Below are 57671 nucleotides of genomic sequence, written 5' to 3' on the forward strand. Positions count from 1 at the left end.
CGGCTCCCACCACCCTCGCCGTCACTATCTGTGGCGCTGACGATGTTCATTTGCAGGCCCGGTGCCGCCAGAGCGCCCAAGACCCCCTTGCCATCGAGCGCTATGCGTACCGAGAACTCCTGGCCCACCAGATCCTTGATCGGCAGGTTGGCCGTGACCGTTTCGGTAAGTGCCGGGCTGTCCGGAGTCTGCAGCTCGACCGTGTAGCAAAACAGCTGTCCCAGAGATTCGTGGCCTTGCAGGGATTTGAATTCCAATGCAGGAAGGCCCAAAAGGCTGGGCATGGCCGGAGAATCTACTTGTATGGTGCGACTCATGCGGGGATCTGTCCTTGAAAGGAGTTGAACCTGGTTACAGGCATGCGCTTACGAACATACATATCAATCGAGCGAATTAACCCTTTTTGCTTTGTTAAATTCCTCCGGGCTTGTATTGAGAAAAAACCAGCCTGGGTGGCTGGTCGTCAAATGGTTTTGCGTATGGTCAGGACTCCAGCCGTATTCCCGCCTCGCGGATGATGCGCTCGTTGGTTGCGGCTTCCTTTTTGAGGAGTTCTTCGAACTGTGCGGGCGACATGGGGGCGATGACGTTGTCCCGGCTGGTGAGCTGCTCCTGCACGTTTTTGAGGGCCAGGATGCGGTTGATCTCGGTATTCAGGCGCTGGACCAGTTCGGGTGGTGTATTGGCCGGCGCATACATGCCGAAGCGCGAAGTCATATTCGCCTGGGGCAGGTTCAGCTCGGCCAGCGTTGGAGTCTGGGGCAGGCTGGGCAGGCGCGCCGGCCCGGTCACGGCGAGGATGCGTAGCTTTCCCTGGGTGATGAGACCGTTGAGGTTGGGGCTGGGGTTGATGGTCAGTAGATCGAAATGCGCACCCACGGCATCGGCGATCAGCTGGCTGTCGCCTTTGTAGGGCACGTGCAGCAGGTCAACCTTGGCATTGCGCTTGATCTGCTCGACCATGAGGCTGCCCAGCGTGCCCAGCCCTGGCGTGCCTATGGAGAGCTTGCCGGGTCGTGCGCGCGCCTGGGTGAGCACGTCTTCAAAGGTTTTGCCCGTGAAAGCCGTGGTGGCCAATATGTAGACCGGTGTGTACATGACCGATCCCAGTGGTGCGAAATCCTTCTGGGCGTTATAGGGGGCGCTGCTCAGGTAGGGCAGCAGTGTCAGCGGACTGATGGGCGCAAAGCAGATGGTGTGGCCGTCATTGGCCTTGGCCAGCACGTCCATGCCTGTGACGCCGCCTGCGCCGGGGCGGTTTTCCACGACCAGGGGCTGACCCAGTGTGGGCCCCATGTGCTCGGCGATCAGGCGCGCTGCGGCATCGGTGGTGCCGCCCGGCGGAAAGGGAACGATGAGGCGCACGGGCTTGGTTGGCCAAGCCGAGGTCGATGCCCAGGCATGGCCGTGTGCGCCCGCCGCTGCGGCCAGGCCGGCGAGCAGCAACTGGCGGCGCTGCATGGAAGTGGACGAGAGAGCGGTGGCGATGTGTTTTTTCATGGTGCGTGCTCAACAGGTGGTGGGGATTCGAAAGAGAGCGTGAATGGCGGTGGCAGGAGGCCAGGTGAATAGCGCATAAAACCGACGCGGGCCAAGGCGAGGGGCAGCGAGCAAGGGCAGCTTTGTGTCCCAGGTCGGCGAGGCTGTCGTCCCCCTTGGGGGATGGCGCCGAAGGCGACTCAGGGGGTATCCCATTGCTTACACCAGCGCCTGACCAGCCGGTCCCAGAAGGTGGCTCCCAGGCCCAGGACGTCGTCGTTGAAGTCGTAGTCGCTGCTGTGCAGGTTCACGCCCGGGCCATTCTTTGGGCCATTGCCTATGAAGCCGTAGCAACCTGGCATGGCTTCGAGCATGAAGCCAAAGTCCTCGCCCGTCATGGCAGGCAGCACATCGCCATGGGCCATGTTGGCGCCTGCGACCTCGCGCATGACCTCGGCCATGAACAAGGCTTCCATCTCGTGGTTGACCGTGCTTGGGTAGCCGGGCTTCATGTTCACCGTGGCCCTGGCCTGGTGAGCCTGGGCCACATGGTTGGCGATGCGCTCAATGCCTTCGTGCATGAGCTTGCGTGTCTGCGGCTTGAGGGTACGGCAGGTGCCGCGTATCACGGCCTCCGAGGGGATGATGTTTTCCATGCTGCCGGCCTCGACCTGGCCCACGGTGATCACGGCGCTGTCCAGCGGGTCCAGGTTGCGCGAGACTAGCAGTTGCAGCTGACTCACGATGGCGCAGGCCACGGGCACGGGGTCTATGGTGGTGTGAGGCTGGGCGCCATGGCCGCCCACGCCTTGGACGCGGATCTCGAAGCGGTTGGCCGAGGCCATGATGGGGCCTGCACGCACCCCCATCTGGCCCGCAGGCAGGGCCGGCCAGTTGTGCAGCGCGAACACTGCGCGCATCGGAAAGCGCGTGAACAGGCCGTCCTCCATCATGGCCTTGGCGCCTGCACCACCTTCTTCGGCAGGCTGGAAGATGAAGTGCACCGTGCCGTCGAAGTCGGGCTGCTGGGTCAGCAAGGTGGCCGCGCCCAGCAGCATGGCCGTGTGGCCGTCATGGCCGCAGCCATGCATGCGGCCCGCATGCTGGCTTGCATGGGCGAAGCGGTTGTGCTCCTGCATGGGCAGGGCATCGATGTCGGCGCGCAGACCGATGCTGCGCTCGGGTGCGTCGGCATTCGGGCCGCGTCCGCGCAGGGTGGCAACAATGCCGGTCTTGCCCAGGCCGCGCACCATGGGCAGTCCCAGAGCCTGCAGGTAGGCGGCGATCTGGTCCGCCGTGCGGTGCTCTTCATAGCAAAGCTCGGGGTTGGCATGCATGTCGCGGCGAAACGCGATCAGCCGGCCCAGATAGGGACTGATGTCGGGAAAGGATGGATTCTTGGTCAACAGAGGTCTCCAGGATGAGGCAGCCGGGTACGGCTCTGCCGCTGCCTGCAGCATGACGCAGACAGACAGGGCAAGCCGGGCTTGGTAGGCAGGCAGTCAGCGCCAGGGCTGGATGCCGGACGCAGGCCTACCGGATCGTGGAGTTCCCATGGGCCAGACGGCCAGTCATGGAGGGGGTGCGGGGCAAAGGGTTGAAGTGGCTCATCTTGTCTCCTGGAATTGTTTTATCTGTCTCTGATGGCATTGCAGTCCAAGCACTGCTCAAGTGCAATTCAATTGCTATTCAAGCCCCGGCCAGGGCCGGGGCTTGTGGGTCAGACCATGAGCTCGATCAGGAACGGTCCGGTTTTGTCAAAGCTGGTGCGCATGAGCTCGGCGCATTGCTCCATGCTCGTGGCGCGCGCAGCCTCCACGCCCATGCCCTCGGCCAGCCGCACCCAGCTGATGCCGGGGTTGCCCAGATCCAGCATGCTCATGGCCGTGTCGCCGGGTACGGCTCCCACGTTCTTGTATTCGCCGATGAGGATGTTGTATTTGCTGTTGTTGAGAATGATGGTGGTCACGGGCAATTGCTCGCGCGCCTGGGTCCACAGCGATTGCAGCGAGTACATGGCCGAGCCGTCGGCCTGCAGGTTGATTACGCGGCGCTGGCCGCCTGCGCCCAGCGCCGCGCCCGTGGCAATCGGCATGCCGTCGCCAATGGCGCCGCCCGACAGGTGCAGCCAGTCATGGGCGGGCGCTGCATGGGTGAACTTGTAAAAGCCCCGGCCGTAGGAAATGCTTTCGTCGGAGACGATGGCGTTCTCGGGCATGAGCGCGGCCACGGTCTGGGCCAGGCCTTCGGGCGTGGGCGCGCCGCTGGCGGCTTCGGGGCGTGGGCCCGGATCGGGGATGGCGACTTCAGGCGCATTCAGGGCCGAGACCAGCTCGCTCAAGGCCTGGACGGGGTCCTGGTCGGGGCGTGACAGTACATGGATTTGCGCATCGGCTGCGTGCTGGATGGAGGGCGTATCCGGGTAGCCGAAAAAGCCCACGGGCGGCTTGGCGCCCACAAGGATGATGTGCTTGAACTGGGCCAGGGACTTGATGGCGGCCTGCATGTCGTACGGCACGCGATCCAGCTGCAAGCGTCCGCGCCCACGCGCCACATGGGCATTCACATAATCGGCCATGAGCCTGGCGCCGGTGGCACTGGCTGCGCGCCAGGCCAGGGCCTGGCCCTGGGGCAGAACCGCGTGGCCGGCCAGCAGCATCAGGACCTGGCCGCCATGGTCACGCAGCGTGCGCGCCGCATTCTCCACGGCGTGGCGGTCCACGGCAGGGGGTGCTATCGCCGGCAAGGGGGAGCCGGGCTCGCCGCCTTCCTGCCAGGAAACGTCGGCGGGCAGCACCAGGGTGGCAATCTGTCCCGGAAAGCGATTTGCCGCGCGCACGGCCTCGGCCGCATCACGACCCAGAGACGGGGTGTCGGTGCTGGTGTGCACCCACTGGGACAGGGTTTGCGCCATGGCCGTGGTATCGGCGGTGAGCGGCGCATCGAAGGGACGGTGGTAGACCGCCTGGTCGCCCACGATGTTGACGATGCCGCTGCGCGCACGGCGTGCGTTATGCAGATTGCCCATGCCGTTGGCCAGGCCCGGGCCGCAGTGCAGCAAGGTGCATGCGGGCTTGCGCGCAATGCGGAAATAGCCATCGGCCATGCCGGTGACGATGTTCTCCTGCAGGCCCAGCACGCACTTCATGCCGGGCACCTGGTCGAGCGCGGCCACGAAGTGCATCTCGCTGGTGCCGGGGTTGGCAAAGCAAACATCTATGCCCGAGGCCAGCAGGGTCTTGACCAAACTCTTTGCACCGTTCACTTGTCTATCTCCATGTTCTGTTGAGGTGGTATTGATTTCAGGCCTGGGCTGCTTGCCAGGCTTGGGCAAGGCGGTCCACGCCTTCGCGTATCTGGACAACCGAGGGCGCTGCAAACGACAGGCGCAGCGTTGTGACATCGGGGCTGTCCACATGAAAGCCCGTGCCCGGCACGAACATGACCTTGCGCTCCAGCGCATGCTTGAGCAGCTCGGCGGCGGCAAGACCGTGGCTCAGTCTGGCCCAGACAAACATGCCGCCCTGGGGCTGCTCAAAGTGCAGCGCATGACCCAGGCGTTCGCTCAGTGCCTGGCACAGCGCCGCGCATTTTTGGCGGTAGCCGTCACGGATTCTGTCGAGGTGCGAGTGCAGTGCATCGCTGGCCAGGTACTCGGCGGCAATGCTCTGGGTCCAGGGCGAGCTGCCGACATCGGCGCTTTGCTTGGCCACATAGCAACGGTGGGCGATGGCGGCTGGCGCCACGCTCCAGGCCACGCGCAACCCCGGCGCCACGATCTTGGACAGGCTGGCCATGTGCACGACCCAGTCGTTGGCTCCGGGCACCTGGGGCGCAAGGGCGGCCAGCGAAGGCAGGCTTTCTCCCGAGAAACGCAGGTCGCCATAGGGATCATCCTCCACCAGCACAAAGCCGTGGGCTGCGGCCAGCTCCAGCAGGCGCAGGCGTCGCGCAAGGCTCATGCAGCTGCCGCTGGGATTGCCGAAGGTGGGCACGGTGTAGAGCAGCTTGGGCCTGGCGCCGCTGTTGAGCAACTGCTCCAGCGCAATCACGTCCAGGCCCTGAGCATCGCAAGGCAGGGCCATGAGCCTGGCGCCGTGCACGCGCAATGCCTGGATGTTGGTGGGATAGGTCGGGTTCTCCACCAGCGCCAGGTCGCCCTCGTCGATGAGCACGCGCAGCAGCAGATCGAAAGCCTGCTGCGAGCCCGTGGTGACCACGATATTCTCGGCCTGGGTGACAACGCTGCGCTTTTGCATGAGGCGCATGATCTCGGTCTTGATCTGGGGCGTGCCGTCGGTATTGCCGTATTGCAGGCAGGACAGGCTGTTCGCATAGGCGCGGGTCGAGGCCTTTTCCAGACCCGTGACATCGAACAGCGCCGGGTCCGGGTAGCCGCCTGCGAACGAGATCATCTCGGGATCGCTGAGGTATTTGAAGAGATCGCGAATCGGCGAGCTGGCCGGATTCACAAAGGCTTTGGCGAATGAGTACATGGCTTCCCTTGGACAGGCATCCCCATGAACAGGAGCGAGCGAGAGCAGCGCTTTCCGATCATGAGGTCAAGACTTTTTGTGCATTCTTTTCTTGGCCACCCCTTGGGTAAAGCGATTTAAATTTGCCACATGATGAGTTTTGCGCAGTATTTGTAAGAGTTTGCGGGCAAACCCTTGGGCTTTGCATGAAAAAAGCCCGCAAAACGCCTGCGGGCGAGAGTGACGCTCGGGAAAACCTGGGTCAACCCGTTGCGGGGTCAGCCGTGAGCCAGGGGTTCGGCATCGAGCCTGAAGGCCTGGGCCTGTTCCAGCAGCCACTGCCTGAAATGTTCGAAGGGGTGGTTGTGGCGCATGGAGTCCGGGTAGACCAGGTAATAGCAGTCCTTGATCCTCAGGCTCAGTCCATGGGCGCGTATCAGCCCTGCGGCCCAGGCACTGTCGGGCACGAAGAACTCGGGCACGAGTGCAATGCCCAGGCCGGACTCGGCTGCGCGCACGGCCATGGAGTGCAGCTCAAAGCCTGCACTGCGTGCCGGCGGCGCGGCGCTGGCAAGGCCTGCGGCCTCGAACCAGTGACGCCAGGAATCGGGGCGCGTGGTCGAGTACAGCAGCGGAAATCTGAGCACATCCGCAGGTTCGCGCAGACGCTCGCCAATGAGGTCGCGGTGGGCCACGAGAACCATGGTCTCGCCGAAAAGCAGCTCCGACGTGGCCTGGGGCCAGATGGGCTGGCCATGGTGTATCGCGGCCTCGAAATGCTCTTCCTCGAACGAGAAGGGATTGCTTCTCACGCCCATGTTGATGCGCACCTCGGGGTGACGGGCATAAAAGCCGGGCAGGCGCGGGATCAGCCACTCCTGGGCGAACGTGGGCAGCACGGCCAGCTCCAGGCTGTTGTTGCCGCTGCCATGGGCGGCCAGGGCCAGGGTATCGCGCTTGAGGGCCTGCAGCGAAGCCCGCACCTGCTCGCTGTACAGGCGTCCTGCGCGCGTCAGCAGTACGCGCTGCTTGACGCGCACGAACAGCGACACGCCCAGGTTCTCCTCCAGCAGATTGATCTGCCTGGAGATGGCGCTTTCGGTGAGCGCCAGCTCGCGCGCCGCAAGCGAAAAGCTCTCATGCCTTGAGGCCGCTTCAAATGCGCTCAGCGCGGCCATGCTGGGGGTTCGGATAAGACGCATGTGAGGTCGTGGTGCAGCGGCTTTCAGCGGTAAAGGTCGCGGCGAGCTTATTCCATTTCCCCGCAAGACGGAGAGTGAAGGTCGGACACCCGCCGCAAATGACTTGAAAGCACTGCAATGCTGACAAAGGGCTGATGGCCGGCGTTTTCAAGCTGTCGTCTGACTTACAGGTGGTCACATTAACTTCATACTCGCTTGCTTTTTTCTCCCGGCCAGAGCAGCCAACGAGCAGGCGCTGGTACGGGCAAGCAGCTATCAAACAGAGAGAGTGCCTATGCCAGAGACCGCATCCCAGACCACGCCAAGCGCCGAGATCCCGGCTGCAGGGCCGCCACCGGAGCCCATGGCGCGCATGACGTTCTCGGCGCCAGTGGTGATCCCGGCCCTGCTGGTGCTGGGCCTGCTGCTGGTGTATTGCGCCGTCTCGCCCAGGGATGCGGATCGGTTCTTCTCCGGCGCCCAGGCCTGGGTCGTCGGTCATTTCGACTGGTTCTATGCGGTGTCCGTGACGCTGTTCCTGGTGTTCCTGGTGCTGATTGCATCCAGCCGCTTTGGCGACATACGCCTGGGTCCCGACGATGCCGAGCCCGAGTTCAGCTTTATCTCGTGGACAGCCATGCTGTTTGCCGCAGGCATGGGCATAGGCCTCATGTACTTTGGTGTGGGCGAGCCCATGCAGCACTATCTGCGGCCTCCGACCGAGCTCGTAGGCACGCCCGGGGCAGCGCGCGAGGCGCTGCAGGCCACGTTCTTTCACTGGGGCTTTCACGCCTGGGCCGTCTACGGGGTGATGGGCCTGGTGCTGGCCTATTTCGGCTTTCGCTACAACCTGCCGCTGACCATGCGCTCGGGGCTCTACCCGCTGCTCAAGCAGCGCATCAACGGGCCCATAGGCCATGGCGTGGATGCGTTTGCACTTGTGGGCACGATTGCTGGCATTGCGACCACGCTGGGCTATGGCGCGCTGCAGCTGGCTGCGGGCCTGCACACGCTCACGGGCTGGGACACCTCGACGGCGGTGTTCCGCATCTGGGTCGTGGTCGTGGTTGTCGGATTGGCCGGGCTGTCGGCGGTCTCGGGCTTGGACAAGGGCGTGAGGCGGCTGAGCGAGTTCAACCTGGTGCTGGCCTTTGTGCTGCTGGGCTTTGTGATCATTGCCGGACCGACGGTGTTTCTGTTCCAGGCGCTGAGCGAAAACATAGGCAGCTACCTGTCCAGCCTGGTGCAGATGTCCTTTCGCACCTTTGCCTACGAACCCGCGAACGAGACCGGCTGGTTTGGCGGCTGGACCATTCTGTACTGGGCCTGGTGGATATCCTGGTCGCCCTTCGTGGGCATGTTCATCGCCCGCATCTCGCGCGGACGCACGATTCGCGAATTCGTGATCGGCGTGCTGCTCATTCCCACGGCCTTCAACCTGCTGTGGATGACCGTCTTTGGCAATAGCGCGATCTGGATAGACACCCATGTGGCCTATGGCGCGCTGGGCCAGGCGGCGAGCAATGTGGATGCACTGCTGTTTCGCTTCTTCGAATACCTGCCCTGGTTCAAGGCAGTTTCCTGGCTGGCCATCTTGCTGATCGCCGTGTTCTTCGTGACCTCGGCAGACTCGGGTGCCTATGTGGTGGACAGCATCGCCTCGCGCGGCCACCCACGCTCGCCGGTCTGGCAGCGCCTGTTTTGGGCTGCGGTGCTGGGCATCACGGCCGTGGTGTTGCTGCTGGCCGGCGGCCTCAAGGCCTTGCAGGCCATGACCCTGGTCGCAGCGCTGCCCGTGGCCGTGATCATGCTCTCGCTTTGCTATGGACTGTTCCGAGGCCTGCAGGCCGACCGCGCCCACTTCGAGCAGGACCTGGCGCCGGCCTCGAATTTCTGGAGCGGCCAGCACTGGCGCAAGCGCCTGGAGCAGATCGTGCACCAGCCCTCGCGCAGCGATGTGCGCAAATTCCTTGCCGGCGTCGTGCTGTCGGCCATGCGCGAGGTCGCGGCCGAGATGCAAAAGCGCGGCGTGAACGCCCAGGTCAGCGAGGACGTGGAGGGCGGCGAGCTGCGCCTGACCGTGCCTGCGGGCGCGCTGCGCGACTTCGTCTATGGCGTGCGCAGCATGCGCCGCACCGTGCCGACCTTCATGGTGCGCGATGCCGCCAGCGAGCAGGCGCGGCGCCATGTCTACGAGCCCATGACCTTCTTCGAGGACGGACGCCTGGGCTACGACATCCAGTACCTGCGCCCCGAGGAAATCATTGCCGACATACTGCGCCAGTACGAGCGCTATCTGTCACTGAGCGCCGACCAGCGCACCCAGTTGCTCAACCGCGCACCAGGCCACAGCTGAGCAGGCATGCACCGGCTGGCCGGGTAAACACCTGCATGCCAGCCGGCTGCGTCTTGCGGATACTGGGCAGCTGCCATGCTGCTCGAATATTCAACCCAGACCCAGGAGGCGCGCCACCGCTTCGACTACTGGCATGAGGTGGTGTGCCGCCACTGCATTCCTGCCGACAGCCGCCGCACCGACGGCAAAGAAGCCGCGGGCGACGGCTTTGAGGCCCGGCTGACGCTGCGCACCCTGGGGCCGCTGGAGCTCAGCACCATGTCCGCGCCCAGCCACAGCTGGGTGCGCAATGCCAGCCATCTGCGCACCCATGCGCGCGATGATCTGTGGCTCGGCTATCTGCTGCACGGCCGGGCCGAGGTACGCCAGTGCGGGCGCCAGGCAAGGCTCAAGACCGGCGATCTGGTGCTCTACGATGCCGCAAGGCCTTTCGAGTTCGAGGTCACTCCCCGCGACATTTTGCTGATGCGCATTCCGCGTGCCGAGCTGGTCCAGCGCTTTGCCCAGGCACCGGCGCACGCGGGCCTGGCCCTGGGCGGCCAGGGCCCGGGCGTGGAGCCACTGCGGGCCATGCTGGGCGAGGCCATGGCCTTGCCCGAATCGGCTCAGAGCGAGCCCTTGGCTCGGCGCTTCGGCATGCTTTTGCTCGATGTGCTGGCCCTGGCGCTGGAGATGCAGGTGCCCGCGCACCAGCCGCGTGCCAGGCGCGATCTGCATGGCCGCATCCAGGCCTACATCCTCAACCACCTGGGCTCCACCGAGCTGTCGCTGCAGACGCTGGCGCAGCAACACCATGTCTCGCCGCGCACCGTGACGCGGGCCTTTGCCAGACACGGCCAGAGTCCCATGGGCCTGGTCTGGCAACTGCGGCTGGAGGCCAGCCGCCAGGCCTTGCTCGATGGGCGCTGCACCAGTGTCACCGAGGCCGCGTTTGTGCATGGATTTTCCGATGCCGCGCACTTCAGTCGCGCCTTTCGCAAGGCCTTTGGCTGCACACCGCGCAGCCTGTTGGCCGCCTGAGCAAGCTCTCTGTCCCGCACAGGCAAGCCGGCTTGCCCCGGGCTGTCTAGCATGAGGCTGCCGCAGGGCCTGAGCGGCCTGCCGGCAGTATCTGTAGATGACAAAGGACGCCAGCGCCTGGCGCCAGGAGACATGCCATGAATGACAACGAACTGCACTATCTCGATCTGCTGGAGGTGGGGCGCGAGATCCAGTCGCGCCGCATTTCCTCGCAGGAAGTCACGCGCCACATGCTGGCGCGCATAGAGGCCGTGGATGCGCGGCTGCACAGCTATGTGACGGTAATGGGGCCACAGGCCCTGGAGGACGCCCGGCGTGCCGACCAGGAGATTGCCCAGGGCCGGCATCGCGGCGCCCTGCATGGCGTGCCGCTGGCGCTCAAGGATCTTCTGTGGACCCAGGGCGTGCCCACCACGCACGGCATGCCGCTGAACCGTGACTACCGCCCTGCCGAGGACGCGAGCGTGGTGCGCCGGCTGCGCGAGGCCGGGGCCGTGATTCTGGGCAAGCTGCAGCAGACCGAGGGCGCGTTTGCCGACCACCATCCCGACGTCGTGCCTCCGCTCAACCCCTGGGGGGAGCAGTTGTGGCCCGGTGCCTCCTCCAGCGGCTCGGGCGTAGCCACGGCGGCCGGGCTGTGCTTTGGCGCGCTGGGAACGGACACCGGGGGCTCGATACGCTTTCCTTCGGCGGCCAATGGCGTTACGGGGATCAAGCCCACCTGGGGGCGCGTGAGCCGCCACGGCTCCTTCGAGCTGGCCGCATCGCTGGACCACATAGGCCCGATGGCACGCAGCGCTGCCGATGCAGGCGCCATGCTGGCGGCCATTGCGGGCGCCGACCCGCAGGACCCTACGGCCAGCCAGCAGGCTGTGCCCGACTACCTGGCCACGATGACGCGCGGCTTCACCGGGCTGCGCCTGGGGCTGGATCGCCAATGGGCGCTGGACGGCGTGGACGAGGCCAGCCGCCAGGCCGTGGAGCAGGCGCTGGCCGTGGCCCAGAGCCTGGGGGCAAGCCTGCACGAGATCCGCTTTCCCGATGCGACGCAGGCCGTGCTCGACTGGCCGCCGCTGTGCGCGGTCGAGACGGCCGTGGCCCATGCCCAGACCTTTCCCGCGCGGCGCGAAGCCTATGGCCCGGGCCTGGCCGGGCTGATCGACCTGGGCCTGGGGCTGTCGGCAACCGACTACCAGCGGCTGCTGCTGCGCCGTGCGGACTTCACGGGCCGCGTGCGCGCGCTCTTTGCCGAGGTGGATCTGCTGCTGGTCCCGGCCACGGCCTTTGCGGGGCCCACGCTGGAGCGCATGGCCGAGTTCGGCTCCGATGCCGAGCTGTTCTCGGGCATGTTGCGCTACACCTGCCCTTTCGACCTCACGGGCAGCCCCACGATCACCCTGCCTGCAGGGCTCACGTCCCAGGGCGCGCCCGTGGCCTTCCAGTTCGTGGCCCCGGATTTCCGCGAGGACCTGCTGGTGCGCGCGGGCTGGGCCTTCCAGCAGGCCACGTCCTGGCACAGGCAGCACCCGCGCGACTGAGCGGTGGCGGCCGGGCGCCGGGCTTGATCCAGGTCAGGGCCGGCGCCGCCGCAGGCGGCTTGGGGATTTTGGCCTACAGACAGTGGGCGGGCTCTGCTCCAAGGTGGCAGGCATTCTTGCGAAGGAGTGCCCATGCGTCCCAATCCCCTGTCCACGATTCTTCACCGCACCTGGTGGGTGTTGCTGCTGCGCGGCCTGGTGGCCATGGCCTTTGGCGTGCTCACCTTTGCCCAGCCGGCGGTCTCGCTGATGGCGCTGATGTTCACCTTTGGCGCCTTCATCTTTGTGGACGGCGTGCTGGGCGTTTATTCGGCGATTCGCGGCCGGGGGCTGAGCCGCCACTGGTGGGTGCTGCTGCTGTGGGGTCTGGCGGGCGTGATCGTGGGCGTGCTGACCGTGGTGGCCCCGGGCGTGACGGCCCTGGTGATGACGCTCTACATCGCGGTCTGGTCCCTGATCACCGGTGTGCTGCAAATCATTGCCGCACTGCGCCTGCGCCAGGAGATCGAGGGCGAGTGGCTGCTGGTGCTGGGCGGCGTGCTGTCCGTGCTGTTCGGCGGCTTCGTGCTCGCCAACCCCGGCGCCGGCATGATGGCCATGCTGTGGGTGCTGGCGCTGTATGCGGTGCTGCTGGGTCTGCTCATGGTCTTGCTGGCCTTCAAGATCAAGAAAGGCGTGCGTGTTCTCGACGCCTGAGTCCGGGCTTGGGACAATACCGGCCTCATGACCGATTCGTCCCCTGCTTTTTCCTCTCTGCCGCGCCTTGTCGCGGCAGTGCTTTTTCTGGCTGCTGCGGGTGCGGCCCAGGCCTTGCCCGGCTATGACGAGGTGCGCCGCGAGCACAAGTCTTCGGAGACCGAGCTGCTGTCGCGCGAAGGCGAGCTGCTGCAGCGCCAGCGCACCGATGCCAGCGTGCGTCGTGGCCAGTGGATTGCGCTGGCCGACATCTCGCCGGCCTTGCGCACGGCCCTGCTTCTGAGCGAGGACAAGCGCTTTTACGAGCACAGCGGCGTGGACTGGAGCGCGGTCTCGGCTGCGGCCTGGGGCAACCTCTGGAATCAGCGCACGCGCGGAGCAAGCACCATCACCATGCAGCTCGCCGGCCTGCTGGATGGCGACTGGCGCCAGGGGCCGGGCGGCAGGACCGTGGTGCAAAAGCTAGGCCAGACCGTGGCCGCCCAGGTGCTGGACCGGCGCTGGCGCAAGGACCAGATTCTGGAGGCCTATCTGAACCTCGTGCCGTTTCGCAGCGAGATCGTGGGCATCGATGCCTTGTCGCGAACCCTGTTCGGCAAGGCGGCCCATGGCCTGGATGCGCGCGAGGCGGCGATTGCGGCGGCCCTGGTGCGCGCGCCGAATGCGGCGCCCGAGCGCGTGGCCAGCCGCGCCTGCGGCGTCATGCAGTCGCTGGCGCCCGAGGATGCGGCCGCGCGCGACTGCTCGGCCATGGCCTTGTATACGGCCAGCATCCTGCAGCGCCGCCAGTGGCCGGCCAGCGAAGGCGTGGCCCCGCACATGGCGCGGCGCCTGCTGTCCCAGCCCGATGCCAAGGGCCGGGCCCAGGTGCGCTCGACCCTGAGCGCACCGCTGCAGCGCTTTGCCGTGAACAGCCTGCAGCAGCATCTGCGCGAGCTGCAGGGGCGCAATGTGGAGGATGGTGCCATCATCGTGTTGGACAACGCCAGCGGCGAGGTACTGGCCTGGGTGGGCTCCTCGGGAGCGCTGAGCCAGGCCGCCGAAGTCGACGGCGTCACGGCCATGCGCCAGCCGGGCTCTACGCTCAAGCCCTTTCTCTATGGTCAGGCGATTGCCGAAAAGCGCCTCACCGCAGCCTCTCTGATCGAGGACTCCTCGGCCCACATCCCCACGCAGAACGGGCTCTACATTCCGCAGAACTACGACCGGCGCTTCAAGGGCTGGGTCTCGGTGCGCACGGCCCTGGCGTCCTCGCTCAACGTGCCGGCCGTGCGCACCCTGGTCATGGTCACGCCCGATGCGTTCTTTGCCCAGCTCCAGCGCCTGGGCCTGCCGCTGCGCGAGAGCGGCGGCTACTACGGCTTCAGCCTGGCCCTGGGCAGCGCCGAGGTGCCGCTGCTGCATCTGACGAATGCCTTTCGCGCACTGGCCAATGGCGGGCGCTACACGCCTGCGAGCTGGATACCGGGCGCCCCGCCCGTGGCTGCGGTGCAGGCCCTGGACGAGCGCGCAGCCTTCATCGTGGGCGACATGCTGTCCGACAACATCGCGCGTGCGCCGACCTTCGGCACGGACAGCGTGCTGGCCACGCGTTTCTGGACGGCGGTCAAGACCGGCACCAGCAAGGACATGCGCGACAACTGGGCCCTGGGCTGGTCCCAGCGCTACACGGTGGGCGTCTGGGTGGGCAATGCGCGCGGCGATGCCATGCACTCGGTCAGCGGCACCAGCGGCGCAGCGCCCATCTGGGCCTCCATCATGGGTTTTCTGCACAGCCACCAGACCAGCCGCGCACCCAAGGCCCCGGCCGGCGTGGTGCAGCAGGCCGTGCGCTTCGGCCCCGATGCGGCCAGCGGCCTGCCGCTGGAGAGCGCGCGCAGCGAATGGTTCATGGCAGGTACGCAGCAAGCGCTTTTCGCTATGAATAACATAGCTGCTAGCGCTCGACTTCAGGACAATTCAGCATTGAAACGATCTGAAATCGTTAACAGACGCGTGCAAGCAGCTTCAAAAGATGAAGCGGATCACGCCGCGCCCGTTGCCTTGCGCATTGCGCGCCCGGCCGATGGAACGATTCTCGCGCTGGATCCCGACATCCCGCCCGAGCGCCAGCGCGTGCAGCTCGTGGCGCGCCAGGCGGGCACGGCCTCGGCGCCGGACTGGCAGGACGCGAGCCTGCGCTGGCGCATGGTCACGCCCGTGCCTGCAGCCGCCGCTGCGCCCGGGCGCGGCGCGCCGCGCGAAGCCCGCCGCGAGATCGGGCGCGGCAGCACCGCGGCCTGGCTGCCCTGGCCCGGGCGCCATCGCATCGAGCTGCTGGATGCGCGCGGCCAGGTGCTGGACAGCATCCACCTGGAGGTGCGCGGCGCCGGCGTCCTGGCTTCGCAGGCCGGCCGTTGAGATGCCTGCATGTAGAAAATTTCAAGGCCTGTGCAAATCCCTTCACGCATCCACAGTGCCTGCGCAGGCCGGCTCGCACTACCATCTGCGCCATTGCTGTAGAACAAGACCGGAGGTGAAGCCATGGGCATTGATCTTTCCAAAATGACCTGCATAGAAGACCTGCGCCAGGTGGCCGAGCGCCGCGTGCCGCGCATGTTCTATGACTATGCGGACTCGGGCTCCTACACCCAGGGGACGTATCGCGCCAACGAGGCGCAGTTCCAGAGGATCCAGCTGCGCCAGCGCGTGGCCGTGAACATGCAGGGGCGCAGCACGCGCAGCACCATGGTCGGCGAGGACGTGGCCATGCCGGTGGCGATTGCGCCCACGGGGCTTACGGGCATGCAGCATGCGGATGGCGAGATCCTCGCGGCCCAGGCGGCCAAGGAGTTCGGCATACCGTTCACGCTCTCGACCATGAGCATCTGCTCGCTGGAGGACATTGCCGAGCACACGGGCCGTCATCCGTTCTGGTTTCAGCTGTACATGATGCGCGACCGCGACTTCATGGAGCGGCTGATCGAGCGCGCCAAGGCCGCCAACTGCTCGGCACTGCAGCTCACGCTGGATCTGCAGATCCTGGGCCAGCGCCACAAGGACATCAAGAACGGCCTGTCCACGCCGCCCAGGCCGACGCTTGCCAACCTCATCAACCTGGCCACCAAGCCGCGCTGGTGCCTGGGCATGCTCGCTACCCGCCGCCGCAGCTTCGGCAACATCGTGGGCCATGTCACGGGCGTGGCGGACATGAGCTCGCTGTCCTCGTGGACCGCAGACCAGTTCGATCCCACGCTGAACTGGGCGGATGTGGAGTGGGTCAAGAAGCGCTGGGGCGGCAAGCTGATCCTCAAGGGCATCATGGACGCCGAGGACGCAAGGCTTGCGGCCGACAGCGGGGCCGACGCCCTGGTCGTGAGCAACCACGGCGGGCGCCAGCTCGATGGCGCACCGGCCTCCATCGATGCCTTGCCGGCTATCGCCCAGGCCGTGGACAGGCGCATTGAAGTCTGGATGGACGGCGGCATACGCAGCGGCCAGGACGTGCTCAAGGCCCGCGCCCTGGGTGCACGCGGCACCTTGATAGGGCGCAGCTTTCTCTATGGCCTGGGGGCCTTCGGCAGGCCCGGCGTGGCGCGTGCGCTGCAGATCATCCACAAGGAGCTCGATGTGACCATGGCCTTTTGCGGCCACACCGACATCGAGAACGTGGGGCCGGAGATTCTGCTGCCCGGCACCTACCCCCAGCCTGCGGGGCAGTGAGCGTGGCCGGTCTCAGATCGCGCGCCGACGTGCGAAATACTGCGCGGGCGAGTCGCCCAGCGCCTTGCGGAACATGGCGATGAAGTTGCTGGGCGAGGCATAGCCCAGCGCATCCGAGACCCGGGCCACGGGCAGGCCCTGGGCCAGCAGATCCAGCCCGTGGGCGATCTGGGCCTGCTGGCGCCACTGTGCAAAGCCCATGCCGGTCTCGGCCCGCATCAGCCGGCGCAGCGTGCGCGGCGACAACGCGCCGTAGGCGGCCCAGTCCTCCAGCGTGCGCACATTGCCCGGGTCCTGCAGCAGCGCATGCGCAATGCGCAGCAGTCGGGCATCGCGCGGCATGGGCAGGTGCAAGTCCTCGTGCGGGGCGCGCCGTATCTCGTCATGAATGACGGCCGCCATGCGCAGCTGTTCGGGCGCAAGAGCCGCCTGCTTGTCCCACTCCACCGCGCGCAGCGCCAGGGCATGCAGCACGGCGCTGGTGCCGATCACGCAAGGCTGGGGCGGCAGGCCCGCGCAGTAGCCGGGCGTGACCAGCAGCATCCAGCCGCCGAGCTGGCCGCTGATCCGGATCTTGTGGGGCATGCCGGGCGGCATCCAGCCCGCGCGCTGCGGCGGCAGCAGCCAGGCGCCATGGGGCGTGTCCACATGGATCAGACCCTGCTCCACGCAGAACACCTGGCCGCGCGCATGACTGTGCCAGCCGTATTCGCGCAGGCCCATGAGGCTGTCGCCCTCCAGGGCCTCGCTGCCGCGCACGGCAATGAGGGCTGGGCCGTCCAGCGATTCGCTGTAGTCGCGTGCGTACAAGTCCACCATGGTCTTATTTTGGCCGAATTTCTGTATTTTCTGGCCTGATGCCGTTATCTTGATTTCAGGGTTTTGTGAAGAATGGGAATCATTCCCGTTGAGCGTTTGGCTCTGCAGAGATTTTCAGCACTGGTTTCAGAACCGATACGCAGCCCCGGGCCGACCAGGGCTGCAAGGAGTATTTGATGAGCATCCATTCAGACACCGGCTTTGCATTGCACGATGTGAGCGCGTTTCCCCTGGTCCACACCACGGGGCTGGAGCGCGCACCCGGCAGCGGCATCCCCTGGCAGCAGGAGATGCAGGCCTTGCTGGCGCGCGGCGAGCGCTTCGTGATTCTCTATCCCTCGTTCCACGAGGGTGAACCGCCGGCGCCGGACGCCGGCACCCAGGCCCAGTTGCAGCAGGACCGCAAGGCGCGCGTGCTGTGGCTCAAACAGTACCGAAGCCAGCTGGCCGAGTTCTGCAAGGGCCTGATCACCATCGAGCCCGACGACCAGCGGCGCGCCGAAGAGGCCGCACGCTATCCCGCCATGGAAAAGGCCTTTGGTGTGCCGCTGCGCGTGGCGGCATCGCGCAGCGATGCCGAGGCCATGGGGCGCTTGCTGCTGGCCTGACCCCTGGGCCACGCTTAGAGCGTGAACACGTTCTAAGGCGAAGGGCTGGGCGGCTGGTCAGACCATGCTTTGTTGCAGCCGGTTGGCGGCCTGCAGCACGGCTTGTATCGAGGCCGTGACGATGTTGGCATCGCGCCCCGCACCAAAGCGCGTGCCGGCCACGCCGGGTAGGGCGGCCTCCACGATGGCCAGGGCCTGGGCATGGGCGCCCGTGCCCAGGCTGCGCTCTTCATAGTGGTCTATGCGCAGTACTGCTGGCAGAACCTGGTTGAGCGCGTCCACGGCGGCCTCCACGGGGCCATGGCCCTGGCCCTGGAGTTCGCGCGCCGTGCCGTCCGGTGCCGCAAGCCGCAGTGCAATGCCCTGGCCGCGCGCGCTGGCCTGCAGCTCATGGCCCAGGTAGCGCCAGGGGCCGGCATCCGTGGCCAGATAGGTCTGTGCAAACAGCTGCCACAAGGCTTCGCTGCTGAGCTCGGCCTCGCTGGCATCGGCCTTTTTCTGCACCACGGCACTGAACTCCACCTGCATGCGCCTGGGCATGAGCACGCCGTGATCGCGCTCCAGCAGATAGCTGATGCCGCCTTTGCCCGACTGGCTGTTGACGCGCACGATGCTGTCATAGGTGCGGCCCAGGTCCTTGGGGTCTATGGGCAGATAGGGCACGCGCCAGGGCGCATCGGGCTTTTGTGCGGCAAAGCCCTTGGCGATCGCATCCTGGTGCGATCCCGAGAAGGCCGTGAACACCAGATCGCCCACATAGGGGTGGCGCGGATGTATGGGCAGGGCCGTGCATTCCTCGGCAATGCGTGCCACGGCGGCAATGTCCGAAAAATCCAGTCCTGGCGGGATTCCCTGGGTGTAGAGGTTCAGGGCCAGGGTCACGATGTCCAGGTTGCCGCTGCGCTCGCCGTTGCCGAACAAACAGCCCTCCACGCGCTGGGCGCCGGCCAGCAAGGCCTGTTCGGCACAGGCCACACCCGTGCCGCGATCGTTGTGCGGGTGCACGGAAAGCACGATGTGCTCGCGCCGCTCGAGCCGCTGGTCCATCCACTCGATCTGGTCGGCAAACACATTCGCCGTGCTGACCTCGACCGTGGTCGGCAGGTTGATGATCATGGGCCGCTCAGGCCCTGCATCCCAGGCGCGTATGGCGGCGTTGCACACGGCCAGGGACACGTCGAGCTCGGCCATGCAAAAGGTCTCGGGCGAGTACTGCAGCACCCATTCGGTCTCGGGCTGGGCATCGGTGAGCTCGCGCAGCAGCGCGATGTGCTGCTCGACCATGGCGATGATCTCGGGCACCTGCATGCCGAAGACGATCTCGCGCCAGGCCGGGGCCACAGCGTTGTAGAAGTGAATGATGGCGCGGCGCGCGCCTTGGAGACTTTGCACCGTGGTGCGGATCAGATCCTCGCGCAACTGGGTGATGACCATGGGCGTGACGTCATCGGGGATGAGGCGCTCGTCGATCAGATGGCGCACGATGTCGTAATCGGTTTGCGAGGCCGAGGGAAAGCCGACTTCGATCTCCTTGAAGCCCAGGCGCACGAGCTCATGGAACAGGCGCAGCTTGCGCTCGCGGTTCATGGGCTCGAACAAGGCCTGGTTGCCGTCGCGCAGATCGGTGGACAGCCAGACCGGCGCCTGGCTCAGGCTGCGCGATGGCCATTGGCGCTGGCTCATCTCGACGAGCGGATAGGGCTGGTACTTGGTTTTGGGGTTGGAAAGCATGCAGGCCTCTCGGGGCAATGGGAGTGGATGGGCCGCAACGCACAAGGCGGCTGCGGCACCCTCTCCCCTGCTTTCGCGAAGAAGCTGAGCCGGGCCGGGGTCAGGGGGAGAGGGTGCTGGATGCGGCGCCTGCGCAGGCGCCCAGACCCCGGCCATGGGCCAGGGCTAGTAGCAGGGGCAGAGAGGCTGAGCGCATGATGGACGGGACTTGAATGAAAACGTGTCGCCAAGCTTAGGCTTGGGGGAGATGTCTGTCTCTATAGAATTTGTCGATTGCTCAATGAATTTGGACAAGATGCCTGATCTTTGCACCGCTTCGACCATGGACTGCAGCCACGAGGGTCTGACCGAGCTGCGCGCCGCCGCCCCCTTGCCGATCACGGGCCTGGCCCAGGATTACCGCGCTGGTCAGCGCATCAAAAGCCATGTCCATGACTGCGGACAGTTGCTGTATGCGGTGCAGGGTGTGCTGGAGGTGCTGGCCGAAGGCGGGCGCTGGCTGGTGCCGCCCACGCGTGCCGTCTGGCTGCGCGCAGGCGTGGCTCATGGCCTGCGCATGCGCGGCCAGGTCAAGGTGCGCAGCCTGTTCGTGAGCGCCGAGGCCGCGCAGAGCCTGCCTGACGAGGACTGCGTGATCGAGATCTCGCCGCTGCTGCGCGAGCTCATCAGCGAAGTGGCCCGCTGGCCCGAGCAGGACCCAGCGCCCGCAGATGCCATGCGCCGCCGGCATCTGGTGGTGGAGCTGCTGCTGCAGGAGTTGAGCCGTCCGCCGGCGCTGTCCTTTCATCTGCCCTGGCCCCAGGATGAGCGTATGGCCGGGGTCTGCGAGGCCTTGAGCGGGGAGGGTGCTTCAGGCCAGTTCCTGCCGGCCACGGCAACCCAGTGGGCGCAGCGGCTGGCCATGGGCGAGAAGAGCTTTCATCGGCATTTTCAGCGGGCCACGGGTCTGAGTTTTGGCCGCTGGCGCCAGCGCGCACGCCTGCTGGCATCCATGCAGGGCTTGCTTACAGGGCGGCCGATTCTGCAAGTCGCCCTGGATGCGGGCTATGAAAGCCATAGCGCCTATGCGCTGGCTTTCAAGCGCCACTTCGGGATCTCGCCCTCGGAGTTCGGCGCCACGGCCAAGCCTATGTAGGACGCAGACCTGGCCGATTCGGGTAGCCGTCAGCTGCTGCAAGCCGTTGCAGGGCGAGTTCCCATCGCCCTGTTCTTTGGTGGCCTCTCAAGATTCCGCTGTATCAGGATCCGTCTCATGCGAATCCACCAAGACGGGGCAGAAGCCGGAGCGCATGGTCCGAAATTACGGATTCAATCTTTCGATCAGATTGAATAATCCGGTTCTGGGTGCCTTCTTGATCTTGATATCGCCGCGCTGAAAGGCGACGATGCTGTCGTAGTAGTTGATGCTGAATGTGTGCTTGGTGATGAAGTTGGAGGCTATTTCACCGCGCGAGTGATCCGCATTGAGATCATCAATATAGTTCTTGCTGATATTGATGAAGGTTTCCGGATTATTCTTTCCGCCACCAAACTCTTCCCAGTAGGCAGTGTGCATGTCCTCTATCATATAAACCCCATTCTTTGTCAGATTGGGATAGAGGAAGTCAAAGCTCGCGCGCACATGCTTCATTTGATGGCTTCCATCATCCAGCACGATATCTGGTTGGCCGAATTCTTCTATGATTTTCTGAAGAAACAAAGGGTCTGATTGGTCCCCGATACGGATGTGGACTCCATCCTCTTCATACTGCTTGCATTCTGGGTTGATATCTACACCAATAATGGTTGCAAAAGGGCCGAAGTATCGCTTCCACATCTGCAGGGAGCCACCACCGAGAACACCGATCTCTATGAAGGTCAGGGTTTTGTTTTTCCACTCTGAAAAATGTTTTTCATAGATTGGAAAATAGTGCATCCACTTGAATATTAATTTGTCATCATTTTTGAGAAAGTCATACCAAAGACTCATCTTCTACCTCGATTCCTTGCTGAAAATTTGAGCAATATGCTGTGCCGTACCACGTGCCTGGTGCCAACCGCATCTGCAGGGCCAGCAGGCCCATACCGTGGGCCGCGTTGCCAATCAGTGGCAATAGGCCAGCGCAGACCGGCGAATGGGCTTGCACGCCGCGAGTATCAATCACAGATTCTGGTGGCGCTTGGCTGTGCTTGCGGCTGTGCTGGGCTCTTGAACGGCTTCCAGCTCGAGGCCCGCTGCTGGACTTTGGCCCGTTCACCGGGGCTGAGTCTCAGGGCAACGGCTTCTCGTGTGAGAACGGCATCGGTATTGCCTGCCGCCACAGACAGGAGATACCAGAAGTAGGCCTGGGAGTCACTTTTCTCCATCAGATACCCGTTGGCATAAATCCAGGCCAGCTCCCCTTGGGACTGCATGTCACCCTGTTCGGCGGCCAGTTTCAGCCACTTGAAGGACTCCTTGCTGTTCTTTGGAACGTCGAACCCCTGCGCATATAGTTTTGCCAACGTTTTCTGCGCGGAAAGATTGCCATTTCGGGCCGCCTGCAGATACCATTTTTCGGCTTCTGCAATATCCTTTTTTACGCCGATGCCCTTGAAATACATGAGGCCCAGCGTGGCCTGGGACTCAGGGCTTTCTTCGTCGGCACTGCGCTGCAGCGATTTGAACGTATTCTTGTCGCTTTCCAGCAGCTCATGATGCGCGGCATAAAGCCTGCCCAATTTATTTTGGGCTTCCGGATTTTTCTGCTCTGCGGCCAGCCTGTACCATTTGATGGCTTCCAGATCATCTTTGGGTGTCATCTCGCCAGAGGCATAGATGTCGCCCAGCCGGAGCTGCATTTGCACATGGCTTTTCTGTGCTGCGGCCTTGTACCATTTAAGTGCTTCCTGCCTGTTCTTGGCGTTCGCTCCATCTGCAGCAAGCATTTCGCCTAGGCAGATCTGGGCCGCAACCGAATCCTGCTCTGCGGCCAGGCGATACCACTTGAGCGCTTGCTGGCCGTCCTGCGACACGCCCTGCCCTTTTTCATACATCGTACCCAGCAAGGTCTGGGCCTGAGCATCGCCTTGATCGGCAGCCAGGCGGTACCACTTGGCAGCTGCGGCATGGTCCTGGGGGACGCCACGTCCTTCGGCATAGAGAGAGCCGAGGCTTCTTTGGGCCTGCGCATGGCCTTGCTTGGAGGCCTCTAGAAACCACTGGTATGCCTTTTCGTCACTTTGAGGCACACCGCGGCCACTTGCGTAAAGGCCGCCCAGATTCGTCTGTGCATAGGGATTTCCCTGGTCTGCCGCCAGCTGGAACCACTTGGCCGCCTCTTCGCTGTCCGGCTGGACGCCATTCCCATTGGCATACATTGCCCCAAGGTTGTTTTGCGCTATGGCATTCCCTTGTTCCGCGGCACGCCGGTACCATTTGGCCGCGTCCTCGTCGCTGCGGGGCAGACCCTTGCCGTCGGCATAAGCCTCTGCCAGGTGGGCCTGAGCCACTGCATCGCCTGATTGCGCCATTTTTTCTAGGCCACTGACCTGTGCAAATACTTGTGCGCTTGCAAGAAGCAAGGCAATCGCCAACGAAGGTTTGATGGAGGGGGGCAAGGTCATGTGTCTTCCACGAGGCTGGGTGCAAACGATCGATAAGGTCTCTCACCCTCTGGCCGGCCAGGGGTGAGGACAAAGAATTGTTTCACAAGGCTCTTGGCCGATGGGCTCAAGCACGGTCAAGAAAAGGATGACTGTAGCAATGTTGGGCCTAGCTTTGAGTGGTCTCGGGTTTCGTGAAGAGCACCCGCAAAGGCACTGTCCCCAAGGGTTGGGGGGAAATCGGGCGATTTGTTCGCACTGGCCCTTGCTTGCACCCCGATGCAAGCTGCGGCCCATCGACTCGCACTCATCCCGATTGCGCTCCAACGCGCCTGCGTAGAGATCGTGAACACGTTCTTAGGGCGCATCATCGAGTGGCTTTCCACAGGCGGGGATCTGAATCCTGGGCGCCGGAATGCGGCTTTGCTGCAGTCCCATTCATGCCTTGCACTGCCAGAGGTCCCAGGCCTGACATGGCCTGGAGAATCGGGCTCAAGCCAGCAGCGCGCCTGGACCGAAGCTAGTCATCTGCCGCAGGCGAGGAGGATGCAAGGGCTTTTCATGAGCGTCGTTGGCTGCATCCCCTTCGGGACGGCCCGGTGCAGGGCCAAAGTTCTAGTTTCCAATGACGGGTGCAAGCAACTCCAGCCCGGTACGACGTCTCAGCTCTTCATAGTTGATCGGCGCCATGCTCTGGGCCTGGGCTTGATTGGAGTGCCAATATGCCCAGGAACGACCTGTGCTTGCGTCATAGATCAGCTTGAACAAATGACTTGGCACGGAGACCTTGCCTGGGCCGATTGTTCCTCTGCTTTTGTCAAAAACCGGGCCTGTATAGATGAAGACATCTCCCTTGGCACGTGACACATAGCGGCGTGTGTCTTGCTCTATCTTGTTCCAGGCGCCCGCGTTGTGCTGCTGGTTTTGGGGAACCATGTTGGCAAGGCTAAAGCTTTGCGCCATGGCTTCGGGTGAGTACATGTTGGCGGCTGGCGCCATATGGCCGCGTGAGTAGCCCGAATGCTTGTAGTCCTCGAGTTCTGCCCGTTCGCTGCGCGGCAACCTGGCATCGGCATAGAACTTGTCGCTGCGCTTCAAGCCCTTGCCTTGCTCAAGAAGGTTGCGGTTGAGTCGTTCAACCACAAATACGGGAGTCTTGGTTTCTCCGCTGTGCAATATGGCAAACGCACTAAAGCATAGCTCGCGCTGCAACTGCGCCTGGGATGCAGTCGGGGGGATTCCATTGGGAAAGAACTGCGGGCATTGAGAAAATCCTGTTCCTTGACGGTTTTTTTCTGGCGCTGCTGCAGTTGTATGGGGTGAGATGTGATCCAACCATAGTTGGGAGAGATGAGGCAGTTGACTCAGATCCCAGCCTGGGTTGAGGATGTGGTTCGCAATTTGAAAACTGGCCAGGGCTGCGATACTGGCTGTAATAGTAAAGCGCTTTAAATTAAATAATGATGCAGCACGAGATTTTTTCTTGCTCTTTGCTCTGTTCTGGTGTTTTTGTATATTGGAATTCTTGTTTTTTGACTTCATTCAACCAAAGATGCAGGCAGGCCAAAATTCATTGGCTTATAATTTAAATTTGACTTGATTGAATAAATTTTCAATCAATTTTGAAATATGCTGTTTTTTACGAAAAAGGCAATCAAATCCTGATTCGTTTGGACATTCAATTTTCGCATTGCAGATGACTTTTGGGTGCTAACAGTTTTGATGCTTCGGCATAAGTGCTCTGCGATTTCTCCTATGGTAAGACCTTGTGAGAAAAGACGTAAAACCTCAAATTCCCTGGGAGTCAGATTTTTTATCTGATCTTCTACGGTGTTGCTGATGTCATTGCTGCTTTTTTTCTTGAATCCTGGAGCATAATATCTTGTCCCCAATCTTACCATTTTAACCGCTTGTATTATTTCATTCAGGTTTTGGCTTTTCATGACCACTCCATGAACTCCTGCATCATATAGAGAGGAAAGTATCATGGGGTTAGAAAGCATGGTGAGAATAATAAGCTTTATATCTTTGAATCTTCGAAGTAAATAGCTGATGAACTGAATTCCATCGCCGTGGACGTCATCGCCAGGCATGTTGTAGTCAGTTATGATGACGTCAGGCAATGATTTTTCAAGAAGAGCCACTAGTTCTGAAGATGAAAAAGCTGTGGCTTCTACAGTGATGTTTGCATCTTGTTCTAATAATTCCCGGATTCCCATAACCATTAATGGGTGGTCGTCTGCTATTACTACGCGAAGTATTGGCATGATATTTTTATATGTTTTGATGTGGCGTTATTCTTGCGTTGTCGATCATGATTTGAAGGGACTGGCAAATCATGAATAAAGAGCTTTCTACATCGTCATCCCATTTTTTATTTTTTAAAATATCTTCAACTTCAAAAATAGAATTCGCAAAATCCAGATTGTCGACAGCAGCCAAGCCTCCTCGTATACGATGCAGCTTTTGCAGGATTGTGACAATATTCTTGTTGAGTAAGGATTCCTTCAAGATTATCAAATCCTTGCTCATTGTTTCGATAAATATATTTTTATATTTTTCTGGAACAGGGTTGAATGCGTGTGGCTTGGTCACTTTTGAGAAGCTGCCAGAAGCTGATGTTTTATTGATATTGGCTATCGATGACAGTTTTTGATAGAGAAATGCGAGTTTGATGGGCTTCACCAGACAGGCAGTCATACCACTTTGAAGGCCATGAAGTTCATCATCTTTGAGTGCGTTGGCAGTGATTCCGATAATAGGTCCTTCCATGCCTCTTGAGCGTAATTCCCGAGCAAGTTCAAAGCCATTCATATAGGGCATGTTGATATCGGTCAGTATCAGATCGTAGTTAAATGACTCCCATTGAGCAAGAGCCTCTTCACCATTTTTAGTAAGATCCACGATGCAACCAATTTGCTCCAGCTGATCTTTTAATGTAATTTGATTGATTGGGTTATCTTCGGCAACCAGAATGCGCAAATTTAAAGCCTTAAAGAAACCATGTGATACTTTTTCTTTTGGTGATTTTCTGGCTGCAGACTCCAGACCATATGCAATACTCTCTATGTTATAGGTTTCAATCTCCAATTGAGTAGCAATATCGTTGTGAGGAGAAAGGCTTAAGTAATTTTCTGACCATGCTTCAGGATGAGTGGCTTGTTGCATGAAAATGTCAAGCAGCCAGTATTCCTGAGGATTTGAGGGTATCGGTTCCGAGGCTTCGCGGGCATTTGCATTCCAGAATTTAAGCCATTGACAAATATTATTGGAAAGCTCAGCATGAGGAGATCTAACTAAAATGTTGAACCCATCGAGCTGAGGTTTCTTTGTTGATGAAGATGTCTTCTCCTCTAATTCAAGGTGGAGTGAGAAAATGCTTCCAATACCAAGCACGCTACTCACATGGATACTCCCACCTTGAAGTTGAGCAAGCCGATCACAAATGGAAAGCCCCAGGCCTGCGCCACGTATCGTATGCCTGGATGCATCAATGATGTAAAAAGGATCGAAAAGCTCTTCAATATTTTCAGAGGCAATGCCTATGCCTGTATCTGCAACCTCGAAGTTGAGAAGAAATCTATTCTCATTTTTTTGAATAACCTTAAGCCTGATTATAATTTGTCCAACATCGGTAAATTTGATGGCGTTGGATATAAGATTCGCCAGAATCTGCTGGATGTGGGTAGCATCACCCATGAGTGTTTCTGGTATTTCGGTATCGATAACACAAAATAAAAGAAGGTTTTTTTGCTGGGCCATTGCAGCAAAGGATGCTGTGCAGCTTTGAACCAGTTCACGAGGGTTGCATTCGCTGAGCGCTATATGCAGCTGGCCTGCTTCTATCTTGCTGATATCCAAGATATCGCTGATTTGCAGCATGAGAATTTGTGAGGCACTTTGAATGCGCTCTACATGTTGTTTTTGCTGTGGATTGAGGTGGCTTAGAGATAAAAGCTCCAGGGTTCCCAGGATGCTGTACAGGGGAGTACGTATCTCATGGCTCATGGTGGCCAGAAACCGGCTCTTGGCTTTGCTGGCTTCATCTGCTGCAATCCTTGCGCGCTCAAGCGCCCGCTGTTCCTCGGTGCTTGCCGTGATATCAGTCAGTGCACAGAGAATTACATCCTGCTGCCTGTAGCGCGTGGGCGCATAGGCCAGGTGCAGGCTGCGGCCGTTGCTGAGGTTGATTTGTTCTATGACTCCAGGGACTTGCGTCTGGAGCAGCTGCTGTCTAACGCTGTTCGAGTTCAAAGGTCCAGGGAGGTCGGGATTGGCCTGATGCTGCAGACCCAGCCATTCCTGGGCCAGATGCGTGGCAAACACGACCCGGCCCTGTCTTCTCGTCAGCAGGCACAGGGCTACAGGGGCGGTCTCTATCAGCGTGCGGTTGAACATCTCGCTCGCAAGCAGCTCTTCTTGAGCCTTGCGGGCAGGTTCTATGACACTGGATTTGTACCAGTGGACATAGGCTATGCGACCGATTACACAAAAGACCAGCAGCAGCAAGCCGATCAGAGGTAGCCAGATATTGGCTTCAAAAAAGTTGCCATAGTCGACAAGAAAGTAGCCCGCCCATGGTCCAGAGGAGGTGCTCAGGCGCAGCACCAGGCCATTTTTCAATGGTGAAAATCCATTGTCCTTGACCTGGGGCGCTGGGCCGTTGCCCAGCAGAACCCCTTGCTGAGAATGGGTGAGCCAGAAGTCATATTGAAGCTTCTCCTGGCTGTGGCTTGATGCTTGCAGCCGTGTCCGATCCAGCAAGGTGGCGAGGTAGAGCCTGGGCGTGGTTTCGGGCGTGGCGTTCAGGCTTTGGGCTGACAGTCCTGCAGCTATGAAGCCCAGCATTTGATGTCCGGCCGAAGGTAGGGCAAGCCACTGCACTTCGTTGCCTGCGTTGGGAAGAGCAGGCGAGGGTTGCTGGGAGGTGTTCTGCGCGATCTGGTCTATCAGCGTCAGCAAAGGTACAGGGCTAGCGCTGGGCTTGTGTGGCGGAATGCTGATGCTGATGCCATCTCTGGGGTTGATCAGCAAAAGACTTGAGGCAGGGAAACTGGACGATGCCCAAAATGATGTGTAGTAGTCGGCCAGATAGCTGCCTATGGACAGATATATCAGGCGCTCAATCTCTGATGGCGGGTCTTGAGCGAAATGGACTGCATACGGAGTCTGGTGTCTGGGGGAGTGATCAAGTCTGACTCCCCCAGAGTAGGTGGGCGTGACCGTATCGGTGCTGTGGGGGTCGAGTATGGTTGTGATGCGCTCATTCAGGGAGTGGAGTTGCTTGAGAAGCTGCTCCTGCTCTTGGGCATAGGCAACGGCGGATGTGAATTCGCTGGTGAATCGGGCTCGCTCTTGTGTCAACACATGTTGAGCGCTCAGGACGAGCAAGCCGGCCAGCATGAACACCAGGGCGATGCAGCCAAAAATAACCACGCTTTGGCGATGCAGAAGCTGGGTGACGGTATCTAGTGAGCGTTGAGGCATGCATCGCAGATGCAGGGCTTTGGGCATGCCCTGCATGTTGGGGATTTAATTCAGCAGCATTTTTGCGAATCTTTCTGGATCCACGGCCGCAGAGATGAAAAAACCCTGAGCACAGTCGCAATCGATGCTGCGTAAAAAGGCCATGTCTTGCTCAGACTCAACCCCTTCTGCCGTGATGGTCATCTTCAGCTCGTGCCCCAGCCTGATTGCCGATGTCAGTGCGGCTGCGCGAATCTTGTCACGCCAGGCGTCGGTGACGAAAGCCTTGTCGACTTTGAGCTCGGTAAACGGCGTGGAGATGAGGTTGTACATGGAGCTGTAGCCCAGGCCGAAGTCATCTTGGGAAAGACCAAAGCCTTTCAGGCGCAGGCGGCTGGCGCCCATGTGGTAGACGGCAAGAGCATCGAGCACATCGTCCTCCAGCAGCTCAAAGCAGATGGCCTCGGGCTGAACTCCTGCCTGTGTGGTGATGGCATGCAGCTTGTCGGGCAGGTCGGTGATCTTTAGCAGCGTAACAGGAAGGTTGATGGAGATGGGGATTCTGTAGCCCAGCTTCTGCCACTGAACGTGAGCTTGCAGCCCGTCGCCGAGCATTTTCAGCAGCAATTCATACTCCATGTCATGGTGCTTGATCGACTGCAAAAAAGCCCCGGGATAGAGTATTTCCTGATCAGCTCGGATCCAGCGTACCAAGGCCTCGGCTCCGATGATGTGACCTGTGCGCAGTGATTTCTTCGGCTGAAACCATGCCTTGATGTCATCATCTCTCAGGCCTTGGCAGAGGCTGGCAGCATCAAATACATTGGCCTTTTCTTTGGCCTGTGGGGCGTGAGTGATTTCAGCCTTGGCCATGATCAGGTCGCGCATATTGTGGGCCTGTATGGATGAGAAGGGCTTGGGGAAGCTGCCCAGCACGGAAAAGCCTTTCTCCTTGGCCATCATTCCCACACTGCTTAAAAGACGCTGGGAGCAGGAGCTGGAAATGGCCAGCATGGGACTCAGTTGCTCGGATGCCAACTGATTGATGAACTGTATGCCATCGGTCTCTGGCATATCCAGGTCCAGGATCACGATCTGGTGGCGTTGCTGCCGGAGCTTTTGCAAGGCATCGTGCGCCGAGTAGGCATGGGTGATGTTCTGCAAGCCCACCTGCTGCAACTGCATCTCTACCTGGGCGCATTGCAAAGGGTTGTCGTCCAAGGTCAGTACATGGTATTGGGAAAGCATTTAGATGGCCTCCTTGGAGACTGCGGATTGAAGTTGTGCGTGAAGCATATTCAGGGTCAGTGGCTTGATCAGCAGGCAGTCCATGCCTGCTTGCTGCCACTTTTGCTGCGGATCTGGAAAAGCATCGGCCGTCATCCCCAGAATCGGACCGCAGTAGCCTTGCTGTTTCAGCGCTTTTGCTAGCTCGTAGCCAGACAGGGCGGGCATATTCAAGTCCGTGAGAACGGCATCAAACTCGAACAGGTCTGCTTTTTCCAGTGCCTGGGCTGCTTCGTAGACCAGTGTGGTTTGGCAGCCCAGTGTTTCGAGCTGTTTTTCAACTACCAACTGGCTGATGGCGTTGTCATCCACGACAAGCACATGCAGGCCCAATAGCGGCTTGACCTGGCTGGATGCGAGAGCGTGGTTGTGTTGAGTCAGGCCTTGTTGGGCTGTTTGTACTGCGTGTCCGATACCGAGTACCGAGTGGGGCTGCGCGAAGTAAACGGCGGCTTGCGTATCAATGGCATGTTTGGGATCTGCAGGGTAGGCCAGAACCTGGGGCCCCTGCCACTCGGCGTGGCTCTTGGATGGAGGCCAAGTCCTGACCAGAATGCTATTGGACAGAGCGGATTGCTCTTGTCCTGTATAGGGCAGAGCCAGGGCGCCCCAGCGCCGGAGCCACTTGCAAAGATTGGCAACGATTTCGGGCAATGGGCCATCCACATAGACCAGGCGTTTGGCCAACTGCGGGTAATGTCCGGCGTCGGTAATTGGGGCAAGCGGTAGCGACAACTCGAAGTAGATGCTAGTACCCAGTCCCATGAGACTGACGGCATTGAGAGATCCGTGCATGAGCTTGGCGAGCTGGCTGCAAATGGTCAGGCCCAGGCCGGTGCCGGGTACCTGGCGGGAGTGTTTGGTATCGGGCCTGAAATAAGGCTTGAATAAATGCGGAATGAATTCCTTGGCAACGCCGCTGCCTGTGTCGCTGACCTGAAAAACAATATAGGCGCTATTGTTTTCACGGGCCACGGAGTTCACACGCAGGACGACCTGGCCTATCTCCGTGAATTTGATGGCATTGCTCACAAGATTGTCCAGAACCTGGCGTATGCGCAAAGCATCGCCGACCACGGTGGCCTGGAGCTCGCTGTCCACTATCGAATAAATGTTCAGGCCCTTGGCTTCGGCCCGTGCGGTAAAGGTCGCAATGACCTCGTCAGCGAGTTGAACAAGGCAAAAGGGGCGGACTGTAAGCTCGACATGACCAGCCTCTATGCGGGAGAGGTCGAGAGAGTCGTTGACTGTGCGTGACAAGGACGCCACCGAGCCCTGTAGCGTATCCATGTAGTGCTTTTGCTGAGTGCTCAGCTCGGTCAGATTCAGCAATTCCAGCGTGCCTGTGATTCCGTACAAGGGCGTGCGTATCTCATGGCTCATGGTGGCCAGAAACTGGGTCTTGGCCTGGCTTGCGTTTTCGGCCAGCTGGCGCGCCTGTATCAGAGAGGCTTCGACCTCTTTTTGTGCGGTGATGTCCGATATGACGCATAGAGAGGCCGATCGCCCCTGGTGTATCAAGGGGACTGCCGTGACACGCACGGTGTTGCCGTTATCCAGCCGGGCGTCGCTGTGGGTGGGGTCCAGATTGGAGCGGGCCAGGCGGCTGAGCCACTGGGCATCATGCTTCATCCATAACTGGGCCTGTCTGTTGTCTCGCAGCACGGTGCCGTCTTCATGCAGAACCAGGGCCAGGCCGATGGGGGCGTTGGCAATCAGCTGAATATTGAGATTGACGCTGTCTATGAGCGCTCCCTGCTGGCGCTGAGCCGGCAACAAAACCCTGCGCCTGATCAGCAACACCCCGTAGAGAACACAGGCCACGAACAAGAGCTCTACGGTCGTCGCCCGGTACAGGACGGCCCTGCTGTCCCTGAGCAGCTTGTGCATGGGAATGGAATAGATCAACCGCAGTCCACCTGTCCCTATGGCATGGCTGAGCACAATGTTTTGATCCAATAGGCCCGAACCGTCGAGACCGAAGAAGTCCTGCTCGAATATGTGAGCCTGCCTGGGCTGAACCTTGTTTGGGCTTTGAGAAACCAGGTTGCCATAGCTGTCGAGCAACATGTAGGTGCTCTCCAGCACGGGGTCCAGAGCCAGGATCTTGTGCAGGTCACGTAACTCCAGGCCCAGCCAGCCGCTGCCAAGCTGCGTTCTGTCTATGGGGGTATAGACGGCGAGATGGCCTTGTGCGTTATCGGCATGCTTGAGCCAGGTCACGGGCAGATGGGCGTAGAGCGGAGCGGTCGCAAAATCGGCCAGGGCGGCCGCCTGGCTTGTGGGCTCTTCTACCCAGAGAGGCTGGCCGTTGTCCCCTGGCTTCATTGCATGGTCGTGGGGCAGGCCGGAGACGCTGTAGAGCAGTCTTGCGCCTGAGCGTTGCAAACCGCTGAGCAACCGTGGTGTAAGCAGCAGCACCCAGTCTTCGAGACCTTCCTGGGCTGGTAGGGGTAGCCGCTGGAGTGAAGGCCCTGGCATGTCTTGCCGCAAAAGAGGAAGTTCGCCTAAATGGACTGCGGTTGCTGCAGTCGTCCGCAGCAATGTTTCCCTTTGGTTTAAAAACAATTGGGCATTAAACACCCCGCCATTCAAATAGCGTCGATATTCTGAAACCGTATTAATACTTGCAGAGTATATGTAGCTTCCCGTAGCCACAACTGAGCACACTATTAATGCAATGGCAAAAAGCCACAGCAGTGTGGATGGCATGCAGAGATAGCTATTGAGCTGCTGCTGCACCAGAGGATGGTTCTTGGGCATCCGCAGATATTGCGCGTCTGCCGGCAGGCTGTGCTTAGGATATTTCTGAAAATCTGCAGGTCTTGGTTTTAATTAACTGGCTTGAGGGGAAGTTTTGATGGAGATTGCTTATTAATGAATACTTTATTGGTATTTTATGAGCAAAGTCAAGAAAGTTTTGTGCTGGTATTGGCCGGTAAGATGCAGCGGGGCTGGTGCTTTTAAAAGGCTTTGCAAGAGTTGTAAATCCTCGGAAAACCTCGTCGAAAAATATCCAGGTCGGGTGGTGCTGCTGCCTAGAATGGAACAGCCTTTGGTGCTATCGCTTTTGCGGCTGTGGTTTTCAGGCGGATCGGTCAAAAGCCCTGTGTGCGCCAAAAGGCAATCGTCACCATGGCATTGCTGGCTCCATCGAGATGGTGGGAGGCTTGCGGAATGTCTCCATCTTGGTCAAAGGGGAGCGCGCATATGGAAATCTTGTTGCAGCAGGTCATCAACGGGCTGGTGTTGGGAAGCATGTATGCCTTGATAGCTCTGGGCTATACCATGGTCTACGGCATTATCCAGCTCATCAATTTCGCCCATGGCGAGGTGCTCATGGTGGGGGCGCTGACGAGCTGGAGCTGCATAGGGCTGATGCAGGAAGCCATGCCTTCGGCGCCGGGCTGGCTGATTTTGCTGCTAGCCATGCTGATTGCCTGCATGGTGGCTGCGTCGCTGAATTTCGTGATCGAAAAGCTGGCCTACAGGCCTTTGCGCAACAGCCCGCGTCTGGCGCCGCTGATCACGGCCATCGGTGTCTCCATCCTGCTGCAAACCCTGGCCATGATTGTGTGGAAGCCTACCTACAAGGCCTACCCCACGCTGCTGCCCAGCATGCCGCTGGAGTTTGGCGGGGCGGTGATCACTCCTACGCAGATTCTGGTGCTGGCGGTTACGGCCGTGGTGCTTGCAGGTCTGATGTATCTGGTCAATCACACCAAATTGGGCCGTGCCATGCGTGCCACGGCCGAGAATCCGCGCGTGGCGGCTTTGATGGGCGTGCGGCCTGACCATGTGATCTCGGCTACCTTTGTCATCGGTGCGGTGCTGGCAGCGATTGCTGGCGTGATGTATGCGTCGAACTACGGCACCGTGCACCACACCATGGGCTTTTTGCCCGGACTCAAGGCCTTTATTGCAGCCGTGTTCGGCGGGATCGGCAACCTGGCTGGCGCCGTGGTCGGGGCCATGATGCTGGGGCTGATCGAGTCCATTGGCTCGGGCTACATCGGCGATCTCACGGGTGGCGTGCTGGGCAGTCACTACACGGACATTTTTGCCTTCATCGTTCTCATCATCATCCTGACCCTGCGTCCCTCGGGCCTGCTGGGCGAGCGGGTGGCGGATCGTGCCTGAGGAGAAAGCATGACAAGCAAAAAAATCTTGCACTGGCTTGCGGGTGGCCTGGTGCTGCTCATTCTTCCCCTGGTGCTGCAGTACTTCGGCAACGCCTGGGTGCGTATTGCCGATCTGGCCCTGCTTTATGTGTTGCTGGCTCTGGGACTGAATATCGTGGTCGGCTATGCGGGCCTGCTCGATCTGGGCTATGTGGCGTTCTATGCGGTGGGTGCCTATATGTTTGCGCTCATGGCCTCGCCCCACCTAGCTGAGACTTTCGAGGGCTTTGCCTCCATATTCCCGAATGGCCTGCATACCTCGATCTGGCTCGTGATTCCTCTTGCAGCCCTGCTGGCGGCGATTGCCGGAGTCCTGCTGGGCATACCCGTGCTCAGGCTCAGGGGAGACTATCTGGCCATCGTCACGCTGGGGTTCGGGGAAATCATCCGCATTTTCATGCTCAACCTCGATCAGCCTGTGAACATCACGAACGGGCCCAAAGGCATAGGCCAGATCGATTCGGTCAGGATTCTGGGGCTGGACCTGGCGCGGCGCCAGGAGATCCTGGGTTTCGAGATCAGCTCGGTCACGCTGTATTACTACCTGTTCTTGGTGTTGGTGCTGGTGAGCATCGTGATTTGTGCGCGGCTGCAGGATTCGCGCATAGGCCGGGCCTGGATGGCGATCAGAGAGGACGAGACTGCGGCCAAGGCCATGGGTATCAACGTGCGCAACATGAAGCTGCTGGCCTTTGGCATGGGCGCCTCGTTTGGCGGCGTGGCGGGTGCGATGTTTGCAGCCTTTCAGGGCTTTGTGTCGCCAGAGTCTTTCAGTCTCATGGAGTCCATCATGATCGTGGCCATGGTGGTTCTTGGCGGGCTGGGGCATCTGCCTGGCGTGATCCTGGGGGCTGTACTGTTGTCGGCCTTGCCCGAGGTGCTGCGCTTTGTGGCCGGGCCCTTGCAACAGATGACGGGTGGCCGGCTGGATGCATCCATACTGCGCCAGTTGCTGATCGCTCTGGCGATGATCGTCATCATGCTCATGCGCCCGCGTGGACTCTGGCCCTCGCCAGAGCATGGCAAAAGCCTGGCCCGACGCTCATGAATCGGGGGAACACGACATGACTTCGACAACTCGGGCCGTGCTCCAGGTGGCCGGCATCTCCAAGCGCTTTGGTGGCCTGCAGGCCTTGTCGGACGTGGGCATGCGCATAGAGCGTGGTCAGATCTACGGCCTCATTGGGCCCAACGGTGCTGGCAAGACCACTTTTTTCAACGTGATCACGGGTCTGTACAAGCCCGACGGCGGCAGCTTCGAGCTTGCAGGCCAGGCCTATGAGCCCTCGGCCGTGCACAAGGTGGCCAAGGCCGGTATTGCGCGCACGTTTCAGAACATCCGGCTGTTTGCCGAAATGACGGCGCTGGAGAACGTGATGGTCGGGCGTCATGTGCGTACCCATTCAGGGCTTTGGGGCGCGGTGTTGCGCACGCGGCGCTTTAGGCGTGAAGAAGCCGCCATACGCGAGCGTGCGCATGAGCTGCTGGCCTATGTGGGCATTGCCAAATATGCGGACTTCAAGGCGCGCACTCTCAGCTATGGCGACCAGCGGCGCCTGGAGATTGCGCGAGCCCTGGCCACGGATCCGCAGTTGATTGCGCTGGACGAGCCGGCCGCGGGCATGAATGCCACGGAAAAGCTGCAATTGCGCGAGCTCATAGAGCGCATACGCAGCGATGGGCACAGCATCTTGTTGATCGAGCACGACGTGAAGCTGGTGATGGGTCTGTGCGATCGCGTGACCGTGCTTGACTATGGCAAGCCGATTGCCGAGGGCGCACCGGCTGACGTTCAGAAAAATCCCAAGGTCATCGAGGCCTATCTGGGTACTGGAGGGCATTGACGCATGCAAGAGAGAGATGACAAGGCCTGGACTTCGCAGCCCCCGGCCCTGCTTGAGGTCCGGGGGCTCAGGGTCGCTTATGGCGGCATACAGGCCGTCAAGGGGGTGGATTTCGAGGTGCGAGAGGGCGAGCTGGTCTCCCTCATAGGCTCGAATGGCGCGGGCAAGACCACGACCCTGAAGGCCGTGACATGTGGCCTGCTGCCTGTCGATGGTGAAATCCTCTACCAGGGGCGCAGCATACGCGGCGCAGGCGCCTGGGATCTGGTCGCCAAGGGCTTGATCATGGTGCCCGAAGGGCGTGGTGTCTTTGCGCGCATGAGCATTACAGAGAATCTGCTCATGGGCGCTTTCACGCGCAAGGACAAAAGCGGCATCGCGGCCGACATGGAGCACATGTTCGAGCTGTTCCCGCGCCTCAGGGAGCGCGCGGCCCAGCTTGCGGGCACCATGAGCGGTGGCGAGCAGCAGATGCTGGCCATGGCCCGGGCCTTGATGGGGCGGCCCAAGATCCTGCTGCTGGATGAGCCCTCCATGGGCTTGTCTCCCATCATGGTGGACAAGATCTTCGAAGTCGTGCGCGACGTGCATGCCTTGGGCGTGACCATGGTGCTCGTGGAGCAAAATGCCAGCCGTGCCCTGGCCCTGGCTGACCGCGGCTATGTGATGGAGTCCGGCCTGATCAGCATGAGCGGGGCCGGCTCGGAACTGCTCAGGGATGAGCGCGTAAGGGCGGCTTATCTCGGCGAGTGAAGAGCCGTGAGTCAAGCAGGCAATGTCCCGTGAAATTCATGGGATATGTCGTAAATATGACGCCATTGTGATGGATTTCTTTCAATTTTCTTGCCTGATCGATGTTGTGCTTTTTGTTTCTTTTCTGATGAATTTGTGATCGATGGATTTGATAAAAAACCAATTGGAAAAATTAGGAAAATGATTTGCTCATCGATCCGACCCTGCATGCTTGGCCAGCCCCATGAGCAAGAGGCTCGTCCATGAGCTGGTGGCAAAGCTTGCCCGTGGGGCTGCAGACCGTGGCTCTGCTGGCTTTGAGCAATGTGTTCATGACCATGGCCTGGTACGGTCACTTGAAGAATCTTTCAAGCGCTCCCTGGTATGTGGCGGCGCTGGTCAGCTGGGGCATTGCGCTGTTCGAGTACCTGCTGCAGGTGCCTGCCAACCGCATAGGGCATACGCAGTTCAGTGTGGCTCAGCTCAAGATCATGCAGGAGGTGATCACGCTGGCCGTGTTTGCGCCGTTTGCGGTGCTCTACCTGAACCAGCCCCTCAAATGGGACTTCCTCTGGGCGGGACTGTGCATGATAGGGGCCGTGTATTTTATTTTTCGCGGAGCTTGAAGCAATTGATGACCCTCGCGCAAAAACGCAAGGGGAGTGGAGAGTACACTTCGCCCCGTTTAAGCCGGGAAGCCATGCCAAGCATGCTTGATGTGAAGCAGTGAGTCGCCTGGTCCCTTTTCCCCCGGTAAGGAGCATTCATGCTGTTTGGCAAGTTATTGCCGCGCGAAGGCAATTTTTTCGAGATGTTCAACCAGCATGCCGATCGCATCGTCGAAGCAGCGCATGCCTTCTCGCAACTGGTTGCCAACTACAACGATCCGCATCTGCGTGAGAAGTACAACGCCGATGTGGACAATGCGGAGCGCGCGGCCGATCGCGTCACGCACGAGGTCACCAAGGCCTTGCACAAGACCTTCATCACGCCGCTGGACCGCGAGCACATCCACTCCCTGATCAATACCATGGACGATGTGGCCGACCTGATCCAGGACTCGGCCGAGACCATGTCGCTGTACGACGTGCGTCATATGACCGAGGAGATCACGCGTCTGACCGATCTGTGCGTGCGCTGCTGCGAGCGCGTGCGCGATGTGGTCAAGATGCTGGCACGCATTGCGGACCCGGCCGTGGTCGAGGCGGCGGTCAAGACCTGCGACGAGATCGATCGTCTGGAAAGCGATGCCGACCGCGTCATGCGCGCGGCCATGAGCAAGCTGTTCCGTGAGGAGCCCGATGTGCGCGAAGTCATCAAGCTCAAGGCGATCTACGAGTTGCTGGAGACGATCACCGATCGCTGCGAGGACGTGGCCAACCTGGTCGAGGGCATCGTCCTCGAAAACTCCTGAAGTCCAGCGGAGCTCTCGCATCATGGAAAGCGTACAAGCGGCCCTATGGGTCGTGATCCTGTTGGTCGTACTGGCCTTGCTGTTCGATTTCATGAACGGCTTTCACGACGCAGCCAACTCGATTGCGACCGTGGTTTCCACAGGGGTGCTCAAGCCCACGCATGCCGTGGCCTTTGCGGCCTTCTTCAACGTGATCGCGGTCTTCGTGTTCCACCTCAGCGTGGCGGCGACCGTGGGCAAGGGGATTGTCCAGCCGGGCATCGTGGACACCCATGTGGTGTTCGGGGCCCTGGTCGGGGCCATTGCCTGGAACGTGATCACCTGGATCTACGGCATTCCCAGCAGCTCCTCGCATGCGCTCATCGGCGGCATCGTGGGCTCGGTGATCGCCAAGGCAGGGGCCGGCGCGCTGATTGCCAGCGGCATCTGGAAGACCGTGGCCTTCATCTTCGTCTCGCCCTTGCTCGGCTATCTGCTGGGCTCGCTGATGATGGTTCTCGTGGCCTGGGTCTGCCGCCGCGCGAGCCCCAACCGCATCGACCGCTGGTTTCGCCGGCTGCAACTGGTCTCCGCAGGCGCCTACAGTCTGGGCCATGGCGGCAATGATGCGCAAAAGACCATCGGCATCATCTGGCTGCTGCTGATTGCCACCGGCTATGCGAACGCTGGCGATTCCGAGCCGCCGCTGTGGACCATTGCGAGCTGCTACCTGGCGATTGGCCTGGGCACCATGTTCGGCGGCTGGCGCATCGTCAAGACCATGGGCCAGAAGATCACCAAGCTCAAGCCCGTGGGCGGTTTTTGTGCAGAAAGCGGCGGCGCGCTGACGCTTTTCATTGCCACGGCCATGGGAGTTCCGGTGTCCACCACGCACACCATTACCGGTGCCATCGTGGGCGTGGGCTCCACCCAGCGCGCAAGTGCCGTGCGCTGGGGCGTGGCCGGCAACATCGTCTGGGCCTGGGTGCTGACGATTCCTGCCAGCGCCTTTGTGGCGGCCATTGCCTACTGGATCAGCCTGCAACTGTATTGACGCCTCCCGGAGTCGTCTGCGGCGCCTTCCCCTTCGGGGACGACGCCTTCGCTGCGGGGCGACCCTTGCCCGACATCCCTGAGTTAGGCCGCGCTGCTCTTTTGCGTAGCGAGGTATGGTCTTGCGCAGCCGCGGCAAGACCGGCTCCCGGGGGAGAGTCTTCTCGGAAGACGGTGGCGAGCTGGCTGAATAAAAAACATAGCTGCCAGCACTTGCGGCGCTTGGGTTTCAGGTGAAAAACCATCTGAAATCCAGTGGTGGCAAGCGCTGGCAGCTCTTTTTTTATTGAGAGATCTTGCGTGCCTCTTCGATCTGGTATTCGAAGAAGTGTTGAAAGCTGTAGGCTAGGCTGGCCATGAGCGCCGTGGCTCCTATCATCAGGGCCAGGCCGGTGGCGAATACCGTGACCCAACTGGTCTGACCCCAGGCCGCCTCGGGGTTGGCTTCGGGGTTGTGGCGCAGGTTCCAGACCTGCTTGTCGGTCAGGCCATAGACGATGGCGCGCAGGCTGCAGCAGGCAATCGTAAAGCCCAGCATGGGAATCAGGGCCCAGCTCAGCCTGTCGTCCATGCCCAGTTTCTGAATGCGCTCCATGCCATAAAAGCCCAGGGCCGTAGGCAGGGGGAGCAGCCAGCCCAGCCAGTCTCCAAAGCCGTGCAGGTAAAAGCGGTGCAGGCCGATGGGCCCTCCCAGAAAGCTCAGCCAGACGGCCGTTGTCTTGCTCTTGTTTTTTCGCATGCTCACTTCTCGACAGGAGGACTCCGGTCGCCGGTGCCCAGGGTTTTTTCCATGAGCACGATGTCCAGCCAGCGACCGAATTTCCAGCCCATGGAGCGCAGTGTGCCAGCGGGAACAAAACCTGTCGACCGGTGAAGCCCTATGGAGCCGGTATTGGCCGAGTCGCCTATCACGGCCAGCAGCTTGCGTACACCTGCTGCCTCGCAGTCCGTGACGAGCGCCTGCAAAAGGCGCCTGCCCACACCCTGGCCGCGTGCAGAGTCGAGCACATAGACCGAGTCCTCGGCAGAAAAGCGATAGGCCGGGCGTGGCTTGAACCAGTTGGCATAGGCAAAGCCCAGGAGCCGGCCTGCATCGTCCTCGGCAATCAGATACGGAAGCTCCTTGGAGAGCACGTCCTCGCGGCGCGCAGCCATTTCCTGGGCCGAGGGCGGATCTGTCTCGAAAGTTCCTGTGCCGTACAGCACATGGTGACGATAAATTGCCGCGATGGCCGGCAGATCGCAGGCCTGGCTCGGACGTATGTTCAACATGGGCGTAGGCATGGGGAAAAGAAACCGATATAATGGCCGACTTTACGGCGTGTCGCTGGCCGGGTGGCTATGTCGCGTGTCTCAGCGCCGCAAAAAACTGCAGTACTTTTTTCAATGGTGCTGCAACCACCCGAAGGATAAATCATGGTCGTTATTCGACTCTCCCGTGGCGGCTCCAAGGCTCGTCCGTTCTACAACATTGTGGCTGCCGACAAGCGCGTGCGTCGCGACGGCTCTTTCATCGAGCGCCTGGGATTTTACAACCCCAGCGCCCGTGGCGGTGAAGAAGCCCTGCGCGTGGCCCTGGACCGCGTGACCTACTGGAAGGGCGTTGGCGCCCAGTGCTCTGAAACTGCAGAGCGTCTGATCAAGCAGGCGACTCAGAAGGCCGCCTGATAGGGTAGCCTGTTCAAGGTAGCCCTTTCGAAAGCGGGTTCCGTTGGCTAGTCTGACGGAACCCGCTTTTTTATTTTTGCTTTGAAGATCCTAGTCATGAGCCTGCCCCATTTAGACGCTGCCAGCCTGCCCCCCGATGCCGTTGAGGTGGGGCGCATTGCCGATGCCTGGGGCATCAAGGGCTGGTTCAAGATTGTGGCTTTCAGCGCCGATGCTCAGGCCCTGCTGTCGGCCAAGCAGTGGTTTCTACAGCCGCCGGAGAAAGGTGCCAGGCCTTTTGCCGGCACCTTGGTCCTGCCCATCAAACAGGCGCGGGTGCATTCGGATGCGATTGTTGCCACATCGCCCGCGGTAGCTGATCGCAATGCTGCCGAGACCTTGCGGGGTGCGCGTGTCTTTGTTGCACGCGAGGACTTTCCCCAGACCGAAGATGGCGAGTACTACTGGGTGGATCTGATGGGGCTGGCGGTGAGCAACCGTGAAGGCGTGAGTCTGGGGGTGGTCAAGGACTTGTTGTCCACGGGGCCGCAAACCGTGCTTGTGCTGGAGTATGAGCAAGAGGGCAAGTCGTGCGAGCGCATGATTCCCTTTGTCGACGCCTATATCGACAAGGTCGATTTGCAAGCCAAGAGCATCGTGGCTGACTGGCAGCCGGATTATTGACGCTCCCCCTGAGCGGCTGCGCCGCGTCCCTCCAGGGGAAGGACACTCTCGCTGCGCGGCGGCTCTGGCTCAGTGTCCGGGCCAGGCCGAGATGGCTTCTCATGGATATGCTCCAACCAGAGCGATGGCCTCTCCATCCCCAGCCTGAGTGCTTGCCGGTATGGCACCTTCTCCCTCGAGTGAAGGTGGGGATGGCATGGGTTTTGAGATGCGATTGCCCTGCTTGAATGATTGATCTGCTGCAAATTACGGAGCTGCTTTTGCGGATATGCCATGCGTTTTGATGTGATCACCTTGTTTCCCGAGCTGTTTGTGCCGCTTCTGACCAGCGGAGTCACGCGGCGTGCCTATGCCTCGGGGCAGGTCGATGTGCACTTGTGGAATCCGCGTGACTATGCCGAAGGAAATTACCGGCGTGTCGACGACAGGCCTTTTGGCGGCGGCCCGGGCATGGTCATGCTGGCCGAGCCTTTGCAGCGCTGTCTCGATGCGCTGCGCGCAGCCAGGGCTCAGGCCGAGAAAAGCGAGCCGAATCTTCCGGTGGTGTTGTTTTCTCCCATAGGAAAGACCCTGAACCACGAGGGAGTGGATGGATGGGCCAAGGGGCAGGGGGCCATCTTGTTGTGCGGTCGTTACGAAGGCATAGATCAGCGTTTCATCGATGCCCATGTCACGCACCAGATCAGCCTGGGCGATTTCGTGCTTTCTGGGGGGGAGATCGCGGCCATGGCCATGCTTGATGCCTTGGCGCGACTGCAGCCCGGCGTGCTCAATGACGAGGGAAGTTTTCAGCAGGACAGCTTCAACCCCGCTCTCGACGGCTTGCTCGACTGCCCTCACTACACGCGCCCTGAAGTCTGGGAGGGGCAGTCCGCTCCAGCTGCACTGCTGTCCGGCCATCACCTGCAGATCGAACGCTGGAGACGTGACCAAAGCCTGGCCCTTACCGCACGTCACAGGCCAGAGCTCATAGAAAAGGCCAGGGGTCAGGGGTTGCTCAGTGCCAGGGATGAAGGGGTTTTGGCAAAAAATGCCGAATCGCTATAATGCTTGGTTCTTCGATCCTCTATCCGGCCGCTGCAAGGCCTGTGTCAGGCCTTGATGGGTTTTGCTCAGGTCCCCTACAGCCTCAAAGCAAGATGCAGCCATGGCACCAATCCCGGTGCTTGCCAATTTTGGCGCGGACAAGATCGAGATGGAATTGACCATGAATCTGATCCAGACCCTCGAACAAGAGGAAATCGCCCGTCTGAACAAGACCATTCCGGCTTTCGCCCCTGGCGACACCGTCATCGTGAGCGTGAATGTGGTGGAAGGCAGCCGCAAGCGCGTGCAGGCCTACGAAGGCGTCGTGATTGCCAAGCGCAATCGTGGCCTCAACAGCGGCTTCACCGTGCGCAAGATCTCCAGCGGTGAAGGCGTGGAGCGTACGTTCCAGACCTACTCGCCCCTGATCGCCGGCATCGAAGTCAAGCGCCGTGGTGATGTGCGTCGTGCCAAGCTGTACTACCTGCGTGAGCGCAGCGGCAAGTCGGCACGCATCAAGGAAAAGCTGCCTTCGCGCGTCAAGGTTGCTGCCCAGGCCTAAAGCCCAGGTACGATCTCGCGATAAAGCCGCTACAGTTGCCTGTAGCGGCTTTTTTCGTTTTTCATCCTCCCCTGCAAAACCGTGTCCTCCAGATCTGCTTCTTCCTTGTCGGCATCGATTGACGATCCCCGTAACGCACCCCTGATCGGCGTGGACAGCCATTTGCCGGCCATTGCGCCGGCGGCCCAGACGCCCGGTGCCTTGCGTCAGCGCTTTGCGCTGCCGCCGCAATGGACGCCCGAGGTGGTGCGCGAAAAAAGCTTTGGCAATCGTCCCATGGCCGAGGCTTCGGTTCTGGTGCCCATAGTCCAGCGCGATCAGCCCACGGTGCTGCTCACGCAGCGCACGGCGCATTTATCCACACACTCCGGCCAGGTGGCCTTTCCCGGGGGCAAGCGCGACAAGGAGGATGCGTCGGCCGAAGCCACGGCGCTGCGTGAAGCCCGCGAGGAGGTTGGATTGGCATCGGGTGATGTGGAGGTACTTGGCTGCCTGCCTTTGTATGTCACGGGCTCGGCCTTTGTGATCACGCCGGTGGTAGCCCTGGTCGATCCTGCGGCGCGATTGGAAGCGAACCCTGACGAGGTCCAGGATCTATTTGAAGTGCCGCTGGCGTTTTTGCTCAATCCCGCACACCACCAGCGCCACGCCATGGTCTGGAACGGCGCGCTGCGCGAGTGGTTTGCCATGCCTTACGAGGATGGCGAGCGGCAGCGCTACATCTGGGGCGCCACGGCCGGCATGTTGCGCAACCTCTACCGCTTTCTGGCAGCTTGACAGTACTCATGGTCGGGCTTGAAACAGAATCAATACCACGACCAGTATGATGCGCAGATGAGCTTTTTCGCCATTTTGATCGCCTTGTTGATCGAGCAGGCACGTCCCCTGGCTCCAGGCAATCTGGCGCATGCAGGCTATCGCGCCTGGACGGTGTCCGTGCGGCGCAACTTCGATGCAGGTCAATCCCATCATGGGTGGCTGGCCTGGGTTGTGGCCGTGGTCCTTCCCTGCCTGCTGGTGCTGGGTATCTATCTGGGCTTGCGCTGGAGTGCTGGCTGGCCTCTGGTGCTGCTCTGGAACGTTGCCGTGCTCTATGCCACGCTGGGCTTTCGCCAGTTCAGTCATCATTTCACGCGCATTCGAGATGCCCTGGATGCGGGTGACGAATATGCGGCGCGCACGGCATTGGCACAATGGCAGCAGGTGGATGCCAGCGAGGTGCCGCGCAGCGAGGTGGTGCGGCATGTGCTTGAATATTCTGTGCTCGCGGCCCACCGTCATGTGTTCGGCGTGCTGTTCTGGTTTTCCATTCTCTCGGCCCTGGGCCTGGGGCCTGTGGGCGCCGTGCTCTACCGCATGACCGAATATCTTTCGCGCTCCTGGACGCCTTATGGTGGAGATGAAGGCCAGTCCATAAGCCAGCGTCTGCAGGCCGCTGCACGCCAGGCCTGGACAGTCATAGACTGGCTGCCCGCACGGCTCACAGCCCTGCTGTTTGCCGTGGTTGGCAGCTTTGAGGAGGCCATAGAGGGCTGGCGCTTTCATGCCCAGCGTTTTCCCAATGACAACGATGGCGTGATTTTGGCCGCTACCTCGGGCGCCATCAATGTGCGTCTCGGTGGCGAAGCACTCAAGCGCAGCGAGAGTGCTTCGTCGATGGGTGAGGATGAGCAGGCGCTTGATTGGCAAGGCAGCGGGGAGGCCACACCAGGGCGTAAGCCCGAGCTTGGGCACCTGCGCAGCGTGGTCGGCCTGGTCTGGCGCACGGTTGTGGTCTGGATGCTGTTGCTGGCCTTGCTGTCCGTAGCCCGGCTTCTGGGCTGAGGAAAACTGCGTTGCTGCTATGAATCAAGGAGCTTCTGGCGCTGGCTGAGAAAGCACTGGAGGCGGATGCCCAAACCAGGGTCAATATCTGGGAGACTGGCTGAGCTCATCAAACAGCTCGCCATAGATGCGATAGCGGTGTGCGCTGATCGTATGCTGGGCATCAAGCCCTTCAACGGCCACATGGGGCATCACGGCGCAGCCGGGCTCGTGCAGGTGAGTGCAGTTATAAAACTTGCAGTCCTGGGCATGGGCGCCAATATCAGGCATGCAGCGCGCCAGATCTGCAGGCTGCAAATGTCTGAGGCCGAATTCCTGAAATCCCGGTGAGTCGATGAGAGCCGTCTGGCGCTCCTCGCCGACCCAGTACCAACTGGTCGTGGTCGTAGTGTGCTTGCCTGAGTTCAGTGCTTGGGAGATCTCGCCCGTGGCCGCGGCTGCGCCCGGAATCAGCAGGTTGATCAGTGTGCTCTTGCCAGAGCCCGAAGGCCCGAGCACCAGCGTGGCCTTGCCTTTCAAATGTTGCATCAATAGGGCTTTGTCGGCTTCTCCATCGCGGGTCAGAGACAAAGGCAGAACCTCGTAGTGGGCTTCTGTGCTCTGGTCCAGGCACATTTCGCGATAGGGCCCAAGCCTTTGCCAGGCCTGGGCAAAAGCCTGGCTCAGGTCGCTCTTGTTGAGAGCTATCAGAGGCTTGATGTGTGCAGCCTCGGCTGCAATCAGTGCACGCGCCAGCTGGCTTTCCGAAAATACGGGCTCTGCTGCGATCAGGATCAGCACCTGGTCAATGTTGGCTGCGAACGACTTGGTGCGAACCTCATCCTGGCGGTAGAACAGGTTACGCCTGGGAAGCAGTTTTTCTATGGAGCCTTCCTCTCCCTGACCGGCCGGGGGGAGCTGCCATTGCACCCGGTCGCCGACCACGGTCTGGTTTTTCTTGCCGCGCGGATGGCAGATGTGGCGTGATCCATCGGTCGTCTCGATCACGCTGTGGCGGCCGTGGCTGGAGACGACCAGGCCCTCTCGCAAGGTCCGGGGTTCAGCCATGCGGCACCTCGGACTTCATGCGCTCTCCAGCAGCGCATCGATGCGGCGTGCGCAGTCTATGTCGGTGGCCGAGACGCCGCCCACGTCGTGGGTGTTGAGGCGCACGCTGCAGCGCCCGTAGCTCACATCGAGGTCGGGGTGATGATCCTGCTGATGAGCTATCAGGGCCAGGGCATTCACAAAGGCCATGGTTTCGTAGAAGTTGGCAAAAGCAAAGCTCTTGCTGATGGCCTTCTGATCAGCCTCGAGCTGCCATTCGGACAAGGTGGCGACGGCTGTCTGGAGTTCAGCGCTGCTCAGTGCCTTGCGCTGCTGCAGGCTCCAGTCCTGCTGCTGCAAACGTGGTTTATTCATGTCGATGTTGTTGACGGTGCAGGCATGCGTGCCAGTCTGTCTAGAGCAGGAGGATGCGAGTAGTAAAAGCTCACATACCAGGGGTCTGGTGTCAGGGTGGAGGCATTGTCCTCATAGAGCTTGAGCAGGGCCGAGGCCAGATGAGCGCCATCGGCTTGTTGCATGGCATAGGCATCGGCCTCGAATTCATCGCGGCGCGACAATGCGGAAAACAGAGGGGTGACAAAAAAGCTCAGCACAGGCGTGGCCAGCAGGAACAGCAGCAGGGCCAGGGCTTCATTGCCAAGGCCTATGCCGGCTCCGGTCTGGCCCAGGGCCAAATCCAGGCTGGGGCGTACACCCAAGCCCGAGTAAAACCACAATTGTTGTGACAACCAGCCCAGCAGTGCAAAGCCCGCAAGGCTGGCTGCGAACATGAGCAGCATGCGCTTGAGTATGTGCCGGTGCTTGAAGTGACCCAGCTCATGGGCCAGTACGGCCTCGACCTCGTCGCAGCCCAACTGCTTGAGCAGCGTGTCAAAGAAGACCACGCGCTTCGAATGGCCAAAGCCCGTGAAATAAGCATTGGCATGAGCCGAGCGACGGCTGCCGTCCATGACGAACAGGCCCTTGGCTTCAAAGCCGCAGCGTTGCATGAGCGTGCTGACGCGTGCCTTGAGCGCCTCGTCGGCCAGAGGCTCGAACTTGTTGAAAAGCGGTGCGATAAAGCTCGGGAAAACCCACATCAGCAACAGATTGAAGCCTGTCCACACAGCCCAGGCCCAGAGCCACCACAACGGCCCGGCCGATGCCATGAGCCACAGAATCAGGGCTGCTATCGGCAAGCCTATGACTGCGCCGACCAGAGCGGACTTGAGGGCATCCGTGAGCCACAGGCGCAGCGTCATCTGGTTGAAGCCAAAGCGTTGCTCAAGCACAAAGGTCTGGTAGAGAGACAGTGGCAACTCCACCAGCGATGAGATGGCAGCAAATGTGGCCAGCAAGGCCAATTGCTGAGCCAGACCCGTGCCCATGAGGTCCAGCAGACCCTGGTTGAGTGCATCCAGCCCGCCCAGCAAGGTCCAGGCCAGGACCACCACGGCGCTTAATGTCATGTCCAGCAGTGAGACGCGGCCCTTGGCCAGCGTGTAATCGGCGGCCTTTTGATGCGCAGCCAGTTTGACGCGCCGGGCAAAGGCATCAGGCACCTGATGGCGATGTCGTGCCACATGGCGTATCTGGCGAGAAGCCAGCCAGGCGCGCAGCAGCCATTGAGCCAGCACGGCCAGCGCAAACAACAGGGACAACTGCAAGGCTGTGGCCTGGGGGGAGGGAAATTCGGAGGTCAGGTCCATCGCCTGGCAGTGTAGGCGACAATTTGTTCCATGTCTGAAGCCCTTAGCCCCTGTAACAACATCTCTGCGGTCGCGTTGGCCAAATCCGATCTCAATCTCGTCTGGCTGGACTGCGAAATGACGGGCCTGCAGCCCGATAGAGAACGCATCATAGAAATCGCGGTGGTGGTCACCAGTCCTGACCTGTCCATGCGCGTGGAAGGGCCGGTGTTTGCCATACACCAAAGCGATCAGTTGCTCGACTCCATGGATGCCTGGAACAAGGGCACGCATGGCAAGAGCGGCTTGATACAGCGTGTCAAGGAGTCCCGGACTTCGGAGGCCGAGGCCGAGAGCGCCCTCATCGAGTTTCTGCGCAATTACGTGTCCAAGGGCAAGGCGCCTCTGTGTGGCAACAGCATCGGTCAGGACAGGCGCTTTCTGGAGCGCTACATGCCCAGGCTCAACAATTTCTTCCACTATCGCAACATCGATGTGAGCACGCTCAAGGAGCTGGCCAGACGCTGGAAACCGCAAGCTCATGACTCCTTTAAAAAGGCCCAGCGCCACACGGCCTTGGCCGATGTGCATGAGTCCATCGAAGAGCTTGTGCATTACCGGGCGCAATTGCTCAATCTTGCATAGCCATATAACTTGCGGGAAAACCCGGGGCGTGCGAGAATGGCGGACTTGCCTTTATTGCCGCATTGCATGAAGGCAGCATGCACATCTCCATCACACAAGGGCAGAGCTTGTGCCGCCAGCACCCATCGTGCTTTGCGGTCAGCCAAAAATGCCCATCCGCCCTTTTGCGAAGGGACGGTCAAGTCTGACGGTGGATGTTGAGCCAACCGTCAAGAAAAGCGTGGCAGAGCGCTGACTGCGCGCGCTTTTTGAACAAAGTCATACATGAACGACATCTCTCTAGAGCAGGGCACGATTGCCGCTGCCGACTCTTCTTTGCCCGTATCCGAGCAGGAACAACAAAACACGCCCAATGCCTTCGCCGAACTTGGCCTCGCCAATGAGCTGGTGCGAGCCGTCAATGACCTCGGCTATACCGCGCCAACGGCTGTCCAAGCCCAAGCCATTCCTCTGGCCATGAACAGCGGCGGTGAGCAGCCCTTTATCGATCTCATGGTCTCCAGCCAGACCGGTTCGGGCAAGACCGCGGCCTTTTTGCTGCCAGTGCTGAACACGCTGGTTGAGCAAAAGGCTGCAGAAGATGCCAAGGCCCAGACCGAATATGAGCGCCAGTGCGCCGAAGCGGCAGACAATGGCCAGCCACTTCCCAAGCGCGGCAAGCGCAAGGATCCGACGAATCCGCGCAACTTCAAGGCCGCCGTTCCCGGCGCCCTGATTCTGTGCCCCACGCGCGAGCTGGCCCAACAGGTGGCGCACGATGCCATCGAACTGGTCAAGCACTGCCGCGGCATACGTATTGCCAATGTGGTGGGCGGTATGCCCTATCAGCTGCAAATTGCCAAGCTGCAAAACGCCAACCTGGTCGTGGCCACGCCCGGCCGTCTGCTGGACCTGCAGCGTTCGCTGCAGATTAAGCTCGATCAGGTGCAGTTTCTGGTTGTGGACGAAGCTGACCGCATGCTGGATCTGGGCTTTTCCGACGACCTGGCCGAGATCAACCAACTCACGGCCCAGCGCAAGCAGACCATGATGTTCAGCGCCACCTTCGCGTCGCGCATCCAGCAACTGGCCATGCGCGTCATGCACGATGGCGGTGCCAGCGTGAAAAAGGTCACGATCGACACGCCTCAGGAGCGTCATGCCAACATCAAGCAGGTCTTGTTCTGGGCTGATAACGCTCAGCACAAGCGCAAGATGCTGGATCACTGGTTGCGCGATGCATCGATCAATCAGGCCATCGTCTTTGCCTCCACCCAAGTAGAGTGCGACGGCCTGGCCAACGATCTGCAGCAGGAAGGCTTTTCGGCCGTGGCCTTGCATGGCGCCCTAAGCCAGGGGCTGCGCAACCGTCGCCTCATGGCGCTGCGCAATGGCCAGGTTCAGGTGCTGGTGGCGACTGATGTGGCGGCCCGTGGCATTGATGTGCCCTCCATCACTCACGTATTCAACTACGGCTTGCCCATGAAGGCCGAGGACTACACCCACCGCATTGGCCGCACGGGTCGTGCTGGCCGTGAAGGCGTGGCCGTGACTTTTGCAGAGTTTCGTGATCGCCGTCGTGTGTTTGACATCGAAGGCTATAGCCGTCAGCAGTTCAAGGCCGAAGTCATACCAGGTCTGGAGCCCGTGCAGCGCTCTCCCAGCAGCAACGAAGGCCGCGGCGGCCGTCGCGGAGGCTTTGAAGGCCGTGGTGGTGAGCGTCGCGGTGGCGGCGGTGGTGGTCGTGGCTTTGGTGGGGATCGCGAGCGCAGTTTCGGAGGTGATCGTGAGCGTGGTTTTGGCCCGCGTCGTGATTCCGAGGGCTATGGCCGCAAGTCTGGCTTTGGCAGCTTCGGAGGCCAGCGTGAAGGCGCTGCTCCGCGTGAAGCCGCTCCGCGTGATTTCGGTCACGGCCGTGGCGGTGAGGGGCAAGGCTTTGGCGGTCGCGGCGGTGCTGCCCCGCGCTCCGGCGAACGCCGTGAAGGCGGTTTCCGCGCAGGCGAATCGCGCAGCTTTGGCGGTGAATCGCGAGGTGGCTTTGGCGGTGGCGAGTCCCGTGGCTTTGGTGGTGGTGAACGTCGCCCGGCTTTTGGCAAGAGTGCTCCCAAGCCCTACCAACCCCATGGTGACCGCAAGCGCACGGCGCCTCGCGGCGAGCGTTGATCGGTTTCACCTCCCATCAATCGCTTGTTTGAAGGCAACGCACGGACGGAACGGTGCCGGCGCAATCGCACTGACGACTGCGCGTGGCACTTTGCATTCGACCAGCGAACGCTGGCATCCTGAGCTGGGGGCTTGCTCAGAAAGCTTCCATTTCACGACGCTAACCGTCAGCTGTCCGGCATAGCGCCTGCCAGCGGCGATAGTAGTCTGCAAGTCCCTGGACCTGCATGGGCTGGATGGGAATTCCTGGCGGTACTGCCGGGCGATGACCCAGAGCTTCATAGGCAATGAGAGCCGCACCTGTGGCCGTACCCTCGCGTGCCGAACTGAGCCGTACCTGTTGATGCGGCCTCAGCGCCGCGAGCAGGCCTGCGTAGGCGGTGTTGTTTGACAGGCCACCATCAATGAGCACCGTATTGTCAGAGTGAAGCAGGTCCAGCAGCGTGCTGCTCATACAGGCGAGATAGAGCGCGGCCACGGCAGCCCGGTCCTCATCCGAGATGGGGGCCCGGCCTGCAAATCGTCCTTTGTGGGCAGAAAAAGGTCCCCCGGGTGCAAATGCGGGTAGCGCAAAGCAGGGCAGGGCGATGCAGTCCTCAATCTGCTGAATGCTGACTTCCAAATGCTTGCCACCCGTTAGAAGGCTGTACTCACGACCACCCATGAAGCGTGCCGTCGACATGATACGGCCTTGTATGTCGATGTTCGAAAGAATGTCACTGCGATTCTCAAAAGGGACCGGTGAGTGCGAGGGATTGAAGGCGACGATCCAGGTGCCTGTGGACACCACGGTGCAGTCGAAAGGCTGCGTGATTCGCTGGCCGAGGTAGAGCGAGGCATTGCTGTCGTGCACTCCGTTGTGCAGACGCAGGGTCTGACCATCAATCACATGCTTGCCGACAACGGCGCCTGCTGCGGCCAACGGTGGCATCTTGTGCTGCCAGCCGCGCGACTGCGTCAGCGTGCTGAAGCGCTTTGCATAGGGCGCCCATAGATGTGTATGGCAACCCAGGGAGCTGATCTCCGACAGAGCGGGGGCGCCGAGTTTCCACCCCCAGAATTGCGGGTAAGGCACGATGGCGCGTGTGGCTGTCAGCGCTTGCGGCTGGGTTTCGCTGATCCAGAAGATCTGCTTTCCGCAGTTGATGCTGGCTTCAAGCATGGGCGAAAGCGTCTCTTCGAAAGGAGGGACTATGGCCGAAAAGGCTTGCCCTATGGCCTCTGGCGGTGAGGACTCGTAGTCGAGAATCGGCCAGGCGAGATCGTCATCGCCCAGCAGCGCAACCGTGCACCCGTGCGTGCTGATCATGATGCCGTCTGCGGGGGCAACTGCCTGGCTGCGACGCAGCGCTGCCTGCATCCATTCCCATAAAGCATCGCTGTCCAGCACGCGGTATGGGCCCTGCTCGCGCCAGACTGGATGGCAGCGCTCCTGATAGAGAATGGAAAGGTCGGGCGCGAAGACGAACATCTTCGCGTTTGTCTTGCCGAAGTCGAAGACTATAAGTGGCTGTATGGTACTCATGGCGTGAAGGACGTCATGACCGAAGTGGTCACCACCGAGACGCCCTCGTTCTCCATCATGCGTACATCGGATTCCGAAATCCTGTCGTCGGTGATCAACGTGGCGATGCGCGACAGTGGCACGGCAATATGGCGAGCCCGAATGGAGAATTTTCGACTGTCGGCGAGAAGCACCAGCTCATCCGACATCTTGATCAGTCTTTGTATGCTCTGTATCAGCATGGGGTGAGACTCCATTGCCCCATCCGGTCCTATGCCCTGGGTGCCAATGAAGCAGCGCGATGCATAAAACGGTAGAGCATCGGGCAGCTGCGAGTAAAGAATGCCAGATTCGCGGTGCAGTTCACCTCCGGCCACAACCAACTGGCACAGCCCTTTCTCGCTCAGTACGGTGGATACCGGCATCGAGTTGGTATAGATCTTGAGGCTGCGTGTTGTGAGCCGCTGCGCAAGCAAATGGCAGGTGCTGCCTCCGCTGATGATCACACTGTCGCCGTCGCGGCAAAGCTTTTCGGCTTCGGCGGCGATGGCTTTTTTTTCATCCACAGCGGTCGCGAGCCGCTCGTCGAAGGGGCGCGCTGACAGCCGGTTTCTGGACGATAGACCGTCGATGGAGGCGATGCCGCCAAATACCTTGCGCACCGCTCCTGCGGCATGCAGCTTAAGAATGTCGCGACGTATGGTCGCGGCAGATGCATCCACCACGGCCATCAAATCCTTGACTGTGCTGAACGGATGCTTCTTCAAGGCCTCTACGATGTGGTGCTGGCGTTCGGTTTCATTCATGGCAAAGAGTGTGCTCTATGGTGGAGGCTTGGCAGTTCCTGCTGCTGGTCCAGATGCCTGCGGTATTTCTCGGCATCCCAACTGAGTAAGGCCTTGACGTCGGTGTCCGCTAGGTACCGCACCGAGGCATCCTGTGGGATCCGCGAGAGAACCAGGGCCAGGCATTCGAGCATGGCAAGCTCGCCGGCACTCAGATCATTGCGTATCAGCACGCCGGCCTCCGGTACCAGTAGCAACTTGGGCGGGCCGAGACCGGCATGTGCGCGCTCGGCAATCAGCGTGCTGATCAGCTGTCCAGAACGAAGTTCGATGGCGGCCGGGCCGAGAAATACAGCATGGTCCGGATACAACGTGCCGGCTGTGGCGATGGCGAACTGCCGCAAGTCAGTCGCCATCGCATGCAGCCGGGGATGTGGTGCGGGATCGTAGAGCGTGTTCTGTCCTAGTTTTCGAAGCTTTTCCAGATTGGCTGCTGGAGCAGGGCTTTGTGATTGATGCGGCCCTTGGCGTAATCGCCGCACAAGGTTGTCAAGCAGCAGCCGAGCCGAGGCAACACTCTCCGCGCCGAGCACGACCCCGTGGTTGGCGAGAACTAACACATCGACAGCAGCGTGTCCCAGGGCTTGCCGTATGGCCTCGGTCAATGGCTGTCCAGGCTGCACATAAGAAACCCAGGCCCAGGCCAGTCCTTCGAGTCGGTGGCTCAGCCGTGCCATGCCGTCTTCGCAGACGCCGAGTGCAATGGCATCAACGGAGTGCAGGTGCATGACAACGGCATGGGGCATGAGTGCATGCAGCCCTGTCTCGATCGAAGGGCGTAGGCCGTGTGGGCTGATGTCCAGCAGTTCGGCACTGGCAGGGTCGGCTTGGCCTAGCGCGATGCGGGCACGTACGCAGTCAAGGGCAACGGCGGAGAATATTGACTCACTCATGGCTTTGGCGAGCCAGGTGCCTGAGGCCTTGATCCACAGGGTCTTGTCAGTTTTCACAGAGATGTTTCCGCCGGCACCCTGGACAAGGGTCATGTCGCCGCCTATGCGAGCGGCAAGCCTGCGCAGGTTCCAAGGCGCATGCGCTTCGGACGAAGGGCGAGTAGAAGATGCGCTCATATGTGCAACTGTGAAGAAGGGGTGAGAGGGGGGAATGGCATTACCAGCGTAGGATTGGCATGGTCCAGTTGGGGGGGCAGTACAGCCCCTGGCCTTGTGTCAGCAGTGCTTGAAGGCGTTGCTGCCGGTCGCTTGCATTGGATGCCTTCTCAAAACAGTCGCGATGTATGCCGCCGAGAATGAGCACAGTAGCGAAGCCTGCGCGTGTGCCGCCGTTGATGTCATGCTCCAGAGAGTCGCCTATGGCGGCAATGCGTGTGACATCTGCCTTTGCCAAAAGATCGTGGCAGATCTTGTAGACGTCGGGGTAGGGTTTGCCGACGAAGCGAACGCTGCCGCCGCGCTGCTCGTAGTTGCGCGCCAGTACACCGGCGCTGGGGTGGAGCTGACTATCCACAATGCGTACCATGTCAGGATTGGTACAGATCAGAGGCAGGTCCAGAGCCAGTGCACGCTCCAGCAGGGCCTGAGTATGCGCGAGCATATTGGCTTCGCCCGCACTGCTGAGCAACACAAAGTCTGCAGCTTCGGGTATATCAACCCGTTCGATGGCCAGCTCTTGCATGGCACTGAGGTTGTCAGAGCAGTCTCCGATGAGCAGACAGTATGGACCCAGCGCAGCATAGAAGGCATCACTGCGTTCCTTGATGCTCTGCCAAGCGGCCTCACCCGAGGTGACCAGATGGGTGTAGCTGTCGCCTTGTATAAAACCCATGGAGTCCAGTCGCTGCACGTTGGGGGCCACACGCTTTCCGGAGTTGCTGAGGATCACAATCTGCTTTCCCAGTGCCATCAGGCGCTGCAGTCCCTGGATGGCACCTGGGTAGGCGGTGCGGCCGTCGTGAAGCACGCCCCATTGATCAATCACGAAACCGTCGTAGTGATCGGCAAGAGCTCTCAAGCCTTCGGTGTGATGGCATGGGTTCATTTATGGATCCAGTGTCTGTGGTTTGGGCTGAGCCGGGCTGGAGGCAGCACCGCGCAAGGCCAGCAGGGCTGTGCCGTAGGCGGCTGCGGTGTGGGCTGATGCAACCATCTCCGTGCCCAGGCAGCGGCGCCGTATCTCGGTCCAGGCTGCATTGACCGCTCCTCCTCCTGCTGTGCGTATGCGCTTTGGATAAGGGGCGCCCAAAGCCTGGAGGCGCCGGTAGCCATCGTGCTCGATAGACGCGATGCCTTCAAGCAGTGCCTGAAAGAAAAGCGCATCGTCTTTCGGCCTGGGAAGGGTGCGTGAGAGCTGAGCCGGGTTGTTGCTCGGAAAGCGCTCGCCGCGATGGGGAAGGGGGTAGTAGCCCAGGCCGGTGGGATGGTCAGGGCGAAGGCGCGGAGTCAGTGCACGCATGGTCGCCTGGTCGAAAAACTGCAACAGGACGGCTCCTCCGCTGTTGGAGGCTCCCCCGGCCAGCCATCGTCCCTCAAATCTATGGCTGTATACGCCGTACTCGGCGGCCCAGGTGCCGGTATCTGACACCACCTTGAGAACCAGGGTGGATCCGAGAGAGGTCACCGCATCACCGATTTCTCTTGCGCCCGTGGCCATGAAGGCGGCCACACCGTCGGTGGTGCCGGCCACGATCCGTACATCAGGCCGAAGGCCGAACTCGTGGGCAATACGCAAGTCTATGGTATGCAGAGCCGTGCCGGGCGCTGTGACTTGAGGCAGCAGGCGTTCATCAACGCCCAGCTTAGAGAGCCAGTCCGGCCAGCACAGAGCCTGTGGGTCGTAGCCGAGCTTGAGCGCATTGTTGTGGTCGCTGAATCCCCAGTGCCCGCTCATGCGGCCAGCCAGCCAGTCGGCTTGGTGCAATGCATGGCGTGCCCGCGGGTGATGGCGCTGCAGATGCAGCAGGCGTGCAAGCGATGAGCCCGTTCCGCGTGCTGCACTATTCGCGGGTGCAACGTGCTCTATGGCCTTCATGGCTTCGACTGCGCGTGCATCGTTGTACATCAGGGCTGGAGCGAGAGGCTGCCCGTCTGCTGCTGTCAGAAGCAAGGTGCCCGAGGTCCCGTTGAAAGCCAGGGACTCTACGCGCCCTGGATCTAACCCGCAGAGCAGTCTCGTCAGCACCTGGCGCGTTGCTTGCCACCAGCATTCGGCCTCCTGCCAGACGGCCAGGCCTTGACGCTCAGGTGCGGGAAGCTCCTGCGCAGCTTCACCAGCGGGTTTCCCTTCGCTGTCGATGGCAAGGGCGCGCACACCCGAAGTGCCGATATCTATGCCGATGTAGAGGCTCATGGAGAAGGCCTGGTAGTCTGGGATCAGAAATCGAAGCCGCCTACGTTGTCCTTTGTGAACACATAGGGCGAGCCCAGCAAGATTTCACTGCCGTTGATGATGCGCAAATCACCAAGTCTTCCCGCCTTGAGCGAGGTGCTGGAGGGGGTCAGCACCCCATCGGCTGCTGCACGCAGTGCATACATGGAGGCATATCCCAGGTCCACGGGGTTCCACAGCACGGTGGAGCTTGCACATCCATTGGCGAGATAGGGCTTCATCGCATTTGGCACGCCAATGCCGCTTACCGCGATCTTCCCGCACTTGTTCGCCTGTTTTACAGCCTCGGCTGCTGCAGGGGTGGCGACCGTGGTCATGCCGATGATTCCTGCCAACTTGTCTCCGTACTTGCTGATCAGCGTGCTCGCCTGGGTGAATGACAAGGCGTTGTCTTCTTGTGCCTCCACGGTCTCCAGCCATTTCATTTTGGGATAGCACTTGGCTTGATAGGTCGACATCTCGGCGATCCAGCGTGCCTGGTTGGGTGTGGCAAAAGTGGAAGTGACAATCGCAAAGCCGCCCTGGCCACGGGTCTCTTTGGCCAGCGTGTCCATCAGCGCCTTGCCTATGCCGTTGGCCTCGGCCTGGTTGATGAACCATTGGCGAGAGTTTGGCGTGGCATTGGCGTCGTAGCCGACGACGAGAATGCCTTTGGAGAGTGCCTTGCGCAGAACGGGAGCAATCGCCGTCGGGTCATTGGCGGCGAACAAAATGCCATCTACACCACTGGTGATGTAGTTGTCGATGAAGGTGACCTGCTCATCAATATTTGCCTTAGTCGAGCCGTCGGTCTTGACAGAGACGTTGCCCAGTTCCTTGGCTGCAGAGGCAATGCCTTTGGAGGTGGCGTTGAAGTAGCCAATACCAATGAGCTTGGGTACATCGATGACCGTAAGCTTTTTGCCTTTGCGGTCGGGAGCATTCTTGGGCTGGCCTCCATCATATGGCTTGCTGCTCAGCGGAGCCGGGCTGGCGTCGCAGGTCAGGGGGCGAGTGGGCAGATCATCAGCTCCGGTCCAGCCTGCGGCACTGGCAGCCTGGCTGGCAGACAGCCACGCGAGACCAAAGACCGTGCAGGACCAGTTGGGGGCGCGCTTCTTCATAGCAGTCTCCTTCTGAAAACGAAGAGTGGGGGCGGACGATGCTGGTTTGTCTATCCGCGCTCGTGGCTGCGGTTGAAAAGGTTGCTCATGAGAATGGTCGCAATCAACACGACACCGATGACGATGATGGTGCCGTCGCCTTTCACGCCTGCGAGCACAAGGCCGTTCTTGAGTGCCTGCATCAGCATCAGGCCGAGCAAGGTGCCAACGATCGTGCCGCGGCCGCCGAAAATGCTGCTGCCGCCAAGGACTACGGCCGTGATGGCATCAAGCTCAAGGCCTGCACCCATGTCGGAGCGAGTTGTCGATACGCGTGTGACGAAGAGCATCGCCGCCGCCGCCGCCAGCGTCCCCGAGCTTGCATAGATCCAAAGCTGGGTGCGTTGCACATGAATGCCCGAGAAGTGGGCTGCAGTCTTGTTGGCTCCCACGGCGTAGGTCGCACGGCCGAAGCTTGTAAAGCCCAGTACCACAGCCGCCACGATGGCGCAGATGCCGAGCAGCA

At 60.6% G+C, this 57671-nt stretch carries 49 protein-coding genes and 1 pseudogene (1 of these 50 running past the window's edge); 23 read left to right on the forward strand and 27 right to left on the reverse strand.

Annotated features, from left to right (window positions below; translation table 11 throughout):
- The 6 genes and pseudogenes from G486_RS21945 to G486_RS0109845 form a co-directional block, all read right to left on the reverse strand.
- Positions 1-317, reverse strand: a pseudogene (locus G486_RS21945) (hypothetical protein); the annotation flags it as partial.
- Positions 318-483: 166 nt separating this feature from the next.
- Positions 484-1500: a Bug family tripartite tricarboxylate transporter substrate binding protein gene (locus G486_RS0109825; protein WP_156919980.1), complete on the reverse strand. Its 1017-nt coding sequence runs from the start codon at positions 1498-1500 to the stop codon at positions 484-486.
- Between the two features lie 179 nt (positions 1501-1679).
- On the reverse strand, positions 1680-2885 hold the full coding sequence (locus tag G486_RS0109830; protein WP_034387206.1) for a M20 aminoacylase family protein: 1206 nt from the start codon (positions 2883-2885) through the stop codon (positions 1680-1682).
- A 314-nt stretch (positions 2886-3199) separates the two neighbouring features.
- Positions 3200-4744 carry an acetolactate synthase large subunit gene (locus G486_RS0109835; RefSeq protein WP_027015392.1) on the reverse strand — a complete coding sequence of 515 codons (1545 nt, stop codon included), beginning with the start codon at positions 4742-4744 and terminating at the stop codon, positions 3200-3202.
- A gap of 37 nt (positions 4745-4781) precedes the next feature.
- Positions 4782-5975 carry an aminotransferase-like domain-containing protein gene (locus G486_RS0109840; RefSeq protein WP_027015393.1) on the reverse strand — a complete coding sequence of 398 codons (1194 nt, stop codon included), beginning with the start codon at positions 5973-5975 and terminating at the stop codon, positions 4782-4784.
- Between the two features lie 257 nt (positions 5976-6232).
- Positions 6233-7156: a LysR substrate-binding domain-containing protein gene (locus G486_RS0109845; RefSeq protein ID WP_027015394.1), complete on the reverse strand. Its 924-nt coding sequence runs from the start codon at positions 7154-7156 to the stop codon at positions 6233-6235.
- Between the two features lie 274 nt (positions 7157-7430).
- On the opposite strand from G486_RS0109845, the gene G486_RS0109850 reads away from it, so the two are divergent.
- From G486_RS0109850 to G486_RS0109875, 6 genes are all read left to right on the forward strand, one after another.
- Positions 7431-9491 (forward strand): BCCT family transporter, encoded by a 2061-nt coding sequence (locus G486_RS0109850; protein WP_051303367.1) that lies wholly within the window; start codon positions 7431-7433, stop codon positions 9489-9491.
- Positions 9492-9566: 75 nt separating this feature from the next.
- On the forward strand, positions 9567-10511 hold the full coding sequence (locus G486_RS0109855; RefSeq protein WP_027015396.1) for a helix-turn-helix domain-containing protein: 945 nt from the start codon (positions 9567-9569) through the stop codon (positions 10509-10511).
- A 137-nt stretch (positions 10512-10648) separates the two neighbouring features.
- Entirely contained in the window at positions 10649-12049 is a 1401-nt protein-coding gene (locus G486_RS0109860; RefSeq protein WP_027015397.1) for an amidase, read from the forward strand.
- Positions 12050-12181: 132 nt separating this feature from the next.
- Positions 12182-12745 (forward strand): HdeD family acid-resistance protein, encoded by a 564-nt coding sequence (locus G486_RS0109865; protein WP_027015398.1) that lies wholly within the window; start codon positions 12182-12184, stop codon positions 12743-12745.
- 27 nt (positions 12746-12772) lie between these two features.
- Complete coding sequence (gene pbpC, locus G486_RS0109870; RefSeq protein WP_034387210.1) at positions 12773-15145, forward strand: penicillin-binding protein 1C; 2373 nt, start codon at positions 12773-12775, stop codon at positions 15143-15145.
- 123 nt (positions 15146-15268) lie between these two features.
- Complete coding sequence (locus G486_RS0109875; protein ID WP_027015400.1) at positions 15269-16447, forward strand: alpha-hydroxy acid oxidase; 1179 nt, start codon at positions 15269-15271, stop codon at positions 16445-16447.
- Positions 16448-16459: 12 nt separating this feature from the next.
- Here G486_RS0109875 and G486_RS0109880 read toward each other — a convergent pair whose 3' ends face one another.
- Entirely contained in the window at positions 16460-17266 is an 807-nt protein-coding gene (locus G486_RS0109880) for an AraC family transcriptional regulator (RefSeq protein WP_027015401.1), read from the reverse strand.
- A 176-nt stretch (positions 17267-17442) separates the two neighbouring features.
- Between G486_RS0109880 and G486_RS21950 the strand changes: the two genes are divergently transcribed.
- On the forward strand, positions 17443-17874 hold the full coding sequence (locus G486_RS21950) for a hypothetical protein (RefSeq protein ID WP_051303369.1): 432 nt from the start codon (positions 17443-17445) through the stop codon (positions 17872-17874).
- 57 nt (positions 17875-17931) lie between these two features.
- Here the strand turns inward: G486_RS21950 and G486_RS0109890 are convergent, their stop codons facing one another.
- Entirely contained in the window at positions 17932-19605 is a 1674-nt protein-coding gene (locus G486_RS0109890; RefSeq protein ID WP_027015402.1) for a 2-isopropylmalate synthase, read from the reverse strand.
- A 322-nt stretch (positions 19606-19927) separates the two neighbouring features.
- Here G486_RS0109890 and G486_RS0109895 point away from each other — a divergent pair, with 322 nt between their 5' ends.
- On the forward strand, positions 19928-20740 hold the full coding sequence (locus tag G486_RS0109895; protein ID WP_051303371.1) for an AraC family transcriptional regulator: 813 nt from the start codon (positions 19928-19930) through the stop codon (positions 20738-20740).
- Between the two features lie 165 nt (positions 20741-20905).
- Here the strand turns inward: G486_RS0109895 and G486_RS21955 are convergent, their stop codons facing one another.
- The 7 genes from G486_RS21955 to G486_RS0109925 all read right to left on the reverse strand — a co-directional run bounded on the left by G486_RS21955 (position 20906) and on the right by G486_RS0109925 (position 32685).
- Positions 20906-21574: a class I SAM-dependent methyltransferase gene (locus tag G486_RS21955; protein WP_034387213.1), complete on the reverse strand. Its 669-nt coding sequence runs from the start codon at positions 21572-21574 to the stop codon at positions 20906-20908.
- A gap of 167 nt (positions 21575-21741) precedes the next feature.
- Positions 21742-23190 (reverse strand): tetratricopeptide repeat protein, encoded by a 1449-nt coding sequence (locus G486_RS21960; RefSeq protein ID WP_084455160.1) that lies wholly within the window; start codon positions 23188-23190, stop codon positions 21742-21744.
- A 594-nt stretch (positions 23191-23784) separates the two neighbouring features.
- Positions 23785-24711: a DNA/RNA non-specific endonuclease gene (locus G486_RS0109910; protein ID WP_027015404.1), complete on the reverse strand. Its 927-nt coding sequence runs from the start codon at positions 24709-24711 to the stop codon at positions 23785-23787.
- 74 nt (positions 24712-24785) lie between these two features.
- On the reverse strand, positions 24786-25436 hold the full coding sequence (locus G486_RS23490) for a response regulator transcription factor (RefSeq protein WP_084455162.1): 651 nt from the start codon (positions 25434-25436) through the stop codon (positions 24786-24788).
- Between the two features lie 7 nt (positions 25437-25443).
- Entirely contained in the window at positions 25444-28683 is a 3240-nt protein-coding gene (locus G486_RS21965) for a response regulator (protein WP_211233773.1), read from the reverse strand.
- An 18-nt stretch (positions 28684-28701) separates the two neighbouring features.
- Entirely contained in the window at positions 28702-29856 is a 1155-nt protein-coding gene (locus tag G486_RS0109920; RefSeq protein ID WP_245587284.1) for an EAL domain-containing response regulator, read from the reverse strand.
- A gap of 27 nt (positions 29857-29883) precedes the next feature.
- Entirely contained in the window at positions 29884-32685 is a 2802-nt protein-coding gene (locus G486_RS0109925) for an ATP-binding protein (RefSeq protein WP_084455164.1), read from the reverse strand.
- 447 nt (positions 32686-33132) lie between these two features.
- Here G486_RS0109925 and G486_RS0109930 point away from each other — a divergent pair, with 447 nt between their 5' ends.
- The 7 genes from G486_RS0109930 to G486_RS0109960 all read left to right on the forward strand — a co-directional run bounded on the left by G486_RS0109930 (position 33133) and on the right by G486_RS0109960 (position 39126).
- Positions 33133-34062, forward strand: coding sequence for a branched-chain amino acid ABC transporter permease (locus G486_RS0109930; protein ID WP_027015407.1), 930 nt, complete (start codon positions 33133-33135; stop codon positions 34060-34062).
- Between the two features lie 9 nt (positions 34063-34071).
- Positions 34072-35151 (forward strand): ABC transporter permease subunit, encoded by a 1080-nt coding sequence (locus tag G486_RS0109935; protein ID WP_027015408.1) that lies wholly within the window; start codon positions 34072-34074, stop codon positions 35149-35151.
- Between the two features lie 16 nt (positions 35152-35167).
- Positions 35168-35947, forward strand: coding sequence for an ABC transporter ATP-binding protein (locus G486_RS0109940; RefSeq protein ID WP_027015409.1), 780 nt, complete (start codon positions 35168-35170; stop codon positions 35945-35947).
- A 3-nt stretch (positions 35948-35950) separates the two neighbouring features.
- Complete coding sequence (locus G486_RS0109945; RefSeq protein WP_027015410.1) at positions 35951-36700, forward strand: ABC transporter ATP-binding protein; 750 nt, start codon at positions 35951-35953, stop codon at positions 36698-36700.
- A 242-nt stretch (positions 36701-36942) separates the two neighbouring features.
- On the forward strand, positions 36943-37305 hold the full coding sequence (locus tag G486_RS0109950; RefSeq protein ID WP_027015411.1) for a DMT family protein: 363 nt from the start codon (positions 36943-36945) through the stop codon (positions 37303-37305).
- A gap of 140 nt (positions 37306-37445) precedes the next feature.
- Entirely contained in the window at positions 37446-38093 is a 648-nt protein-coding gene (locus G486_RS0109955; protein WP_027015412.1) for a DUF47 domain-containing protein, read from the forward strand.
- Positions 38094-38115: 22 nt separating this feature from the next.
- Positions 38116-39126, forward strand: a complete 1011-nt coding sequence (locus G486_RS0109960) for an inorganic phosphate transporter (RefSeq protein ID WP_027015413.1) — start codon at positions 38116-38118, stop codon at positions 39124-39126.
- 282 nt (positions 39127-39408) lie between these two features.
- Here G486_RS0109960 and G486_RS0109965 read toward each other — a convergent pair whose 3' ends face one another.
- Both G486_RS0109965 and G486_RS0109970 read right to left on the reverse strand, forming a co-directional pair.
- Positions 39409-39864 (reverse strand): TM2 domain-containing protein, encoded by a 456-nt coding sequence (locus tag G486_RS0109965; RefSeq protein ID WP_034387217.1) that lies wholly within the window; start codon positions 39862-39864, stop codon positions 39409-39411.
- Between the two features lie 2 nt (positions 39865-39866).
- Complete coding sequence (locus tag G486_RS0109970) at positions 39867-40397, reverse strand: GNAT family N-acetyltransferase (protein WP_407059794.1); 531 nt, start codon at positions 40395-40397, stop codon at positions 39867-39869.
- A gap of 144 nt (positions 40398-40541) precedes the next feature.
- Between G486_RS0109970 and rpsP the strand changes: the two genes are divergently transcribed.
- The 6 genes from rpsP to G486_RS0110000 all read left to right on the forward strand — a co-directional run bounded on the left by rpsP (position 40542) and on the right by G486_RS0110000 (position 44868).
- Positions 40542-40793 (forward strand): 30S ribosomal protein S16, encoded by a 252-nt coding sequence (gene rpsP / locus G486_RS0109975; RefSeq protein WP_027015416.1) that lies wholly within the window; start codon positions 40542-40544, stop codon positions 40791-40793.
- Between the two features lie 96 nt (positions 40794-40889).
- Entirely contained in the window at positions 40890-41456 is a 567-nt protein-coding gene (rimM, locus tag G486_RS0109980; protein WP_027015417.1) for a ribosome maturation factor RimM, read from the forward strand.
- Positions 41457-41729: 273 nt separating this feature from the next.
- A complete protein-coding gene (gene trmD / locus G486_RS0109985) occupies positions 41730-42503 on the forward strand; it encodes a tRNA (guanosine(37)-N1)-methyltransferase TrmD (RefSeq protein WP_027015418.1) in 774 nt (257 codons plus the stop codon).
- Positions 42504-42663: 160 nt separating this feature from the next.
- On the forward strand, positions 42664-43044 hold the full coding sequence (gene rplS / locus G486_RS0109990; RefSeq protein ID WP_027015419.1) for a 50S ribosomal protein L19: 381 nt from the start codon (positions 42664-42666) through the stop codon (positions 43042-43044).
- Between the two features lie 81 nt (positions 43045-43125).
- Entirely contained in the window at positions 43126-43821 is a 696-nt protein-coding gene (locus tag G486_RS0109995; RefSeq protein ID WP_027015420.1) for a CoA pyrophosphatase, read from the forward strand.
- A 57-nt stretch (positions 43822-43878) separates the two neighbouring features.
- The gene (locus G486_RS0110000; RefSeq protein WP_027015421.1) at positions 43879-44868 is read left to right on the forward strand and encodes a CobD/CbiB family protein; all 990 of its coding nucleotides are present in this window, start codon (positions 43879-43881) and stop codon (positions 44866-44868) included.
- An 81-nt stretch (positions 44869-44949) separates the two neighbouring features.
- Here G486_RS0110000 and rsgA read toward each other — a convergent pair whose 3' ends face one another.
- Genes rsgA through G486_RS0110015 form a run of 3 tightly spaced genes read right to left on the reverse strand, consistent with a single transcriptional unit; the run spans position 44950 to position 47603 of the window.
- Positions 44950-45915, reverse strand: a complete 966-nt coding sequence (gene rsgA, locus G486_RS0110005) for a ribosome small subunit-dependent GTPase A (RefSeq protein ID WP_027015422.1) — start codon at positions 45913-45915, stop codon at positions 44950-44952.
- 15 nt (positions 45916-45930) lie between these two features.
- A complete protein-coding gene (locus tag G486_RS0110010; RefSeq protein ID WP_027015423.1) occupies positions 45931-46269 on the reverse strand; it encodes a 4a-hydroxytetrahydrobiopterin dehydratase in 339 nt (112 codons plus the stop codon).
- The gene (locus tag G486_RS0110015) at positions 46266-47603 is read right to left on the reverse strand and encodes a M48 family metallopeptidase (protein WP_051303378.1); all 1338 of its coding nucleotides are present in this window, start codon (positions 47601-47603) and stop codon (positions 46266-46268) included. The genes G486_RS0110010 and G486_RS0110015 overlap by 4 nt, the downstream gene beginning before the upstream one ends.
- 30 nt (positions 47604-47633) lie before the next feature.
- Here G486_RS0110015 and orn point away from each other — a divergent pair, with 30 nt between their 5' ends.
- Both orn and G486_RS0110025 read left to right on the forward strand, forming a co-directional pair.
- A complete protein-coding gene (gene orn, locus G486_RS0110020; RefSeq protein WP_027015425.1) occupies positions 47634-48227 on the forward strand; it encodes an oligoribonuclease in 594 nt (197 codons plus the stop codon).
- 264 nt (positions 48228-48491) lie between these two features.
- Complete coding sequence (locus tag G486_RS0110025) at positions 48492-50369, forward strand: DEAD/DEAH box helicase (protein WP_027015426.1); 1878 nt, start codon at positions 48492-48494, stop codon at positions 50367-50369.
- Between the two features lie 160 nt (positions 50370-50529).
- Here the strand turns inward: G486_RS0110025 and G486_RS0110030 are convergent, their stop codons facing one another.
- The 7 genes in view from G486_RS0110030 to G486_RS0110060 are tightly spaced (at most 50 nt apart) and all read right to left on the reverse strand, a layout consistent with a single transcriptional unit that may run on beyond the window.
- The gene (locus G486_RS0110030; protein WP_027015427.1) at positions 50530-51894 is read right to left on the reverse strand and encodes an FGGY-family carbohydrate kinase; all 1365 of its coding nucleotides are present in this window, start codon (positions 51892-51894) and stop codon (positions 50530-50532) included.
- Positions 51891-52679, reverse strand: coding sequence for a DeoR/GlpR family DNA-binding transcription regulator (locus tag G486_RS0110035; RefSeq protein ID WP_027015428.1), 789 nt, complete (start codon positions 52677-52679; stop codon positions 51891-51893). The genes G486_RS0110030 and G486_RS0110035 overlap by 4 nt, the downstream gene beginning before the upstream one ends.
- Positions 52676-53788 carry a class II aldolase/adducin family protein gene (locus G486_RS21970; protein ID WP_084455168.1) on the reverse strand — a complete coding sequence of 371 codons (1113 nt, stop codon included), beginning with the start codon at positions 53786-53788 and terminating at the stop codon, positions 52676-52678. The genes G486_RS0110035 and G486_RS21970 overlap by 4 nt, the downstream gene beginning before the upstream one ends.
- Positions 53789-53828: 40 nt before the next feature.
- The gene (locus G486_RS21975; protein WP_051303382.1) at positions 53829-54716 is read right to left on the reverse strand and encodes a TIGR01459 family HAD-type hydrolase; all 888 of its coding nucleotides are present in this window, start codon (positions 54714-54716) and stop codon (positions 53829-53831) included.
- Positions 54717-56024: an FGGY-family carbohydrate kinase gene (locus G486_RS21980; RefSeq protein WP_051303384.1), complete on the reverse strand. Its 1308-nt coding sequence runs from the start codon at positions 56022-56024 to the stop codon at positions 54717-54719.
- Positions 56025-56047: 23 nt separating this feature from the next.
- Positions 56048-57166 carry an autoinducer 2 ABC transporter substrate-binding protein gene (locus tag G486_RS0110055; RefSeq protein WP_027015429.1) on the reverse strand — a complete coding sequence of 373 codons (1119 nt, stop codon included), beginning with the start codon at positions 57164-57166 and terminating at the stop codon, positions 56048-56050.
- Positions 57167-57216: 50 nt separating this feature from the next.
- On the reverse strand, positions 57217-57671 hold the final stretch of the coding sequence (locus tag G486_RS0110060; protein ID WP_211233774.1) for an ABC transporter permease. The gene runs 544 nt beyond the window's last position; only the last 455 of its 999 coding nucleotides appear in the window; the start codon falls outside the window, past its right edge — the gene reads right to left on this strand; it ends in the stop codon at positions 57217-57219.

It is taken from the genome of Comamonas composti DSM 21721 (assembly GCF_000429845.1).
GTDB lineage: Bacteria > Pseudomonadota > Gammaproteobacteria > Burkholderiales > Burkholderiaceae_C > Comamonas > Comamonas composti.

Excerpts from the sequence above, each read along its gene's own strand:
- G486_RS21980 (WP_051303384.1), bottom strand. The coding sequence starts at position 56,024 with ATGAGCCTCTACATCGGCATAGATATCGGCACTTCGGGTGTGCGCGCC.
- G486_RS0109940 (WP_027015409.1), top strand. The coding sequence starts at position 35,168 with ATGACTTCGACAACTCGGGCCGTGCTCCAGGTGGCCGGCATCTCCAAG.
- G486_RS0109890 (WP_027015402.1), bottom strand. The coding sequence starts at position 19,605 with ATGCTTTCCAACCCCAAAACCAAGTACCAGCCCTATCCGCTCGTCGAG.
- G486_RS21975 (WP_051303382.1), bottom strand. The coding sequence starts at position 54,716 with ATGAACCCATGCCATCACACCGAAGGCTTGAGAGCTCTTGCCGATCAC.
- G486_RS0109840 (WP_027015393.1), bottom strand. The coding sequence starts at position 5,975 with ATGTACTCATTCGCCAAAGCCTTTGTGAATCCGGCCAGCTCGCCGATT.
- G486_RS0109950 (WP_027015411.1), top strand. The coding sequence starts at position 36,943 with ATGAGCTGGTGGCAAAGCTTGCCCGTGGGGCTGCAGACCGTGGCTCTG.
- G486_RS0109955 (WP_027015412.1), top strand. The coding sequence starts at position 37,446 with ATGCTGTTTGGCAAGTTATTGCCGCGCGAAGGCAATTTTTTCGAGATG.
- G486_RS21955 (WP_034387213.1), bottom strand. The coding sequence starts at position 21,574 with ATGAGTCTTTGGTATGACTTTCTCAAAAATGATGACAAATTAATATTC.
- G486_RS0110000 (WP_027015421.1), top strand. The coding sequence starts at position 43,879 with ATGAGCTTTTTCGCCATTTTGATCGCCTTGTTGATCGAGCAGGCACGT.
- pbpC (WP_034387210.1), top strand. The coding sequence starts at position 12,773 with ATGACCGATTCGTCCCCTGCTTTTTCCTCTCTGCCGCGCCTTGTCGCG.
- G486_RS0109845 (WP_027015394.1), bottom strand. The coding sequence starts at position 7,156 with ATGCGTCTTATCCGAACCCCCAGCATGGCCGCGCTGAGCGCATTTGAA.
- G486_RS0109970 (WP_407059794.1), bottom strand. The coding sequence starts at position 40,397 with ATGTTGAACATACGTCCGAGCCAGGCCTGCGATCTGCCGGCCATCGCG.
- G486_RS0109825 (WP_156919980.1), bottom strand. The coding sequence starts at position 1,500 with ATGAAAAAACACATCGCCACCGCTCTCTCGTCCACTTCCATGCAGCGC.
- G486_RS21970 (WP_084455168.1), bottom strand. The coding sequence starts at position 53,788 with ATGAGCGCATCTTCTACTCGCCCTTCGTCCGAAGCGCATGCGCCTTGG.
- G486_RS21950 (WP_051303369.1), top strand. The coding sequence starts at position 17,443 with ATGAGCATCCATTCAGACACCGGCTTTGCATTGCACGATGTGAGCGCG.
- G486_RS21965 (WP_211233773.1), bottom strand. The coding sequence starts at position 28,683 with ATGCCCAAAGCCCTGCATCTGCGATGCATGCCTCAACGCTCACTAGAT.
- G486_RS0109880 (WP_027015401.1), bottom strand. The coding sequence starts at position 17,266 with ATGGTGGACTTGTACGCACGCGACTACAGCGAATCGCTGGACGGCCCA.
- G486_RS0109865 (WP_027015398.1), top strand. The coding sequence starts at position 12,182 with ATGCGTCCCAATCCCCTGTCCACGATTCTTCACCGCACCTGGTGGGTG.
- G486_RS0109930 (WP_027015407.1), top strand. The coding sequence starts at position 33,133 with ATGGAAATCTTGTTGCAGCAGGTCATCAACGGGCTGGTGTTGGGAAGC.
- G486_RS0110015 (WP_051303378.1), bottom strand. The coding sequence starts at position 47,603 with ATGGACCTGACCTCCGAATTTCCCTCCCCCCAGGCCACAGCCTTGCAG.
- G486_RS0109960 (WP_027015413.1), top strand. The coding sequence starts at position 38,116 with ATGGAAAGCGTACAAGCGGCCCTATGGGTCGTGATCCTGTTGGTCGTA.
- G486_RS0110010 (WP_027015423.1), bottom strand. The coding sequence starts at position 46,269 with ATGAATAAACCACGTTTGCAGCAGCAGGACTGGAGCCTGCAGCAGCGC.
- G486_RS0109965 (WP_034387217.1), bottom strand. The coding sequence starts at position 39,864 with ATGCGAAAAAACAAGAGCAAGACAACGGCCGTCTGGCTGAGCTTTCTG.
- rimM (WP_027015417.1), top strand. The coding sequence starts at position 40,890 with ATGAGCCTGCCCCATTTAGACGCTGCCAGCCTGCCCCCCGATGCCGTT.
- G486_RS21960 (WP_084455160.1), bottom strand. The coding sequence starts at position 23,190 with ATGACCTTGCCCCCCTCCATCAAACCTTCGTTGGCGATTGCCTTGCTT.
- G486_RS23490 (WP_084455162.1), bottom strand. The coding sequence starts at position 25,436 with ATGCCAATACTTCGCGTAGTAATAGCAGACGACCACCCATTAATGGTT.
- rsgA (WP_027015422.1), bottom strand. The coding sequence starts at position 45,915 with ATGGCTGAACCCCGGACCTTGCGAGAGGGCCTGGTCGTCTCCAGCCAC.
- G486_RS0110030 (WP_027015427.1), bottom strand. The coding sequence starts at position 51,894 with ATGAGTACCATACAGCCACTTATAGTCTTCGACTTCGGCAAGACAAAC.
- G486_RS0110025 (WP_027015426.1), top strand. The coding sequence starts at position 48,492 with ATGAACGACATCTCTCTAGAGCAGGGCACGATTGCCGCTGCCGACTCT.
- rplS (WP_027015419.1), top strand. The coding sequence starts at position 42,664 with ATGAATCTGATCCAGACCCTCGAACAAGAGGAAATCGCCCGTCTGAAC.
- G486_RS0109895 (WP_051303371.1), top strand. The coding sequence starts at position 19,928 with ATGGACTGCAGCCACGAGGGTCTGACCGAGCTGCGCGCCGCCGCCCCC.
- G486_RS0109910 (WP_027015404.1), bottom strand. The coding sequence starts at position 24,711 with ATGAAGTCAAAAAACAAGAATTCCAATATACAAAAACACCAGAACAGA.
- G486_RS0110055 (WP_027015429.1), bottom strand. The coding sequence starts at position 57,166 with ATGAAGAAGCGCGCCCCCAACTGGTCCTGCACGGTCTTTGGTCTCGCG.
- trmD (WP_027015418.1), top strand. The coding sequence starts at position 41,730 with ATGCGTTTTGATGTGATCACCTTGTTTCCCGAGCTGTTTGTGCCGCTT.
- rpsP (WP_027015416.1), top strand. The coding sequence starts at position 40,542 with ATGGTCGTTATTCGACTCTCCCGTGGCGGCTCCAAGGCTCGTCCGTTC.
- G486_RS0109945 (WP_027015410.1), top strand. The coding sequence starts at position 35,951 with ATGCAAGAGAGAGATGACAAGGCCTGGACTTCGCAGCCCCCGGCCCTG.
- G486_RS0109860 (WP_027015397.1), top strand. The coding sequence starts at position 10,649 with ATGAATGACAACGAACTGCACTATCTCGATCTGCTGGAGGTGGGGCGC.
- orn (WP_027015425.1), top strand. The coding sequence starts at position 47,634 with ATGTCTGAAGCCCTTAGCCCCTGTAACAACATCTCTGCGGTCGCGTTG.
- G486_RS0110035 (WP_027015428.1), bottom strand. The coding sequence starts at position 52,679 with ATGAATGAAACCGAACGCCAGCACCACATCGTAGAGGCCTTGAAGAAG.
- G486_RS0109850 (WP_051303367.1), top strand. The coding sequence starts at position 7,431 with ATGCCAGAGACCGCATCCCAGACCACGCCAAGCGCCGAGATCCCGGCT.
- G486_RS0109935 (WP_027015408.1), top strand. The coding sequence starts at position 34,072 with ATGACAAGCAAAAAAATCTTGCACTGGCTTGCGGGTGGCCTGGTGCTG.
- G486_RS0109875 (WP_027015400.1), top strand. The coding sequence starts at position 15,269 with ATGGGCATTGATCTTTCCAAAATGACCTGCATAGAAGACCTGCGCCAG.
- G486_RS0109855 (WP_027015396.1), top strand. The coding sequence starts at position 9,567 with ATGCTGCTCGAATATTCAACCCAGACCCAGGAGGCGCGCCACCGCTTC.
- G486_RS0109925 (WP_084455164.1), bottom strand. The coding sequence starts at position 32,685 with ATGCCCAAGAACCATCCTCTGGTGCAGCAGCAGCTCAATAGCTATCTC.